The sequence below is a fragment of the Pediococcus acidilactici DSM 20284 genome (assembly GCF_000146325.1).
Classification (GTDB): Bacteria; Bacillota; Bacilli; order Lactobacillales; family Lactobacillaceae; genus Pediococcus; species Pediococcus acidilactici.
Map to the genome: position 1 here is coordinate 722,590 of NZ_GL397067.1, position 57,671 is coordinate 780,260.

Annotated in this window: 58 protein-coding genes, 1 other RNA gene and 2 other annotated features (2 of these 61 only partly in view); of the genes, 9 read left to right on the forward strand and 50 right to left on the reverse strand. The window is 43.2% G+C overall.

Annotated elements, in window-relative coordinates; translation table 11 throughout:
• The 17 genes from HMPREF0623_RS03605 to ezrA form a co-directional block, all read right to left on the reverse strand.
• Positions 1–439 carry the 5' portion of a helix-turn-helix domain-containing protein gene (locus HMPREF0623_RS03605; protein ID WP_002832087.1) on the reverse strand. 440 nt of this gene lie to the left of the window's left edge, so only the first 439 of its 879 coding nucleotides appear in the window; its start codon is at positions 437–439; its stop codon lies beyond the left edge, outside the window.
• A gap of 42 nt (positions 440–481) precedes the next feature.
• The gene (gene ymfI / locus HMPREF0623_RS03610) at positions 482–1,207 is read right to left on the reverse strand and encodes an elongation factor P 5-aminopentanone reductase (RefSeq protein ID WP_002832088.1); all 726 of its coding nucleotides are present in this window, start codon (positions 1,205–1,207) and stop codon (positions 482–484) included.
• 16 nt (positions 1,208–1,223) lie between these two features.
• The gene (gene yfmH / locus HMPREF0623_RS03615) at positions 1,224–2,516 is read right to left on the reverse strand and encodes an EF-P 5-aminopentanol modification-associated protein YfmH (protein ID WP_004166032.1); all 1,293 of its coding nucleotides are present in this window, start codon (positions 2,514–2,516) and stop codon (positions 1,224–1,226) included.
• Positions 2,516–3,775, reverse strand: coding sequence for an EF-P 5-aminopentanol modification-associated protein YfmF (gene yfmF / locus HMPREF0623_RS03620; protein WP_004166033.1), 1,260 nt, complete (start codon positions 3,773–3,775; stop codon positions 2,516–2,518). Before yfmF ends, yfmH begins: the two co-directional genes overlap by 1 nt.
• 160 nt (positions 3,776–3,935) lie before the next feature.
• Entirely contained in the window at positions 3,936–5,363 is a 1,428-nt protein-coding gene (gene cls / locus HMPREF0623_RS03625) for a cardiolipin synthase (RefSeq protein ID WP_036671258.1), read from the reverse strand.
• A gap of 82 nt (positions 5,364–5,445) precedes the next feature.
• Complete coding sequence (locus HMPREF0623_RS03630; RefSeq protein WP_002832093.1) at positions 5,446–6,264, reverse strand: amino acid ABC transporter substrate-binding protein; 819 nt, start codon at positions 6,262–6,264, stop codon at positions 5,446–5,448.
• On the reverse strand, positions 6,265–6,900 hold the full coding sequence (locus HMPREF0623_RS03635; RefSeq protein ID WP_002832094.1) for an amino acid ABC transporter ATP-binding protein: 636 nt from the start codon (positions 6,898–6,900) through the stop codon (positions 6,265–6,267).
• 17 nt (positions 6,901–6,917) lie between these two features.
• Positions 6,918–7,568 (reverse strand): amino acid ABC transporter permease, encoded by a 651-nt coding sequence (locus tag HMPREF0623_RS03640; protein WP_004165442.1) that lies wholly within the window; start codon positions 7,566–7,568, stop codon positions 6,918–6,920.
• A 226-nt stretch (positions 7,569–7,794) separates the two neighbouring features.
• Positions 7,795–8,023: a binding site (T-box leader), on the reverse strand.
• 43 nt (positions 8,024–8,066) lie between these two features.
• The gene (gene mreD / locus HMPREF0623_RS03645; protein WP_002832096.1) at positions 8,067–8,612 is read right to left on the reverse strand and encodes a rod shape-determining protein MreD; all 546 of its coding nucleotides are present in this window, start codon (positions 8,610–8,612) and stop codon (positions 8,067–8,069) included.
• A gap of 9 nt (positions 8,613–8,621) precedes the next feature.
• Complete coding sequence (mreC, locus tag HMPREF0623_RS03650) at positions 8,622–9,467, reverse strand: rod shape-determining protein MreC (protein WP_002832097.1); 846 nt, start codon at positions 9,465–9,467, stop codon at positions 8,622–8,624.
• 88 nt (positions 9,468–9,555) lie between these two features.
• Positions 9,556–10,224: a RadC family protein gene (radC, locus tag HMPREF0623_RS03655; protein WP_002832098.1), complete on the reverse strand. Its 669-nt coding sequence runs from the start codon at positions 10,222–10,224 to the stop codon at positions 9,556–9,558.
• Between the two features lie 42 nt (positions 10,225–10,266).
• A complete protein-coding gene (locus HMPREF0623_RS03660) occupies positions 10,267–11,541 on the reverse strand; it encodes a bifunctional folylpolyglutamate synthase/dihydrofolate synthase (protein ID WP_004166035.1) in 1,275 nt (424 codons plus the stop codon).
• A 158-nt stretch (positions 11,542–11,699) separates the two neighbouring features.
• A complete protein-coding gene (locus tag HMPREF0623_RS03665) occupies positions 11,700–14,363 on the reverse strand; it encodes a valine--tRNA ligase (protein ID WP_004166036.1) in 2,664 nt (887 codons plus the stop codon).
• Positions 14,364–14,409: 46 nt separating this feature from the next.
• Positions 14,410–14,619: a binding site (T-box leader), on the reverse strand.
• A 42-nt stretch (positions 14,620–14,661) separates the two neighbouring features.
• Positions 14,662–15,153 (reverse strand): thiol peroxidase, encoded by a 492-nt coding sequence (tpx, locus tag HMPREF0623_RS03670; RefSeq protein ID WP_002832101.1) that lies wholly within the window; start codon positions 15,151–15,153, stop codon positions 14,662–14,664.
• A 169-nt stretch (positions 15,154–15,322) separates the two neighbouring features.
• Positions 15,323–16,540: a tRNA uracil 4-sulfurtransferase ThiI gene (gene thiI, locus HMPREF0623_RS03675; RefSeq protein WP_004166037.1), complete on the reverse strand. Its 1,218-nt coding sequence runs from the start codon at positions 16,538–16,540 to the stop codon at positions 15,323–15,325.
• A gap of 12 nt (positions 16,541–16,552) precedes the next feature.
• Positions 16,553–17,707 carry a cysteine desulfurase family protein gene (locus HMPREF0623_RS03680; RefSeq protein ID WP_036671260.1) on the reverse strand — a complete coding sequence of 385 codons (1,155 nt, stop codon included), beginning with the start codon at positions 17,705–17,707 and terminating at the stop codon, positions 16,553–16,555.
• A 235-nt stretch (positions 17,708–17,942) separates the two neighbouring features.
• Complete coding sequence (gene ezrA, locus HMPREF0623_RS03685) at positions 17,943–19,652, reverse strand: septation ring formation regulator EzrA (protein ID WP_002832104.1); 1,710 nt, start codon at positions 19,650–19,652, stop codon at positions 17,943–17,945.
• A 163-nt stretch (positions 19,653–19,815) separates the two neighbouring features.
• Between ezrA and HMPREF0623_RS03690 the strand changes: the two genes are divergently transcribed.
• The 6 genes from HMPREF0623_RS03690 (at position 19,816) to HMPREF0623_RS03710 (ending at position 23,494) form a co-directional block, all read left to right on the forward strand.
• On the forward strand, positions 19,816–20,301 hold the full coding sequence (locus HMPREF0623_RS03690) for a GAF domain-containing protein (RefSeq protein WP_002832105.1): 486 nt from the start codon (positions 19,816–19,818) through the stop codon (positions 20,299–20,301).
• Positions 20,302–20,483: 182 nt separating this feature from the next.
• Complete coding sequence (gene rpsD / locus HMPREF0623_RS03695) at positions 20,484–21,092, forward strand: 30S ribosomal protein S4 (RefSeq protein WP_002832106.1); 609 nt, start codon at positions 20,484–20,486, stop codon at positions 21,090–21,092.
• 57 nt (positions 21,093–21,149) lie between these two features.
• Positions 21,150–22,427: a replication-associated recombination protein A gene (locus HMPREF0623_RS03700; RefSeq protein WP_004166039.1), complete on the forward strand. Its 1,278-nt coding sequence runs from the start codon at positions 21,150–21,152 to the stop codon at positions 22,425–22,427.
• A gap of 39 nt (positions 22,428–22,466) precedes the next feature.
• Positions 22,467–22,646, forward strand: a non-coding RNA gene (gene ssrS / locus HMPREF0623_RS09390) — 6S RNA.
• A gap of 134 nt (positions 22,647–22,780) precedes the next feature.
• On the forward strand, positions 22,781–22,972 hold the full coding sequence (locus HMPREF0623_RS03705; RefSeq protein ID WP_226884809.1) for a hypothetical protein: 192 nt from the start codon (positions 22,781–22,783) through the stop codon (positions 22,970–22,972).
• Between the two features lie 66 nt (positions 22,973–23,038).
• Positions 23,039–23,494 carry a universal stress protein gene (locus tag HMPREF0623_RS03710; protein WP_004165450.1) on the forward strand — a complete coding sequence of 152 codons (456 nt, stop codon included), beginning with the start codon at positions 23,039–23,041 and terminating at the stop codon, positions 23,492–23,494.
• A 299-nt stretch (positions 23,495–23,793) separates the two neighbouring features.
• Here the strand turns inward: HMPREF0623_RS03710 and HMPREF0623_RS03715 are convergent, their stop codons facing one another.
• From HMPREF0623_RS03715 to HMPREF0623_RS03725, 3 genes are all read right to left on the reverse strand, one after another.
• The gene (locus HMPREF0623_RS03715) at positions 23,794–24,357 is read right to left on the reverse strand and encodes a DNA-3-methyladenine glycosylase I (protein WP_004166041.1); all 564 of its coding nucleotides are present in this window, start codon (positions 24,355–24,357) and stop codon (positions 23,794–23,796) included.
• 47 nt (positions 24,358–24,404) lie between these two features.
• Positions 24,405–25,460: a D-alanine--D-alanine ligase family protein gene (locus HMPREF0623_RS03720; protein ID WP_002832116.1), complete on the reverse strand. Its 1,056-nt coding sequence runs from the start codon at positions 25,458–25,460 to the stop codon at positions 24,405–24,407.
• Between the two features lie 127 nt (positions 25,461–25,587).
• Positions 25,588–26,562 carry a DUF2785 domain-containing protein gene (locus tag HMPREF0623_RS03725; RefSeq protein WP_004166043.1) on the reverse strand — a complete coding sequence of 325 codons (975 nt, stop codon included), beginning with the start codon at positions 26,560–26,562 and terminating at the stop codon, positions 25,588–25,590.
• A 178-nt stretch (positions 26,563–26,740) separates the two neighbouring features.
• On the opposite strand from HMPREF0623_RS03725, the gene HMPREF0623_RS03730 reads away from it, so the two are divergent.
• The gene (locus HMPREF0623_RS03730) at positions 26,741–28,165 is read left to right on the forward strand and encodes an APC family permease (RefSeq protein ID WP_002832119.1); all 1,425 of its coding nucleotides are present in this window, start codon (positions 26,741–26,743) and stop codon (positions 28,163–28,165) included.
• Between the two features lie 314 nt (positions 28,166–28,479).
• Here HMPREF0623_RS03730 and HMPREF0623_RS03735 read toward each other — a convergent pair whose 3' ends face one another.
• From HMPREF0623_RS03735 to HMPREF0623_RS03865, 27 genes are all read right to left on the reverse strand, one after another.
• Positions 28,480–29,244 (reverse strand): DUF975 family protein, encoded by a 765-nt coding sequence (locus tag HMPREF0623_RS03735; protein ID WP_004166045.1) that lies wholly within the window; start codon positions 29,242–29,244, stop codon positions 28,480–28,482.
• A 7-nt stretch (positions 29,245–29,251) separates the two neighbouring features.
• Positions 29,252–30,040 carry an ABC transporter gene (locus tag HMPREF0623_RS03740; RefSeq protein WP_002832121.1) on the reverse strand — a complete coding sequence of 263 codons (789 nt, stop codon included), beginning with the start codon at positions 30,038–30,040 and terminating at the stop codon, positions 29,252–29,254.
• The gene (locus HMPREF0623_RS03745) at positions 30,033–30,899 is read right to left on the reverse strand and encodes an ATP-binding cassette domain-containing protein (protein ID WP_002832122.1); all 867 of its coding nucleotides are present in this window, start codon (positions 30,897–30,899) and stop codon (positions 30,033–30,035) included. Before HMPREF0623_RS03745 ends, HMPREF0623_RS03740 begins: the two co-directional genes overlap by 8 nt.
• Positions 30,896–31,267, reverse strand: coding sequence for a GntR family transcriptional regulator (locus tag HMPREF0623_RS03750; RefSeq protein ID WP_002832123.1), 372 nt, complete (start codon positions 31,265–31,267; stop codon positions 30,896–30,898). The genes HMPREF0623_RS03745 and HMPREF0623_RS03750 overlap by 4 nt, the downstream gene beginning before the upstream one ends.
• A 383-nt stretch (positions 31,268–31,650) precedes the next feature.
• A complete protein-coding gene (locus tag HMPREF0623_RS03755) occupies positions 31,651–32,466 on the reverse strand; it encodes a MetQ/NlpA family ABC transporter substrate-binding protein (protein WP_002832124.1) in 816 nt (271 codons plus the stop codon).
• A gap of 10 nt (positions 32,467–32,476) precedes the next feature.
• Positions 32,477–33,157: a methionine ABC transporter permease gene (locus tag HMPREF0623_RS03760; protein ID WP_002832125.1), complete on the reverse strand. Its 681-nt coding sequence runs from the start codon at positions 33,155–33,157 to the stop codon at positions 32,477–32,479.
• A complete protein-coding gene (locus HMPREF0623_RS03765; RefSeq protein ID WP_004165454.1) occupies positions 33,147–34,184 on the reverse strand; it encodes a methionine ABC transporter ATP-binding protein in 1,038 nt (345 codons plus the stop codon). The genes HMPREF0623_RS03760 and HMPREF0623_RS03765 overlap by 11 nt, the downstream gene beginning before the upstream one ends.
• A 427-nt stretch (positions 34,185–34,611) precedes the next feature.
• Positions 34,612–35,826 (reverse strand): FtsW/RodA/SpoVE family cell cycle protein, encoded by a 1,215-nt coding sequence (locus HMPREF0623_RS03770; protein WP_002832129.1) that lies wholly within the window; start codon positions 35,824–35,826, stop codon positions 34,612–34,614.
• A 15-nt stretch (positions 35,827–35,841) separates the two neighbouring features.
• The gene (locus tag HMPREF0623_RS03775) at positions 35,842–36,063 is read right to left on the reverse strand and encodes a DUF2969 domain-containing protein (RefSeq protein WP_002832131.1); all 222 of its coding nucleotides are present in this window, start codon (positions 36,061–36,063) and stop codon (positions 35,842–35,844) included.
• 8 nt (positions 36,064–36,071) lie between these two features.
• Positions 36,072–36,329, reverse strand: coding sequence for a membrane protein insertion efficiency factor YidD (yidD, locus tag HMPREF0623_RS03780; protein ID WP_002832133.1), 258 nt, complete (start codon positions 36,327–36,329; stop codon positions 36,072–36,074).
• A 13-nt stretch (positions 36,330–36,342) separates the two neighbouring features.
• Positions 36,343–36,564: a DUF1146 family protein gene (locus HMPREF0623_RS03785; RefSeq protein WP_002832135.1), complete on the reverse strand. Its 222-nt coding sequence runs from the start codon at positions 36,562–36,564 to the stop codon at positions 36,343–36,345.
• Positions 36,565–36,771: 207 nt separating this feature from the next.
• Positions 36,772–37,191, reverse strand: coding sequence for a F0F1 ATP synthase subunit epsilon (locus HMPREF0623_RS03790; RefSeq protein ID WP_002832137.1), 420 nt, complete (start codon positions 37,189–37,191; stop codon positions 36,772–36,774).
• An 11-nt stretch (positions 37,192–37,202) separates the two neighbouring features.
• Positions 37,203–38,612 carry a F0F1 ATP synthase subunit beta gene (gene atpD / locus HMPREF0623_RS03795; RefSeq protein ID WP_002832138.1) on the reverse strand — a complete coding sequence of 470 codons (1,410 nt, stop codon included), beginning with the start codon at positions 38,610–38,612 and terminating at the stop codon, positions 37,203–37,205.
• A 23-nt stretch (positions 38,613–38,635) separates the two neighbouring features.
• On the reverse strand, positions 38,636–39,559 hold the full coding sequence (locus tag HMPREF0623_RS03800; protein ID WP_002832139.1) for a F0F1 ATP synthase subunit gamma: 924 nt from the start codon (positions 39,557–39,559) through the stop codon (positions 38,636–38,638).
• Between the two features lie 37 nt (positions 39,560–39,596).
• A complete protein-coding gene (gene atpA / locus HMPREF0623_RS03805; RefSeq protein ID WP_002832140.1) occupies positions 39,597–41,114 on the reverse strand; it encodes a F0F1 ATP synthase subunit alpha in 1,518 nt (505 codons plus the stop codon).
• Positions 41,115–41,143: 29 nt separating this feature from the next.
• Entirely contained in the window at positions 41,144–41,686 is a 543-nt protein-coding gene (gene atpH / locus HMPREF0623_RS03810; RefSeq protein ID WP_002832141.1) for an ATP synthase F1 subunit delta, read from the reverse strand.
• On the reverse strand, positions 41,683–42,204 hold the full coding sequence (gene atpF, locus HMPREF0623_RS03815) for a F0F1 ATP synthase subunit B (RefSeq protein WP_002832142.1): 522 nt from the start codon (positions 42,202–42,204) through the stop codon (positions 41,683–41,685). Before atpF ends, atpH begins: the two co-directional genes overlap by 4 nt.
• Before the next feature lie 45 nt (positions 42,205–42,249).
• Positions 42,250–42,462 carry a F0F1 ATP synthase subunit C gene (gene atpE / locus HMPREF0623_RS03820; RefSeq protein ID WP_002832143.1) on the reverse strand — a complete coding sequence of 71 codons (213 nt, stop codon included), beginning with the start codon at positions 42,460–42,462 and terminating at the stop codon, positions 42,250–42,252.
• 32 nt (positions 42,463–42,494) lie between these two features.
• Positions 42,495–43,211, reverse strand: coding sequence for a F0F1 ATP synthase subunit A (atpB, locus tag HMPREF0623_RS03825; protein ID WP_002832144.1), 717 nt, complete (start codon positions 43,209–43,211; stop codon positions 42,495–42,497).
• Between the two features lie 240 nt (positions 43,212–43,451).
• Entirely contained in the window at positions 43,452–46,055 is a 2,604-nt protein-coding gene (locus tag HMPREF0623_RS03830; protein WP_036671262.1) for an ABC transporter permease, read from the reverse strand.
• Positions 46,056–46,064: 9 nt separating this feature from the next.
• Entirely contained in the window at positions 46,065–46,766 is a 702-nt protein-coding gene (locus HMPREF0623_RS03835; protein ID WP_004165456.1) for an ABC transporter ATP-binding protein, read from the reverse strand.
• 273 nt (positions 46,767–47,039) lie between these two features.
• The gene (gene upp / locus HMPREF0623_RS03840) at positions 47,040–47,669 is read right to left on the reverse strand and encodes a uracil phosphoribosyltransferase (RefSeq protein ID WP_002832148.1); all 630 of its coding nucleotides are present in this window, start codon (positions 47,667–47,669) and stop codon (positions 47,040–47,042) included.
• A gap of 69 nt (positions 47,670–47,738) precedes the next feature.
• Positions 47,739–48,971, reverse strand: coding sequence for a serine hydroxymethyltransferase (gene glyA, locus HMPREF0623_RS03845; RefSeq protein WP_004166049.1), 1,233 nt, complete (start codon positions 48,969–48,971; stop codon positions 47,739–47,741).
• A 12-nt stretch (positions 48,972–48,983) separates the two neighbouring features.
• The gene (locus HMPREF0623_RS03850; protein WP_004166050.1) at positions 48,984–50,006 is read right to left on the reverse strand and encodes an L-threonylcarbamoyladenylate synthase; all 1,023 of its coding nucleotides are present in this window, start codon (positions 50,004–50,006) and stop codon (positions 48,984–48,986) included.
• A gap of 1 nt (position 50,007) precedes the next feature.
• On the reverse strand, positions 50,008–50,865 hold the full coding sequence (gene prmC, locus HMPREF0623_RS03855) for a peptide chain release factor N(5)-glutamine methyltransferase (RefSeq protein WP_004166051.1): 858 nt from the start codon (positions 50,863–50,865) through the stop codon (positions 50,008–50,010).
• Positions 50,858–51,937: a peptide chain release factor 1 gene (prfA, locus tag HMPREF0623_RS03860; RefSeq protein ID WP_002832153.1), complete on the reverse strand. Its 1,080-nt coding sequence runs from the start codon at positions 51,935–51,937 to the stop codon at positions 50,858–50,860. The genes prmC and prfA overlap by 8 nt, the downstream gene beginning before the upstream one ends.
• A 3-nt stretch (positions 51,938–51,940) precedes the next feature.
• A complete protein-coding gene (locus tag HMPREF0623_RS03865) occupies positions 51,941–52,525 on the reverse strand; it encodes a thymidine kinase (RefSeq protein ID WP_002832154.1) in 585 nt (194 codons plus the stop codon).
• Positions 52,526–52,851: 326 nt separating this feature from the next.
• Between HMPREF0623_RS03865 and HMPREF0623_RS03870 the strand changes: the two genes are divergently transcribed.
• Entirely contained in the window at positions 52,852–54,198 is a 1,347-nt protein-coding gene (locus HMPREF0623_RS03870) for a Mur ligase family protein (RefSeq protein WP_004165460.1), read from the forward strand.
• A gap of 2 nt (positions 54,199–54,200) precedes the next feature.
• Positions 54,201–54,905, forward strand: a complete 705-nt coding sequence (locus HMPREF0623_RS03875; RefSeq protein ID WP_002832156.1) for a type 1 glutamine amidotransferase — start codon at positions 54,201–54,203, stop codon at positions 54,903–54,905.
• Positions 54,906–54,988: 83 nt separating this feature from the next.
• Here HMPREF0623_RS03875 and manA read toward each other — a convergent pair whose 3' ends face one another.
• The 3 genes from manA to HMPREF0623_RS03890 form a co-directional block, all read right to left on the reverse strand.
• Positions 54,989–55,957: a mannose-6-phosphate isomerase, class I gene (gene manA / locus HMPREF0623_RS03880; RefSeq protein ID WP_002832157.1), complete on the reverse strand. Its 969-nt coding sequence runs from the start codon at positions 55,955–55,957 to the stop codon at positions 54,989–54,991.
• A 67-nt stretch (positions 55,958–56,024) separates the two neighbouring features.
• Complete coding sequence (locus tag HMPREF0623_RS03885; protein WP_036671264.1) at positions 56,025–57,029, reverse strand: serine hydrolase domain-containing protein; 1,005 nt, start codon at positions 57,027–57,029, stop codon at positions 56,025–56,027.
• Positions 57,030–57,373: 344 nt separating this feature from the next.
• On the reverse strand, positions 57,374–57,671 hold the 3' end of the coding sequence (locus tag HMPREF0623_RS03890) for an ABC transporter ATP-binding protein (RefSeq protein ID WP_002832160.1). 1,574 nt of this gene lie beyond the right edge of the window; only the last 298 of its 1,872 coding nucleotides appear in the window; its start codon lies beyond the right edge, outside the window; it ends in the stop codon at positions 57,374–57,376.

A 57,671-nucleotide genomic window follows, 5' to 3' on the forward strand; every position in this document is an offset into this window, starting at 1 on the left:
CGACTAATTGTGACGGATAACGGTTAGCCATCTCACTAAAGGCTGCCCAAACTAATAACCATATCACCCCAACTAAAATAATTCCCATCAACCACGGGTGCTGATGAATTAAGCCGCTCAGTACCGACGGCTTTTGTTGAAGTTCTTTTTGCGCACGGCTAGTAACTTCTCCATGAGTTCGTCGCCATTCCTTGATACTTTCGGGCTCATTTTCTAAATGACGGTTGCCCACTTCCACCCCTAGTAAATTCGCGTATTGCTTAATTAGCGACTGGGTGTAATAGTCTCCTGGCAAATCATCATCTTCACCAGCTTCTAAAGCCATTAAATATCGTTTAGAAATTTGTAACTTTAGTTGAACTTCGTCAAGAGTCCAACCCTTTTTGAGACGGGCATCTTGCAACCGCATCCCAATTACTTTGTATTTTTTCGTCCCCATAAAAATACCCCAATTTATTTTAAATCAACAACCAGTATACCATTATTTTTGCCAGCCGCCGTCCACATAAATGGTCTGACCAGTTAAGTATGACGCCGTTTCGGCTAAAACAGTTTCCACTAGGTAGGCAATTTCGTCTGGTTTAGCAAACCGACCTACCGGGATTTCTTCACTGATTGCTTCAATTTCATCTTCCGCAAAGTTAGCGTTCATCTGTGTTTGAACTGCTCCTGGTGCAACCACGTTAACAGTAATCCCTAAGGAAGCCACCTCTTTAGCATAAGCATTTACAAAACTGCTCATTGCCCCTTTTAACATGCTGTAAGGAACTTCCATGGCGCTGCCCACCGCCCCATAAACCGAGCCAATAAAGACAATTCGTCCGTGACCGCCTTCTGCCAGTTTAGAAACTAATTTTTTAATTACCAATAACGGAACTTTAAGGTGTTCTAACCATAAATTTTCTAACTGGGTACCGTCAAATTCATCGAACAACTGGTAGATCGTGGTTCCCTGTGCAAAAACAATCGCGTCCAAGCTAAAAATTTGCGCATCGATTTCCTCTGCCGCCGCCTCGTTTCGAAAATCTGCTTGAACCATTAGGAAGTCTTGTTTTGGGTATTGCCGTTGTAATTCTTGCACTAATTCTTCTACCGTCGCAGCGTGCTGGTGGTAATGTAAATATAAGGACCAGCCTTGTTTAGCTAATCGTCGACTAATTGCCATCCCAATGTTTCCACTCGCTCCACATACCAACGCAAACTTCATTTTCTCGCCTACTTAATTATTTTGGTTTAATTTCAAAACTACTAATTACTTGTTCACTAACGAATTGGCCTAGCGCTTCAATCACTTCTGTAAGGGAGATCTCCTTAAACATCTGCGCTTCGTCAAAGATAGTGGCATTGCCGTAAAGAGCCCCTTCAAAAGAATTAGCAATTGCTTCTAATGAATTCATCCGGGCAATGCACCGACCGTACATTTCTTTTTTAGCCAAAGCAAAATCTGCTGCCAGCTCTGGGGTATCGGTAAGTCCCCGACGCAAAATTTCCTTCAAGGCAGCTGCTAATTGTTGGGGATGGTCGCTGTCGCCACCCATCGTCAAAAATAATTCGTCCCGCTCGTTATTTAAATCATAACCGAAAGTATCGTCTAAAAGTCCTTCATCGTATAATTTTAAGTAATTTTTAGAAGAAGAGCTTAATAGTAAATATAAACCTAAATCTAAGGTCAATAAGTACTTTAAGCGTTCCAGTCCCGGAGCTGGTAGGTAACGATTATTTCGAATTCCCAACATTACCTTAGGGCGGTTGGCCAGGCAAACTGCCGAGCTTTGCTCAACTACCGGAAGGATCTTCTGTTCAGCTTTTTGCAAATTAACCGGCTGAACAAATTCTGTAAACTGCTTTTGGCGCTGATTTTCTTCAACCCAGTCGACGACCATTTGCGGATCTAAATTGCCAGTAACGAACAAGTGCATGTTTTGGGGATGGTAAAACACCTGGTGGACCTTATACAGTAATTCAGGCGTAATCTGCGCAATTGAAGCGCTGGTTCCGGCAATGTCTTCACTTAACGCTTGTTTGGGAAATAGGTTACGCATCATTCCCATGTATAATTGCCAATCTACATCATCATTATACATCTGAATTTCTTGTCCAATGATCCCCTGCTCCTTAGCTACGGAAGCACTAGAAAAGTACGGATCCTGCACAAAATCTAGTAAAGTCGTCAAGTTCTCTTTCAGCCGGCTGGTTGCTGAAAATAAGTAGCTAGTCTTGTTATAGCTTGTAAACGCGTTCGAATCCGCTCCGTTTCGCGTAAAAATTTGAAAAGCGTCGTAGTCGGCTTTTTCAAATAGTTTATGCTCCAAAAAGTGCGCCGTTCCGGCTGGGATTTGTAGCTTTTGTTCCCCAACCCGAAAATTACGATCCATTGACCCCAAGTTAGTGGTAAAAACGGCGTACGTTTTTTGAAAATCCGCTTTAGGCAAAATATTAATTTGTAAGCCGTTAGCTAACGTTGCCGAAAATAATCGTTCGTCAAAAACCGAATATGCCTTTTCCTTTATTTGCATTAGTCATTATCCCCATTTAAGAAAAATTCCGCTCGTGGCTTGAGTTGCCGAGCAATCTCAACAATTTCGGTCGCCCCGACCCGGTCTAAATCATTTAACCATTGCTCAGCTGGGCGATGGAAACCAAGTAGATATTCGTTAAGCCCCCGACGGTGAATCGTACGTTGTAAGTCTAAACCAGCGAGGTAATCTGAACGCAGCCCAGCTTTAATGCTGGTTAAATCACTCTCGGTAAACTGTCCCGCTTGTAAATCTACAATTTGTTGTTGAATGATTTGCTTGGCCTGAGCGTAATTGCTTGCTTCAATTCCCGTTTGCACGGTTAAAAGTCCGTTATACAAATCTAAACTGGAACTAGCATAGTATGCCAAGCTAGCTTTTTCCCGCACGTTAAGGAACAGTTTCGATTGTGGCGAGCCGCCAAAGAGCGCGTTAAAAACAACGGCAGCGTGAAAATTATCGCTCACCACCGTAGCTGGAATATCATAGGCCAAGTTCAACCGAGCTTGTTGAACTGCTTGATTTGCCACTCTATGACGCGGTTTTGGCAACGAATTAAACTTCGTAATTACCGATCCTAACTGAACTTTCCGCTCGGGTAATTCTAAAATTGCCAAATCTTCTAACACTTTTTGTTCATCGACGTCACCTGAAACACTAATATGTACTAAGTCATGACGCAACATGGATAAATACGTGGCGTAGACTTGTTCGTTTTGTAAATTCTGCAAATCCGCCCGACGTCCGTAACTAGGGACCCCTTGAATCCGGTTTGCTCCAAAAGCCAACTTGCGAAGCTGCTGACTCGCCCAAAACTGCTTGTCTTCATTAGCAGAATCCACGTAATTAATTAAATTAGTCTTTTGACGGGCAAACGTCTGCTCGTCAAAGCGCCCGTTACTAGCCAACGGGTGACTAATCACCTCGTTTAAGAATTCGATAGCCATCCGCACTAAGGACTGACCGCCCGTGTAGTGATCATTAGCCACCGTAATTGAAAATCCAATGTCATGGAGGTTGCCTTTTTTACCTGCCCCCACGCCAAAACTCGCCCCGTACATTGCTGACAGGGCGTGCGTAAATTGGATTTGGTTAACATAGCGCTGGGTGCTCGTCTCTAAAAGATTCGCCACCAGGGTTCGAGGAGCTAACTCCGCTACCGTTGCGTTTTTTAAGAAATGTACGTCAATCCGTACCGTTTTAAACTTCTTGCTTGGAACAATTAAAGCCTGAACTCCAGGCCGCATTTGTACGTCCAAAGATGACGCCTCCTACCTTTTCACATGCGATTAATAATAGCGAAAAAGCATTGAAATATCAATGCTTCTTCGCTTTTTTACTACCTCATTCAATTAAAAAAATTTGCCACCTAATTTACCTGCTTTATAAGTAATCCGATTTCTTTGCCTTAAGTTCCACTTACAAAATTGGTGCAATCATTCGGCTGGCTAACTGGCGAAACTTCTTCCACCGTGATTGACTCGCAAAATACTGTTCATCGAGTTCATGAGCATCCTTAACGTCTTGTTTCATAATGGCGATCATTTTTTGTGCAACTTTTGCGTCGTAAATAAATGCATTTGCTTCAAAGTTTAGCTTGAAGGACCGAATGTCCCAATTTGCCGAACCCACACTAGTAATTGATTGGTCCACCACGATCGTCTTAGCGTGCATGAACCCCTTTTGATATGCGAATACTCGTGCTCCCGCTGCTAATAATTGCTTTGCGTAATATTCCGTCGCCCGATATACGAAGGGATGATCTGGCATTTTAGGAATTACCATCCAAACCTGAATCCCCGAACGTAGCGCAATCAGGAGTGCTTCCATAAGTGCATCGTCGGGAATGAAGTACGGAGTCTCAATCCAAATCGAGTGTTTGGCTCCCATAATCATTTTAATGTAGCCCTGCTTAATCTTTTGGATGTCATTTTCTGGACCGCTGCTTACAATTTGCATAGGCAACTTCTTTTCCAACGCGGTTTGCGGGAAATAATTCAAACTAAACGTTAACTTAGGATCGGTAACCGACGCGTTCCAATCCATAAAGAACCGACTTTGTAATTGTAACACGACCGAGCCGACCAACCGCAAGTGGGTATCACGCCAATTGCCAAAACGACGATTTTTGCCTAAGTACTGGTCTCCCACGTTAAACCCGCCAATGTACCCGATTGAACCGTCAATTACGACGATTTTGCGGTGATTACGAAAATTAATTCGAAAACTATAATAGCCAAATTTAGAGCGCATAAACGGGGTAACTTCTCCACCGGCAGCAATCAACGGCCGAAAGAACTTTTGCTTAGCTCCTTTTGAACCAAATAAATCGTACAGCACCCGGACCCGCACCCCTTCGCGCGCTTTTTTCACGAGAATCTCCCGTAACTGGTGCCCTAAATCATCATCGTAAATGGTGAAGTATTCGATATTAATGTGATGTTGGGCACCCCTTAAATCTTGAAAAAGTTTTTTAAACTTAGCCTGGCCGTCGGTTAAAATTTGTAAATCATTTTGACTGGTCAAAATCGCGTCGTCCGTGTTTAAAAACATGGTTACTAAGTCATTTTCGAGGGTCGTAGACAACGAAACCCGATTTTGGGCGCTTTGCTTTTGGTGATCCGCCATGTCACTAATTCCCAAATGCTTTTGCGCTTTTAAATTAAAAATTTGTCGCTGACTTAATTTCCAGCCAAAGAACAAATAAATAATCAAGCCAATTCCCGGTAACAACACAATTACCAGTAACCAGGCCCACGCGGCTGAAATGTCCCGTTTTTCCATTAACGCAATCCCAAAGGCAAACAATAAGTTCAATAAATATCCCACTACACTAGCTAAAAGCATGGCGCTTCCTCCCTTAACCCCTCTTTGTTCTTTCAGTGTATCAAAAAGGCTGGAAATCGCTAAATTTCCAGCCTGAATGCCATTACTTACCGAACCATTTCTGGTTAATTCGTTGTAACTCACCCGTTTTACGTAAGTGTTCAATTCCTTGGTCAATTTTTTGTTTGACCTCTTGATTGCCTTTTTTAATGCCCACCGCAAAATATTCGTTAGGCATGCCACTCTTAATCACCCGGTAGTCACCTGGATTTGGTAAATGCTGCAGGTAGTAATTTGCATAGACACTATCAATCAGCAAGCCCTGAATCCGGTCGGCCTTCAAATCAATAAAAGCGTTGTTAAACGTATCATAAAGTACGGGAGTATGCTTTTTAATTCGCTGTTTCAAAAGTTTTGGGTAACGGTCAATGTCCTGGGCCCCAGACGAGCCGCTTTGAACCCCTAGTGTTTTACCAGTCATATCCTGTGGTGAGTGAATATGCTGACTCTTTTTCACCACCAATACCTGTTGGTTGACCAAGTAGGGCTCGCTAAAGGTCATTGCCCGTTGCCGTTCATCGGTAATCGTCAGTCCGTTCCAAATCAAATCAACGGTTTGGTTACGCAATTCAGTAACGTTCATCGACCAGTCGATGGTTTGAAAATCGACCTTAATTCCATATTGCTTAAAAACGGCGCGGGCTAAATCGATATCGTATCCCGCCAGCTTCCCATTTTTTTGGCGAAAGCCCATCGGCACGAAGCTATCATCCAAGCCAATTACCACATGGTGTTTAGCTTGAATACTTTTCCAGCTGCTTGGCTGGGGATTATTTTGGGCAGTTTTTCCGCACCCTGCTAGTCCTGGAATTAATAGCGCACAGGCCATCACGAGTAAGCTAAATTTTACTAACTTTTTCATTTAATTCACCGGCTTTACAGTCAAAGTTTCGTCAGCAATTTTTTCAGCAAATTCAATGTCATGCGTGATGATGACTTGCGTAATTTGATTTTGTTTCAGGTCTAGAATCATCCGGCTAACTTCATCCCGAAGTTCTGGATCAAGCGCTGAAGTTGGTTCATCGTAGCAAAGGATCCGGGGATTCATCGCCAATGCGCGGGCAATTGCCACCCGTTGCTTTTGGCCCCCCGAAAGCTGGTAGGGGTATTGATTAATAATTTTAGCTAAGCTTAGTCGATCGATAATTTCTTCCACCCGTTGTAAAGCTTCTCGTTCACTAAGGTGCAACACGTTCATGGGTGCCAACGTAATGTTTTCAATTACCGATAAATTAGGAAATAGTTGAAAATCTTGGAAAACCACCCCGATGACGCTCTCACTGTCCCGCGTTTCAAACGGGTTAAACGGCTTACCGTCTAATAGAAATGACCCTGAATCAATCTTTTCAAGCCCACTGATACACCTCAATAAAGTGGTCTTTCCCGCTCCTGACGGTCCCACAATCGTTAAAATATGGCCATCTTGGATCTGCAGGTTTAAATTATCAATAATTGTCCGTCCGTTATAACTTTTAGAAATATTTTTTAATTCAAGCATATTGATTTCCCCCAATCCTAGCGAAAGTACGAATAGTGTTTTTCAACTTTACGTAAAAAGAAAGTGCAAATTCCGGTTAAAATCAAGTACATAATCCCGACCAGGATAAACGGAACCAAGGTAACGTCACGGGCCGCCGCTACGTTTCCTGCCCGGAGCAGGTCTCCAATCCCGATTACGTAAACTAGTGAAGAATCCTTAACCAGGTTAATTACTTCGTTACCAATCGATGGGAGGACAATTTTGGCTACCTGAGGCAAAACCACCTTTTTAGTTGTTTGCCAGTAGGTCATTTGCAAGACCCGGCCTGCTTCATACTGTCCCTTATCTACCGACTGCAACCCGCCCCGGAAAATTTCCGCAAAGTACGCTGCGTAATTTAGGATAAAGGCAAACAACGCCGCTTCGTAACGCGGAAAGACAATTCCTACGGTTGGTAGACCGTAAAAGACAAAAATTAATTGCAACAATAACGGAGTCCCCCGCATTAGCCAAACGTACGCGCTAATTATGTATTGCAACGGTTTGAATTTCGAAACCAGTCCTAGCGCTAAAAATACTCCCAAAATTAAAGAACCGATAATTGTCCAAATAAAAACTTGTAACGTCATCGCCGCTCCGGAAAGCAGCGAAGGCAATATTTCGCTAATGTATTGAATATTAAACATCTTTTCAACTCCCTTAGTATTAAAAAATCCCCTTAGACTAAATTGTCTAAGAGGACGAGTTAATCGCGGTTCCACCCCATTTTCGTTACTCGCTCGCGCAAAGTAACCTCACTAAGTTAAACACCCTTTATTGGTAAATGAGCTGTAACTACCCACGTTACTGTCTCCAGTACAGTGGGAAGCAAAATCTACCGCGAAAATAAAAAAATCCCCTTAGGCCGTAGCCTAAGAGGACGAATTATCGCGGTTCCACCTCATATTTATCAACTGCTCGCGCAGTCAACCTCAGAAAGTTGCATTAACTTAAATGATAACGGAATTACCGGATAACCCTAGTTATTTTTCAGGCTATCAACTCACAGATGTGGTTCATCTACGGCTTCGCCTAGGCTTGCACCATTCCCTAGGTCGCTTTTCGAAGTAACGTAGACTACTCTTCTGATCATTGTCAAACATAAGTAAAATAATAGCAATTATTCTTTAAATGTCAAGCACTCCTTAACCAAAACTCCGATAATTAGTTCCCCGGGTCCGCCGAAAGAAGGTCTTGATTGGGTAATATAAAACCACGAAGAGTGCCAAATTTAAAATAATGGTTGGGAAAAACGAATACCCAATAAAAAAGCTTGCCGACACGTTTGCCAAATGAATCGCTTGGAAAACTGCGTAGAATAGCACGTTGTACAATGCCATTGCAAGCGTATCAAGCACCATCACGATCAAAAACGATGTATTGACGTATAAGCGAACTTCCCGCACAAACATGACCACTAACGGGATAATGAAGGTATTTACCCCAAAGACCCCCGTATAGTACCAGTCAAAGACGATTCCAATCACGAACGCCCATAACGTAAAATTAATCTGGGACTCTCCTTCAAAAAAGATTCCCATCACAAACCACATCAGCGTTAGGTTGCAAATCATCGAGTACGGATATTGAAATAGAACCGCCGAAAATATTTGGTTTAAGGCGCCGTCCAAAAAGAAGGTCCCAAATAAAATAATTGGAAAAAGATATTTAAGTTTTGCCGATTGTAACATACTTTCACCCTAATCTAGCTTAGCAATATAAACATCGTTAACGTTGCTCAACTTTGCAGCTGGCTTAATACGAATTTCATTTGCTAACCCATAATCTTCTTTTGAAACTTTTGCTACCTTCCCAACGTAGAGTCCCTTCGGGGTTACGCCTCCCAGACCGGAAGTAATTACCTGACTACCAACCGCCACATCTTTATCTTCAGTAACTTGTCCCATAATGATTTCGTTGGTCTTTTTGTCATAGCCAGTAATAATTCCATTAACGTAATTTCCGTCTTTAGCCTGGACTTGGATCGCAAACCGGTTAGCCGATTCATTATTGTCGCTGATCAATTCTACTTTACTGGTTGAATAGTTAGCTTCCACTACCCGGCCAACTAAGCCATTTCCGGCAAGCACTGGTTGATTTTTCTTAACTCCATTAGCCGTTCCCTTATTGACGGTTACTAGGTCCTGCCACGAACTTGGTGAACGGGTCAGCACGATTGCTGGGGTTAAAGAATAATCCGTCATGGAGTTCTTCAACCCCACTAGTTGCTTTAATTCCCGATTTTCTTCCTTGAGGCTCTTGTTTTCAGCATGAGTCGCGCTTAATTTATCAATGTCTTGGCGCAATCGTTCATTTTCTTCGTAAGTTGCAACAAAGTTATTTAAGTTAGTCGATAACGTCTGCATACCGTGGGCAGGGATGGCGATCACCCGGCTAACGGCGCCAAAAAGGTCGTTTCCCAATTTTTGGACGGCCGGTGTCTTATCTTTCTTTCCCAATGCCAACGATCCCGTAATTAACCCTGCAGCAATAATTGCACAAATTACCGTTAACACTAGCTTTCGATTAGAAAAAAATTTATGCATGAGCTTTGAACCCCTTAATTAATCTCATTAAAATGACTTCATAAATTATAACACACAAAACGGCCAAACTAGCGCTAATTGAGATTGTTTAACAATCATTAAGAACTCGATTTTCCGCCGCACTCCAATAGGTTTGGTCACCCACAATCAGATGATCAATTAGCCGAATCCCCATTAAATCGCCAATTTTTTTCATCTTTTTAGTAAACGCCACGTCGTTCATGGAAGGCTCTACGTTTCCACTCGGATGATTGTGTACCAAAATAAAACCGTTCGAGCTATACCGTAAAACTTCCGCCATAATTTCTCGCGGATGCACTTCGGCAGAGTTTAACCCGCCTTTAAAAATTACCCGTTCCTGTTTAATTTGGTTTTTTGTGTCCAAACAAAGCAACACCAAGTGTTCTTGCGGATTTTTTTGAAAACGAGCTACCATCAAGTTCCCAATCTGCGCACTGCCCAACACCTTGCCTAATAGATGGATTGGTTGGCGTTGGACGCGGCGTCCTAACTCGATTGCGGCTTCTAGAGCTAACGACTCCGCTGGTAATTGCGAAAAAATCGTTTGCCGTTCTCGTTGGGTCAATAAACTATACCCCACTATATCGCCCACCTGATCCCAAAATTCTTGGGATAGCCGGTTAACCGCCTGCTCTTGACCGCAACAACTTAAAAACGCCCGCAATAATTCCGCGTTGGTCAAATTTTCTGCGCCAATTTTTGTAAGTTTTTCACGTGCGCCATCTTTTAATAACATTTTTACCACCTCTTAGATACAAAGTACCTAAAAAGCAGCTAATTATTTCTTAAACAACGGGCGAACTTCGGAAACGAAGTACAAGGATCCGGTGATGATCACGACGTCCCTTGGGTTGGCCTGCTTAATCAATTGCCGTAACGCCGTTCGCCAGTTCGCTTCATAATTAATTTGCCGCGCTTCATTGGCTACGAGTTCCGCGGGTTGCACCACTTGCCGATGGAGCAGATTTTGAAAATTAGTTAACGTTAGTTGGGCGTTCGGAATCGTTAACAATTCATCAATCATCGGCTGAAATAGCTTATCATCAAGAATTGCCGCTAAGATATGGATGGGACGATCCTGCCAATAGGTTTGTAGCGACTGCTTTAACGCTTGTACCCCTGGTAGATTATGTGCTCCGTCAAGGACCACTAGCGGCGCTTGTTGCATGATTTCCATCCGACCCGGCCAGCGAGCCTGCAAGCTGGCTCTGCGAATCTGATCAGCGCTAAGTTTCCACCCCCGCTGTCGACTCAAGACTACCGCAGCTTGGATTGCTACGGCTAAATTTTTAAGTTGATAAACACCTAATAATCCGCTTTTTATATTTGAAACGTGGCAATCGTTGCTTTCGAAATCTGCAGGATCACCAGTCAACTTAAAATCATCATCCAGTACCATTAACGGTGCATGCTGCTCGTTAGCAACCCGTTTAATTACTGTTAACGCTTCTGGCACTTGTACGCCAGTAACCACCGGAACGTGCGGTTTGATGATTCCCGCCTTTTGTTGGGCAATTTCCGGTAAAGTATTCCCTAAAAGTGCCATGTGGTCCCAGCCCACGTTTGTAATCACCGATACCAACGGGGTAAAGACGTTTGTGGAATCATACAATCCCCCAATTCCTACTTCTACCAAAACCACGTCAACCGGATGTTGCGCAAAGTATAAAAACATCATCGCGGTGACAATTTCAAACTCTAACGGGCCGCCCAATTCAGTTTGGTCCATTTTTTCCACCACCGGCCGTACTTGGGTAACTAAATTTGCCACCGCTTCATCGCTAATTGGCTGGCCATTAACCGCGATCCGCTCGTTAAAACGGGTAATAAATGGCGACGTAAAAGTCCCTACTTGACGACCTTCTTGGCCCAATAAACTAGTTAGAAAGGCGATCGTGGAACCTTTACCATTGGTTCCAGCAACGTGGACCGCCTGGATTTTAGTTTGGGGATTTCCTAATTCGGTTAAAAATTGTCGCATCCTTTTTAAAGTGGGCGCCTTTCTTAACCGGGGCCGCCCGTGAACAAATGCCAGCGCCTCTTCATAGTTCATCCGCTCTCCTCCTTATCACGGTGCCATTAAAAAAGGCCGAGAAAAATCGCGTAATTTTCCTCAGCCCCTATTTTTCAAGTACTAACGGTTCTAATCGCTAATCCTAACGAGGTTGGGAAAGTTGGTTCCCCATAACCTTAAAGTACTAATTTTTATTATTATTTTCCGGAACGGATATCTGCCAAACGACGACGAGTAGCCGCAAGCTTACCTTCGTAATCGGTCTTCTTGGTTCGCTGTTCTTCAACGACGGCTGCCGGAGCGTTATTAACAAATTTTTCGTTTTGAAGCTTCTTAACCACCCGGTTAACTTCTTGTTCGTACTTTTGCTCTTCTTTTTCCAGACGAGCAATTTCTTCGTCTAGGTCAACTAGTTCAGCTAGTGGAATGTAAATTTCACCATCGGTAATTACTGCCGACATGGAAAGCTTTGGCGCTTCGACAGTTGCCCCTAGTTCAAATTCTGCTGGATGGCAGAAGCGGTCAATGTAATCGCGGTTTTCGTTAAACAACTTAACCAACGCTTCGTTATCCGTCTTGATTAAGAGGTCTACAGGACTAGACATTGGAGCTCCCGCTTCAGAACGAATGTTTCGAACCGCCTTAATCAATTCGATTAAGTGGCTTATTCCTTCTTCAGCAGCTTCGTCAGTTAATTCTGGATGACTAACTGGGTAAGCCGCTGTTACCAACGATTCACCTTCGTGTGGCATCGATAACCAAATCTTTTCAGTTACAAACGGCATTACTGGATGTAAAAGCCGCAAAGTTTGGTCTAGGACGTATGCCAATACGTTTTGGGTATTTACTTGAGCAGTTTGATCGTCACCGTTGAGAATTTCCTTACTCATTTCGATGTACCAATCACAGAAATCATCCCAAATGAAGGTGTACAATGCCCGACCGGCTTCCCCGAAGTCGTAAACGTCAAAGAAGTGGGTAACTTGTTCCACCGTGTGGTTTAGACGACTTAAAATCCAGCGGTCAGCAAGGTTAAGTTCGTTCAATGCTGGTAACTGTGGCTTATCAACTTGGTCTAAGTTCATAATTACGTAGCGGCTTGCGTTCCAAATCTTATTAATAAAGTTCCAAGCTGCATCCATCTTAGTGTAGCTAAACCGTAAATCTTGTCCTGCAGTAGAACCGTTAGAAAGGAACCAACGCAGTGCATCCGCACCATATTTATCAATTACGTCCATTGGGTCGATTCCGTTTCCTAGCGATTTACTCATCTTACGACCCTGTTCGTCACGAATTAATCCGTGCAACAATACGTCTTTAAACGGCCGCTTGCCGGTAAACTTCAAGCTTTGGAAGATCATCCGAGCAACCCAGAAGAAGATGATGTCATAGCCGGTTACCAACGTGCTAGTTGGGAAGTAGCGCTTAAAGTCCGCCGCGTTTTCGTCCGGCCAGCCCATCGTGGTAAATGGCCACAATGCACTAGAGAACCAAGTGTCTAGTACGTCGGGATCTTGTTCCCAGTTTTCAACGTCTTTAGGAGCTTCTTCGCCTACGTAAACTTCGCCAGTTTCCTTGTGATACCAAGCTGGGATTTGGTGTCCCCACCACAATTGCCGGGAAATTACCCAATCGTGAGCATTTTCCATCCACTGCTTGAAGGTGTGTTCAAAACGTTCGGGGATGAAATTAACCTTGTCATCCGTATCTTGATTTGCTAAAGACATCTTGGCAAGTTTATCCATTTTAACAAACCATTGCGTCGACAAACGGGATTCCACTTGTACACCCGTCCGTTCCGAATGACCCACACTGTGAACAATTGGGTCAATCTTAATCATGTAGCCCTGGTCTTCGAGGTCCTTAACCATCGCCTTGCGTGCTTCAAACCGGTCTAAGCCTTCGTACTTGCCCGCGTTCTCGTTCATTGAAGCATCGTCATTCATCGTGTTGATCCGTTCAAGGTTATGCCGGTTACCCACTTGGAAATCGTTAGGGTCGTGCGCAGGCGTAATCTTCACCATTCCAGTCCCAAACTCAGGATCCACGTACTGGTCAGCAATGATTGGGAGATGACGGCCTTGAAGCGGCAAAATAACTTCCTTGCCTACCAAGTCTTGGTAACGTTCGTCGCTTGGGTGAACGGCAATGGCAACGTCCCCGAACATCGTTTCTGGCCGGGTTGTCGCAATTTCAATATAATTTTTCCCGTTAAAAGTAAAATCAGGATCTGCGAAGAAGTACTTCACGTGGTAGAAAGCGCCTTGGTCGTCTTGGTGCTCTACTTCGATATCTGAAAGTGCCGTCCGCGCCTGCGGATCCCAGTTAATAATGTATTCACCACGATAAATCAACCCTTCGTTATATAAAGTAACGAATACTTTCCGAACGGCCTTGGAAAGTCCTTCGTCAAGGGTAAAACGTTCCCGACCGTAGTCGAGCGAAAGTCCCATTTTAGCCCATTGTTGATGGATGGTGTCGGCATATTCATCTTTCCATTCCCATACCTTATCAATGAACTTGTCCCGTCCAAGATCATAACGGGAAACTCCTTGTTCACGCAGTTTAGCTTCCACCTTTGCTTGGGTAGCGATTCCGGCATGGTCCATTCCTGGTACCCAAACCGTATCATATCCTTGCATCCGTTTTTGCCGGATCAACATATCTTGTAACGTAGTATCCCAAGCATGACCTAAATGCAATTTCCCGGTAACGTTAGGAGGCGGAATTACAATTGAATATGGTTTTGCTTTTTTATCTCCATTAGGCTTAAATAAACCCTTTTCGACCCACTCTTGGTAGCGGCCCTGTTCGACCTTTTGAGGTTCGTACTTTGTCGACATCTCAACTTCTTTGGTCATCAAACTTCACTTCCCTTTCCAAAATAAAAAGCACTTTCTTCCTAAGAAATAGGACGAAAGTGCTTCGCGGTACCACCTAAATTGGGCATAACTGCCCCGCTTTGTCTTTGATAACGAACGTACTGTTCGATCTTTAAGTTCTGTGCCTTAAAGATTGGTTCATAAGCAACCCGATCTTCCGTGTTTAGAGACTTGCAGCCCCGTCCCCTCTCTGAAAAACACTGATGGAAAATCTCCTCTTAATCATCACCGTCAAAAATAATAATAAAGAATAAATCTTGGTACGTCAATTAAGTTTTTACATTTGTTTAATTACTTCTAGCGCAGCTTCGTAGTTTGGCTCAGAATGTAATTCAGGAACGATTTCCCGGTAAACGATTTTACCAGATGCATCAGCAATGAAAATACTCCGTGCTAAGTAACCAGCATTCGGAATGTATAATTTCATTTCATAACCAAACGACAATTCGTGATCTGAAAGAACTTCTAGGTTATTAACCCCTTCGGCAGCACACCAATTTGCTTGATCTTGCGGTAAATTATTAGAAATCGTGACAAACCGAACTTCCGGATAGTTATCCGCCTGCTGGTTAAAGGCCTTTGTTTGAATGCTGCAAACTCGCGTATTCAAATCAGGCACCACGCTTAATAACAACGGTTTGCCAAGTAAATCACGTGTTTTTACTTTCGCGCCCTTTGCCGTAAAGACTTTAAACTTTGGTAGTTGGTCGCCCACTTCTGGCGGGTTACCAACTAGTTCAACCTTTTGTCCACCACGTAATATTTCCATGACCTTACGCTCCTTTATTCTAACGACTAGTCAAAATGGATTGTTCTCCACTAACTTTGTCAGATAACTTAATTAGCCAACTAATCGAGGACTAAATTTCTCAATATCCACCGATATTTACGTTAACCTTATCCCAAAACACCCCAAATAGCAACTAATCAATTTAAGCTTAAAGAAGTTCTGCAAAAACTTCTTCATTCTGGTTCAAAAATTCTTCGCCAGCGTGGATGTTAGTAACTTGCACTCCGTCAAGAGCACGCTTCATCAAGCCTTCCACGTCAATCTTACTTTCGTAATAGCGGGCTTTTTCTAAATCCGGACGCGTCTTTGGAGCTGGCGGAGCGAAAATGGTACAACAGTCCTCAAATGGCATAATTGATAAATCGTAGGTATCAATTTCCTTGGCAATTTCAATGATTTCGTTTTTATCCATCGAAACTACCGGTCGGATAATTGGCATGGTAGTTACGTCGTTTATCGCCATCATGCTTTCCATTGTTTGAGAAGCCACTTGGCCGAGCGACTCGCCGTTAAAAATAGCTAAGCCACCCCGCTTTTGTGCTAACGCCACGGTCAAACGAAGCATCATCCGCCGTTGGATCGTCATTAAGTAACCTTCCGGACACTTCTCCTTAATGGTTTCTTGAATTTCAGCAAACGGAACTTGCAAAAACTGAACGTTCCCGGAGTAAGCAGCTAATTTACCGCTTAGCTCCTTAGCTTTTGCAAGGGCTTGTTCACTCGTGTATGGCGGGCTAAAGAAATGAACCATTTCCATCTCAACGCCCCGTTTCATACCTAGATATGCGGCAACTGGCGAATCAATCCCCCCAGAAAGCATCATCATTCCCTTACCAGCCGTTCCCACTGGCAAGCCGCCAGCTCCATTAATCACTTCGCTAGTTAGGAAGATTCCGTTTGAACGAATCTCCACTCGTAAAGTGATGTCAGGATTCTTCATTTTAACCTGACTTTCGGGAAAGTTTTCTAAAATGAATCCGCCTAGTTCCCGGTTCATCGTATCGGTATTGATGGGGAAGTCCTTATCTGAACGACGGGTGTTAATCTTAAAAGTCATCTGGGGCTTTAACTGTTCTTTCATCATTGCTAGCGCGCCTTCTTGAACAGCTTCCATTGATTTTTCAACTTTTAACATTGGTGATAAATTTTGAATTCCAAAAACCCGTTTCAAGCGGGCAATTACTGCCGCACTGCTCGCCCCGTTTAAAGTAACGTGGGTGCGGTCCCGATTAGGGTGGACCACCACTTGTTCAAAGTCTTTTAAACTTTTACGAATGTTACCGCCTAAGCGGGCAATAAAATCTTTTCGGTTTTTTCCCTTTGTAGATAGCTCGCCGTAGCGAACCATAATTTCCGTATATTCCATAAAAACTCCTATCTAAGCATTTTGATTAATTTTAGAAAAGTCTTGGTACAACTGGTCGAAAACTTTATTAAAGTGTTCAGCTTCTTCCATAGTGTTAGCACTGTCTAAACTGACCCGCACCGCACTAGTGGAAATCTGTTGATCAACGTTCATGGCCGTCAAGGTACTAGAAGCTTGTTGTTTTTTAGAAGAGCAAGCACTTGTCGTCGAGATGTAAATGTCGTGGCTTTCAAACGCGTGAACAATTGTTTCCCCTCGGACTCCCTTAATCGCAAAGCACAGGATGTGGGGCGCAAAACCAGCATCACATTTCGAAAAGGCGACTACTTTGTCAAAGCTAGTGACGTGATCATAAATAGCCTGTTTTACTTGAGCTTGGTGCGCAACTTTTTGCTTTTCGTCAGTTAGTAACAACCGCAAAGCCTTGGCCATCGCTGCAATTGCTGGTAAATTTTCGGTACCGCTGCGTAAATTCTTTTCTTGTCCGCCACCAGTCATTAACGGCGCAATTCGCCGACCTTGCCGCGCGTAGATAAAGCCAACGCCTCGCGGAGCGTGGAATTTATGTCCCGAGAAAGTGACAAAGTCTACCCGGTCGTTCATGATGGCCGATTGAATTCCCTTACCGATTCCTTGGACTGCATCCACATGAAAATGAATTTTAGGGTAATCCTTCAACACTTCGGCAACTTCGGTGAGCGGTTGTACCGTACCAATTTCATTGTTAACCGCCATGATTGAAACCAAAATTGTATCTGGCCGAATCGCATCCTTCAAATCTTGGATACTAATCCGCCCTTCGTCATCTACGGGTAAATAAGTAACGTCAAAGCCGAGTTGCTCTAATTGAGCCATCGTATTTTGGACCGCCGGATGTTCCACCGTAGTGGTAATCAGGTGTTTTCCGTAAGCACGTTTTTCGATTGCCGTTCCCTTAATCACCCAGTTGTCGCCTTCCGTACCTCCGCTGGTAAAGAAGATCTCGTGTGGCTGCACGTTTAACAAGTCCGCAATTTGTTTACGTGATTGTTCAAGCAAATTAAACGCAGTTTCACCCATGTTGTGTAAACTAGAGGGGTTTCCCCAAATCTGATTGCTAACCTTTTGGTAAGTTTCTAAGACTGTTTTATCAACTTGCGTAGTTGCACTATTGTCAAAGTAAATCATTTTCCTCATCCCTAACTTAAAATCCCGCTTAATCACATTCCATTATTCTACTTACAAATGGGAAGCGTGTCAAAATTTTACCATTTTCAAAACCAGTTAAAATTCTACCTAATTTTGAAAAAAATTCCATCCCCATTACATAAAACAGAGGCCGAGAAAAAATTTCCCAGCCTCCGTTGCCGCTTTTTAATTGTGGAACCTTGATCCCTATATCAGTTAACCTAATATTTCTAGATTAATATTCCGTTTTCTTTTGTTGGTAGTAGTTTTCCGTAATGTTCTCGATTGCTCCCGGTTCAACCTTGTCCAACGCCTTCGAAATTACTGAAAGGCTTTCGTTGTAACGGTGGTCTTTATCAAAAAGCTTTTGCGCTTGTTGACTGGCTGCCGCAACCTCTTCATCAGTATGCCGGTAACGGTTAGCGTATTGGATGGCCGCCTCACTAATTGCAGCATCATCGGTTAAATCAGAAGTCTTCTTAATCAAGGTTTGGATGTCGGTGCTAACCATGTCTAATTCGCGGTTAATCATCCCCATATTGATCCGGACTTGATTCATATCACTGCCAACTTTTTCGATTTCGTCGCTAACCACAAAGAAGTAATCCATGTAGCCTTCTGGAATACCAGGTAAGTTGAGCGTTTCGACGTGCCGTTTAATGTTATGAATTTCATTGTCGTATTGTTGCAAACGCGTCCGTGCGTCCTTTTCACTATCGACCATTTCCTGTAATTCACTATTCAAGGCTGCCTGCCGGTCTTCAATTTCAGTTAGCTGTTCATTTTCTTCCTTTAGCCGTTCTACGATTTCGGAATAAACCACCGGTTGGTTAGTAATGCGTTCCGTGTCCCGGTCGTGTTCATTGCGAATGTCGTTTAATTGGCCCTCTAGAACTTGACCAAGGTTTAGCTGATCATCGTTTAAAACGTAGCTTTGGTCTAGCCGAGCAATTTCAGAAAGGAGCACTTTATTTTGTTTTTCAGCATGATCAAGGAATCGAGTAATTACGTTGAAGTTGTGCTCTACAGATTTACGAGCGTCAATTTCGGTTTGTAAAATGTCATATAATTCATCAATTCGAATTTCAATCGCCTTGTTATTAGCTCGCACAGCATCCAGCCGTAAATTGCTAAGGGTTTCTAAATTATCATTAATCTTGGCTTTAATTGCCTTGATTTCGTCCTTAACCGTGTCATTTTCAAAAGCGTAGTTATGATTAATTAACTGGTCATAGCCATCGCGAACTTCTTCGATTTGTGAAGGAAATAAGTTGGTTAATTCATCGTATAACGAAGGAATTGCCTTAATTTCTGCTTCAATTTCAGAAGTGCTTGCCTTTAATTTCTTAAGCTGACCTTCGGCTTTTTCGTGATCCCCAGCATCCACGGTCTGGTTAAACGTATCGAAATCGTCGTTTAACCGGGATAACTTTTCTTCAAGCAAATCAATGCTTGGTCCCAGAGATAGGTTTTGGTCAAGCAGTTGCTTGCCAATCTCTTGGTACTTCATCCGGAGGACCTTAACCGCATCACGTTGTTCTTGATCAATTCGTTGGATATTATCCAATTGGTCATTCAAACGCTTGGTTTCTTCTTCAATCGCATCGAGAGTCTCACTAACCGTCGTAATATCTTTCCGCGCCTCAAATATCTTCATATCATTAATATTTTGACGTGAATGGTTAGCGATATCTTCAACTTCGGGCAAGCGGTGATCAATGATTTCTTGGTAGTCATTGCGGATGTTATCTAAGCCGACCGCAGACGATCCGGTTAAGTTCATTGAAGATACTTCCATTAACTTCTGGCGGATCGGTGATTCGCTAATATCCGCCTTGCGGTTTAACAGTTCATCGACCTGTTTTAGTAAATAACGTTGATATGCAACAATCCCGAGGTAAACTAAAATCGCTACCACGATGACTGAAATCAATACTATGATCATATCTAAAATCCCATCCTTCTTGCTTCACTCAATTCCTTTATGAAAAACTTGCTTTTTAAGATTCTTCAATTTAGAATTTAATCCATTATAAATTATAGCATACCCTATCTACTGTTAAAGCAGTGATTTTAATTAAACTACTTAAAATTAGGAAGTGACCACCATGTCCAAGACAATTGCTCCAATTATCATTGACCAAATTGACGCCCTTTTAACTGACGAACCACACCCGATTGCTAACCTAGCTAACGCAGCGGCGTTGTTGTATAGCGAAATTAGCGACCTCAACTGGGCAGGTTTCTACCTATACGATGCTAATGCTGACGAACTCATCTTAGGTCCCTTCCAAGGCAAAGTTGCCTGCATGCATATTCAAAACGGCCGCGGCGTTTGTGGCACCGCTCTAAAACAGCAAAGTACTTTGCGCGTTGCTAACGTTCACGAATTTCCAGACCACATTGCTTGCGATAGTGCATCTAACTCTGAAATTGTAATTCCTTTAATGGTAGAAAAGCAACCAATAGGCGTTTTAGATATTGATTCGCCTAGTTTAAACCGGTTCAGCGCAACGGATGAACAGGTTCTTAATGATTTTGTTGCTACTTTAATGAAACACATTGACAAGTCCGTTTTGCGTGCGTTAAACTAGCTAGAGTGTAAAATAATGCAGCGGTGGGCGGTAAGCTCGTCAACAGATTGTTGCCTTTTTAAATGGTTAATTAGTACCCTTAGCGGCTGCAAAGGTGAAAATTACAGAGCAATCTGCACGAATACTAAACCCACATTTGTTTATTTTACTCCAACAAAAATAATTTATTGGAGGATTTTTTAATGTCTAGATATACAGGTCCAAGTTGGAAAGTTTCTCGTCGTCTTGGTATTTCATTGTCAGGTACTGGTAAGGAATTGGCTCGCCGTCCTTACGCACCTGGTGACCACGGTCAAAACAACCGTCGTAAGATTTCTGAATACGGTATGCAACTTCGCGAAAAGCAAAAGTTACGGATGATGTACGGTTTAACTGAACGTCAATTCGCAAACCTTTTTGATCGTGCTAGCAAGATGCGCGAAGGTGTTCCAGGTACTAACTTCATGATCTTACTTGAACGTCGTTTGGACAACATGGTTTACCGTTTAGGTTTGGCAACTACTCGTCGTCAAGCTCGTCAATTAGTAAACCACGGCCACATCACTGTGGATGGCAAGCGCGTTGATATTCCATCATATGAAGTTGAAATTGGTCAAGTAATCGGCGTTCGTGAAAAATCAAAAGATCTTAAGATCATTAACGAAGCTGTTGAAGCAGTCGTTGGACGTCCTCAATTCGTTCAATTCGATGCTGACAAGCTTGAAGGTTCACTTGTTCGCCTTCCAGAACGTGACGAGCTTGAAGCAGAAATCGACGACTCACTTATCGTTGAATACTACAACAAGCTATAATAGGAAAACGGCTACGGCCGTTTTTTTATTTACTTTCATTTATTTTGAGGAGGAAAAATGCAACCATTAGCATATCGGATGCGTCCCCGAACCCTTGAAGAAGTGGTTGGGCAAAAGCACTTAGTTGGCCCGGGAAAAATCATTAGCCGAATGGTCAAGGCCAAACGGTTATCTTCCATGATTTTATACGGTCCCCCTGGAACCGGAAAGACTAGTATCGCTAGTGCGATTGCTGGTTCAACCAAATACGCGTTTCGCATGTTAAATGCAGCTACGGATTCTAAAAAACAACTCCAGATTGTTGCCGAAGAAGCTAAAATGAGCGGGACGGTCGTCCTCTTGCTCGATGAAATTCATCGACTAGACAAGACTAAGCAGGACTTTTTGCTTCCCCACTTGGAAAGCGGGCAGATTATTTTAATTGGGGCCACTACGGAAAATCCATACATTAATATCAACCCGGCGATTCGTAGTCGTACTCAAATTTTTGAGGTTAAGCCCCTTACTCCCGCTGACATTAAGGAAGCCGTTGAAATGGCACTCCAGGATTCTCAACGTGGGTTGGGTGACCTTCCCCTCCAAATGGATGAAAACGCGTTGCAATTTGTTAGCAAAGCAACCGGGGGCGATCTCCGCAGCGCCTTAAACGCGGTAGAATTGGCCGCTCGTTCCACCTCACCAAGTGACGACGATAAAATCCACCTCACTTTGGAAATTCTTCAGGAATGTCTCCAAAAACGGGCACTCACCCAGGATAAGGACGGAGACGCCCATTACGACGTGATTTCAGCGTTTCAAAAATCAATTCGGGGCAGCGATACGGATGCCGCGCTGCATTACATGGCCCGTTTATTAGAAAGCGGTGACTTAAAGAGCGTAATTCGCCGTCTGCTTGTAATCGCTTATGAAGACATAGGTCTTGCAAATCCTCCCGTATGTCAACGAACGGTCGCTGCGGTTACCGCGGCCGAACACATTGGCTTACCCGAAGCCCGGATTCCCCTTGCTAACGCCGTAATTGAATTATGTGTTTCTCCCAAATCAAATGCTGCAATTACGGCAATTGATAACGCACTCGGTGACATTCGCGATGGCAAAATCGGTGAAGTCCCTGATCACCTGCGTGATGCCCACTATCAAGGAGCAAAAGCATTGGGTCGGGGAACCGACTATCTTTACCCGCATAATTATCAAAACGACTGGGTTCCCCAGCAATATTTGCCTGATCAATTAAAGAATGCTACCTACCTTGAGGCTAAGGGAAATAGTCCTTTTGAATCTAAAATTTACGAACAGTACCAAAACCTGAAAAAATCACAAAAATCAGGACTTTAATATTGTCTTTTAGGTAAAAATTATAGTACTATGAATGTGAAGAAACCGAGGCATGCGAGAGGATTGGTTTCATATTCTTCCAACAAACATCTAACCGGGAACCCGGATCGTACGTGAATTGTAGGCTCGTAAGCGAGAAACGTGCAGCGTAGGTATGGGTACCCACCTTGCCTTTTGGGTTAGATCCTGGCCAATCTGAACGGTGTCGTTAGTTCTTCCCCCACGTTAGGTGGGGCTTTTTTTATATCATGAAAGTAGGTTATTTTATGTTAATACCAGGCTTAATGGTTATTTTTTCACTTATTATTTTTTACATCGGCAATTATTTATATCGCCATCAGCACCGAGATTTTATGTTATTTAAACCAACTTCTAATTCACTTTTAAGCAGTAGTCTACGAATTATCGGTATTTTACTTATGATCGTTAGCATGCTGACTTTAATTGCGGGAATTAGTAGCAGTACTCCCCTAATTGTGGCTGGGTTGGTACTTGGAATTGTGTCAACCACGGGCACGCTGCTATTTTTATTAAAATTTTTATAGCAAATTCCTTTTTATTTTCTAATTTTTAACGTACAATTAGTGTAAATAGATAGGGGTGGTTATGTTATGGCTCAACAATACAAGCATATTCTCGTGCCAGTAGATGGTTCTAAGGAAGCAGAATTAGCCTTTCGCAAGGCGGTCGCGGTAGCTAAACGTAATGATGGAGCTGAATTGCATCTCCTTCACGTAATTGATACCCGTGCCTTTCAAAATATTTCTAACTTTGACAACGCAATGGTGGAACAAGTTACGGAAACTGCCAAAAAGACGTTAGACCGTTACGTTGAGGAAGCTAAAAACGATGGTTTAGAAAACATCGCCTATTCAATCGAATACGGTACGCCAAAAGCAGTGATTTCTCAGGACGTCCCCAAAGAATTGCACACGGACTTAATCATGATCGGTGCGACCGGTTTGAATGCTGTTGAACGCTTATTAATCGGTTCAGTAACCGAATACGTCACCCGGACAGCAACTTGCGACGTGTTAGTTGTTCGTACTAGTCTAGAAAACAACTAAATTGTTAGTATAGAGTAACTAAAAGTCGAGCTTTTTACGCAACTAACGCTGGAAACTCATCAAATTGATAAATTAAAGCGGCTGGAAAAAATTAAACAACTTTTCAAGGATGCAAAGGTCCTCGAAAAGTTGTTTTGGTGATTTGACTTCAATAGAGCCAAAAGTCAGTTTGTTCCGCTTAACCAAAAATTGACCATGATGCCAAATTTAGGCATCATGGTCAATTTTCAGTTAATGCTCGCAAACTACCAACTTTTGTCCCACTCTCTTTTTAATTTTCCAACTTAAGGATTAATTACCTAATTCCACTTTTGATAATACTCGCAGTTGACCCAGTGCCCGTTAAGTAATCCTGCATCTTGTAGAAAAAAGCTGACGTTTCGGGGACCAACAAATTCAAACCCCTGCGCCTTCATTTCCTGGCAAACTCGTTTAGCAACCGGATGCTGAACCAGCACCTTTGTGTTAGTCCGTTGCTGTAAGTCTAGGGGAACGAAACCTACTTGTGCCCATAACCAGTCGCTGAAGGATTGCTTATGCTGGGCCATTTGCTGGATTATCCGCGCATTATGGATTACTGAGCGAACCTTACGTTCATTTTTAATCATCAGTGGGTCTTGTAAAAGCTGTTGGATCTTAGCTTCTGAATACCGGCTGACCGCCTCAATTTGCCAGTCGTCCATTACAGGCGCCATCTCAGGAAGTTTAGCTAACACCATTTGCATTTTGAGCCCGGATTGAAAAACCTGACGAGTTAAACTTTCAAATAGCGCTTGGTCAGTAAACACGGGCCTTCCCCAAACTTGATCATGATACTTTTTTAATACTGGGCTAACCGTGGCCCATTGACAACTTTCTCGCATAAAAAAACCTCCTTTAGATGTAGTTACTCTAAGGGAGGTTTCTTTATTTATTTTTCTGCTTCTTGATAAAGTTTTTGCTTGCCTAGAATGATGCTTTCACAGAGGTCCTCATAACTGATTCCCGCTGCTTCTGCCTCTTGTGGCAATAGTGATAGCGGCGTCATGCCCGGTAAGTTATTTGCTTCGATTACGTAAACTCCCTGGTCATTAACCAAGAAATCCACCCGGCCATAGTTAGTCATTCCCAATACCTTCATGGTTTTTACCGCAACCCGCTTCATTTCGTCATGGACTTCTTCATCGATGTCCGGTGGCGTGATAAATTGGGTTGTTGTACCAGTCTTAAACTTATGCTCGTAGTCATACCAACCATCGTTAACCACAATTTCAATTGCGGGCATGGCTTGTTCATTAACTACCCCAAGCGAAAATTCCCGGCCAGTAATGAACTCTTCCACAATGATTTCATCGTCAAATCGGTAAGCATCACGTAACGAATCAGCCAATTCTTCTTCGTCGTGAACAATCATCGTTCCTACACTAGATCCCCCGCTATTAGGTTTAACCACTACTGGAAAACCAAAATCTAACTGAGGATGAATTCCGTCTTCTTCATGGAGAACCACAAAGCGCGCCGTCTTAATATCGTTATAAAGCATAATTTCCTTTGAAATCGCCTTATCCATTGCAATTCCCGATGCTAAAGTTCCGCTTCCCGTATACTTAATATCGTTCAGGTCTAAAACAGCTTGTACCTTACCATTTTCGCCATCACCACCGTGTAATGCGAGAAAAACAAAGTCGGCAGCCCGGAGGATTTCCAAAACATTTTTCCCAAATAATCCAACCGTGCCATCCGTCCGAAGTTTTTCGATATCAGCATCCGTTAAAACGTCCGTCTGAATTTCGTAGTCCGAATCCGTATTACTAGTCTCAAAAACATCTTCAACAGTCTGCCCTTCTTGTAGATCATATCCCAAGAATAGGTCGATCATCGTTGCCTCATGGCCTTTAGCACGCAAAGCATCGGTGATTTTTGAACCAGAGGAAAGTGAAACGTTTCGTTCCGTACTCTTTCCACCAGCAAGCACTGCAATTTTCATTTTTTTCACCTCATGTGTAAGATAATTACAAACTTCAGTTTGCTCCGCCAATTATCAAACGTTTTTTGAAACTCAAGTATACCACAAAACAACTTCAAGAATGAGATGAAAATTAAAAATATCACGCTTAAATTGTAAAATCATTCGAATCTTCTAAATATTCCACCACTGCCTTAGCCATGTTGGAGTTTAGCATCATGGCTTGTAGTAATCGCTGCCGGTTAAAAATCGCATTCCACATTGCTTGGGTTTCCCGGACTTGGGTTGATGCCAGGGCGCGACGCCATTCGCGAAGTTCGATTAATAAAAACTGCTGGTAGACGTCATCTTCCAATAATTGATCAGCAAAATAAACCGCTAAACGCGTTGGTTCACCGTATATTAAAGGGGTGGTGAGTCGGCGGAATTTTTCAATGACCGTTGCCATTAATAAAATTTTATCAGCGCGTAACAGTTCTTCATCACTAGCTAGCTCATCCAAAACGTTGCCAATGTGGGTATATGCGTGGACCCATCCTTGGTTAGCCACAAATCCCCTAGTATCATTTTCCAACATTATATATATGGCTAGTTGCTCGACTAGCTTATTTTTTCGCGCATGGTCGATAAACGCTGCCCCGGCTCGGTCAATATAAATTAACGATGCCAGCATCATCACTGCAAAGGAACGCAAAAAGGCTGCGTCATTTTCTTTTTCATTGATGTGTGCAAATAACACTTGGTCGCTAGTTAGTCGATCAAACGTCCGCACCATCTGCGCCTTAGTTAAAACTTGGTTTTGAATAAGATCGTTAAAAAGGTAAAAAACCCCCTTATCCCGAATAATTGGGTTGGGCGATCCCAAATGTTGCAACATTAAGTCTAAATCAGCGTCACTAAGCTCTTCTAGTTTTCCCTTCCCCAAGGCTGCCCGAATTCGCTGGAGCAACTCTTCAATGCCGTCCTGATCATCAGGCAATGCCACTGGTTTAACCGCTTGATTCTCGTTAGCAGCGTCAATAATTGCCCCTACCGAACGACCTAAAGAGGCAAAAATTTTGCCCTGTTGCAGCCTAACGCGTAATTGTCTTAGCTTCTGGCGGGTCGTTTCGATTGCATCCATTTTTTCGTACTCCTCTTCTTTTTACTACTTTGATTCTAACACTTTCCATAACCTACACGAAGAAACTTGCCGTTACGATTTCCTACAAAAACTTTCCTTAAATTAACATCAGATTAAAAAATGATGATAATTTATGGTATGATATTTAAATCAGATACTTTTACGAGGGGGAAAGCTGATGAGTTCATTCATTAAAAAGTTTATTCATAAAGAGGATCCTTCCCAATACGAAGATAAGGACGCCAACCTGGTGCGCACGTTGACTGTCAAAGATTTTCTATCTTTAGGGGTGGGAACCATTGTTTCGACCACTATTTTTACACTACCTGGAGTGGTGGCTGCGGAACACGCTGGTCCGGCGGTAGTTCTATCATTTCTAGCTGCAGCGGTAGTTGCTGGTTTAGTAGCCTTTGCTTACGCTGAAATGGCTTCGGCAATGCCGTTCGCCGGTTCGGCATATTCCTGGATCAACGTAATTTTTGGGGAAGGCTTTGGTTGGATTGCTGGCTGGGCTCTTCTAGCCGAGTATTTCATCGCAGTAGCCTTTGTAGCTTCCGGGCTTTCGGCTAATTTCCGGGGGTTAATTTCTACGGTAGGCTTAAAACTGCCGGCTGCCCTAGCCAATCCCCTAGGAACCAACGGCGGCATCATTGACATTGTCGCCTTGATTGTCATCCTACTGGTTGCCATTCTACTAGCCTGTGGAACTTCTGAGGCCGCACGGATCGAAAACGCCCTCGTGGTATTAAAGGTTTTGGCCATTATTTTATTTATCATCGTAGGCGTTACTTCGGTTCATTTATCTAATTACGTTCCCTTTATTCCACATCCGCGCGTGTTACCCGACGGTAGTCATTTTGGCGGCTGGAGCGGAATTTACGCTGGAGTTTCGATGATTTTCTTATCCTACATTGGTTTTGATTCGATCGCTGCCAACGCTGGTGAAGCTAAGGATCCCCAAAAAACGATGCCGCGTGGGATTTTGGGATCCCTAGCAATTGCGGTAACCCTTTTTGTGGCGGTTGCCCTTGTGCTAGTCGGGATGTTTCATTACTCTAATTACGCAAATAATGCGGAACCGGTCGGCTGGGCATTACGCACTGCCGGACATCCTGCAGTAGCTAGCTTAGTACAAGCAATCGCGGTAATCGGAATGTTTACCGCCCTGATTGGAATGATGATGGCTGGTTCCCGGTTGCTGTATTCATTTGGCCGGGACGGCATGCTGCCTAAGTGGCTTGGTAAATTAAATCGTCATCAATTGCCTAACCAAGCGTTGCTATTTTTAACCGTCACCGGAATTATTATTGGGTCGCTGTTCCCGTTTGCCTTTTTGGCACAATTAATTTCAGCAGGGACGTTAATTGCCTTCATGTTTGTTACGTTAGGAATTTACGCCCTTCGTCCGCGTGAAGGAAAGGATATCGCGGTGCCAAGCTTCAAGATGCCATTTTACCCAGTTTTACCTGCGTTAGCCTTTTTAGGAACGTTGGCAGTGTTCTGGGGACTAGATTACCAAGCTAAGTTGTACTCGTTGATCTGGTTTGCAATTGGCTTGGTAGTATACTTGGCATACGGGGCGAGAAATTCGAGGATTAAATAAAGAGAACGGAAGCCACCGGGTAATCTTCGAGGATTAAATTAATCGAATGATTGGGGCTAAACGGAAAAGATTGGTGGCTGGAGTTCATTTCAACCATATTGCAGAGAATACTAAAAGGACTAACCACGAAATTCGTGGTTAGTCCTTTAATTTAGTTAACCGGAAGAAGCTAGGTTGCACAGTTCATTTCAACTCCGCAACAAGCAACCACACTTAACAAACCAAAAAATTCCTTCTACGATTGGAACCCTTGAGGCGCTCCCGTTCTTAGAAGGAATTTTTAATATTTTTAGATAGCAAGTTTTATCTTAGCTTTATGCAAAAATTTCTGGCACCACTTGCTTACCCCGTTTTTCAACTAAATCTTCGTAAAAGGCGGTGTACACTCCGTTACGGTACGGAATGTACCATAGGAAGCCAATTCCAAAGGTTAATACGCTTAGGATAAACCAGCCCAACAACGATAATTGAAGCAGTAAGAAGCGAGCTTTGTAGCCGTTCATCAAGCGACGACTAAACGTAATAAAGGTGACAAATTCAAATTGGTCCGTCAATTGCCGTTCTTGTGCGTCCTTGTACAGCAAATACGACTGCGAATAAGAGTAAAACTTAATAATCGCGGGAATTAAGAACAAAAAGGACCACAGCGTTAAGAAAATAAACTCAAATAAAAAGATGGCCAACGTGGACGTAAAGTATTTCCGAGTAAACGTTTGAAATGGCGCTCCCCACGAAGGAATCCGGGTCCGATTGCGCAACCAATCTAACGTACCGTATTGAATTCCTACCATAAAGAAGGTCGCGATTGCCATTGATAGAAAATCACGCGCCATCCCCGTTCCGGAATATGCAGAATTAACACTCGCTGCTTGATCATAATTTGTAGCCTGACGCAACGCCGCTGGGTCAGTTTGGGTAAATACTACTACGGCAATCCCAATAAAAGTCATAATCATAAAACTAGTAAACGCGGCACTTATAATTGGTAAGATATTGGCTTTAATGGCCGCCATCCAATTTCCTTGATACGTATCCAAAGTACGTTTCTTTAGTGCTTTAATACTTGTAAAATCATTCATTAAACGGCTATTCTCCTCGTTTCAGTCTTAAGCGCACGTTTAACCATCGCGAAATTGCTAAACATGCTAACATTAATACTAACATAATTATGGAAGGAACTACCGGGTTAAGATGCCCCATTGGCCCTGTATCACCCATAACAAATCTAATGAAATTATCAATTCTTTCCCACGTAATTACTTTTTCACTAACCATTCGTCCAATAATCGTGAAAATAACAATCAGCACTAGCGGAATCCCCACTAGGATTGCCCGCTGCTGCCGCCGGTTAAGCAGTGCAAAGAGTGCTCCTAACATCATTCCACCCGCTGCCACTAGGAGCAGAAAAATTAAGTTAGTTAGAATCATTGAAAGGATGTTGAGGACGCCATTCTTATAAAAATGTCCGTAAAGTGACCAGTAAAAGGAAACATTCTTGCTCTGGTCACCCATTAAGGAAAGCATGTTAGCTAATAAGCCATAAATAATGGCTACCCCAGCTAAAACTAAGAGCGAAATTAATTTAGCAATCCACCCCGTTCGCCGAGAAACCCCATTTTGGATTAAAAATGCAAATCGTTCGTAAGTTAGGAAACCACAATAAAATATCAGCACGAGGTTAACGAAAATTGCGCCAAACGATAGCGTCGTTAATTGGGCCCCAATTGTCTCGGCAGTTCCCGTAAAGCCTTTGCCAATTACGTGAATAATCGTTGGCACCCCCAGCATTAACCCGATAATCCACGCGTACGCGATTAGCACGAGGCGTAAATAATTGCTTAAATCATATTTAACCACCGCCGCAATTTTATTCATGAGTTTCTCCCCCATTTGTTAAATTAATAAAAAGCGTCTGTAAATCCATTGGATCGATATTGATCTCATCTGGAATCGGTCGATCATTTAGTGGCCCATACACGTAATTAGCCTTAATCCGTGCTAGTCGATCACTGCCAATGACGTTTAACCCCGCGGTGTACTGATCAACTGCTTGAACAGGCCCGCTGATGGTGTATGCGTTCGCCAAGACCGTTTCCGTTTCGTCGTCAACCACGATCCGCCCCTGGTCCATAACCATTACGTGCTCAATTAATTTGGCAAATTCTTCAATTAAATGAGTAGCAATCACAAAAGTTCGGGGCTTTTCCGCGTAACTTTCTACTAATGCATTGTAAAAAAGTTCCCGGTGGTTAGCATCCAAACCTAAAACTGGTTCATCTAAAAAAACATACTCAGCCGGGACAGATAGCGCCACGATTAACTTGGTAATCGTTCGGTATCCCGTAGAGAGATGGTGAAAAAGCATGGACTCTTTTAGACCGAATTGTTTACTCAACGAATGTGCCAACTCACTATCAAAGCTACCATAAAAATTGGCAGACCATTTAAAAATGTCCTTAACCCGAATATTTTTGGGATAAAGATCCACTTCGCTCATTAAGAATAGCTTTCCCAGTTGCCGATCATTATCACCAATCAATTCGTTATCCAGCTTAATTTCGCCTTCATCGGGCCTAATTCGGTTAACCAGCAAATTCAAAAGCGTACTTTTTCCAGCCCCGTTTCGCCCTAGTAAACCGTATATCTTGTTCGGTTCTAGAGTTAATCCAATTCCATTTAAAACTAAGTGGTGGTCAAAAGTTTTCGTTACTTGCCTTACTTCGATACCTTTCATAACGATTGATACCCCTGTTCAATTAATTTTTTTAACTCTGTTTCGGTGATGTTTAAGCGAATCGCTTCCTTAACGACGCCCACCACGTACTTTTGGTAAAAATTCTGTTGCCGGTCTAAAGTAATTTGTTTACTCGCCCCGGGCACCACAAACATGCCGACTCCCCGATGTTTTTCTAAGAGGTTCCGCGCTACCAACTGGTTCATTCCTTTTAAAACCGTTGCCGGATTGATGTGAAACTCCTTAGAAATTTCCGTTGTTGAGGGGATTTGTTCTCCTTCTTTAAAACCGCCCGTGAAAATTGCATCTTCGATTTGTTGGGCGACTTGGAGATAGATTGGTTCGCTGCTATTAAAGTTAAAATGCATAAAATCCACCTTCAAATTATATTATTTACTAACCTAATTACTCACGTAACTAACTATATGGGTTCTCAGCCTAAAAGTCAATTGCCGCCCATCGTCTAAACAATTAATTCCCTTACGAGTTGGTCCTTTTTCCATAAAAAAGAGTGGGACCAAAGTCGGGTAGTTTGTGAGCATTAACCGAAAATTGACCATTATGCAAAATTCAAGCATAATGGTCAATTTTTGGTTAAGCGGAACCAACTGACTTTTGACACACGTTTTGGCTCTATTAAAGTCAAAAAACTAAAACCACTTTTTAAAGACCCTTTCATCTTTGAAAAGCATTTTTTAGTTTTGTCCCACTATCCTTACTAGCATTTAGTCATAGCAATGGAAAAGTTCTCCTATTCAACAGGAGCAACCGCACCCTTGAAATGTTTTTTAATCCATTTCTGAGTTGACTTGGACTTTAATTCCTTCATGAGTTTTTTAATGGCTGGCCGATTTTTTTCATCCGGCCGAATAGCAACAATATTACTATAAGGAGAGGCGGAGTTTTCCGTTGCAATCGCGTCCTTTTGTGGATTTAAATGCGCTTGCACCGCATAATTAGAATTAATTACTTCCGCACTGCCCTGTTTATTTTTAAGCAGCTGGGGCATAATTTTTGGTTCGTAACCCGTCTTAAATTGCAATTGCTTAGGATTCTTTGCGATGTCACTAAATTTTGCCTTGGTTAGGTCGGTACCCTTCTTTAAGGTAATTAATCCGGCATCCCGAAAAATTTGTAGCACCCGGCCATAATCCGAAACGTTATTGCTAACCAAAATTTTAGCATGCTTAGGCAATTCCTTTAAAGAATTATATTTTTTAGAATAAACCGCAATCGGCTCCAAGTGGACCGCCCCAGCGCTCACCAAGTGCCCGTGATTCTTTTCATTCCATTCTTTTAAAAAGGGGCCATGTTGAAAATAGTTGGCATCAATGTTGCCGCTCGCGAGGGCTTTATTAGGTAAAACGTAATCCTGAAAAGTTTTGATATCTAATTCGACACCCTCTTTTTTTAATGCGGGTTGGATATGTTTTAGAATTTCCGTGTGGGGAACCGCCGAAGCACCAATCGTGATTTTTTGAGTATTCGCGGATTTTTTTCCGCACCCTGCTAAAAGCAAGATGATTGCTAAGCCACTAACTAAAAAAATTAATTTATTTCTTTTCATTTAACCACTCCTAAACTAACCGCTTATCGATTTTCTTAACTAACCAATCGCCAGTCCACTGTAATGCAAAAACAAAAAGTACGATCAAAACGGTGGCAACTAAGATAATGGCTCCGTTATATTGCAAAAAACCATTATTGTAAGCCAACGCACCCAGACCGCCGGCCCCGATTGCCCCCGCCATAGCGGTGTATCCCACTAACGAAATGGCGGTAACCGTTAAGCCGGAAACTAGCGCAGGCATGCTTTCCGGAAGCAATACTTTGAAAATGATGGTCGATTTTTTGGCACCCATGGCGGCAGCGGCTTCCAAAACTCCGGAATCAATTTCTCGAAATGCAATTTCCACCAATCGCCCAAAAAATGGTGCCGCGGCTAAAATCAGCGATGGCAACGCCGCGGTTGGCCCCACAATGGTATGCACCAACACGTTAGTTACCGGGATTAAAATTACAATCAAAATAATATATGGAATCGAGCGAAATACGTTTACCAAGAAGGATACCAGCCAATTGATTAGGCGAATCCCCCAATTTTTACTATTTCGGGTTTCAAAAAGCAGTAGGCCGATTAGTAGTCCCAAGACAGCAGTAAAAATGACCGCCACCAGCGTTACCCAAATCGTTTCCCAAGTTGCTTGACCCATTTCATTCCAATCTACGGTACTAAAGTCTAAGATACTACTGTTCATCACTAACTACCTCCGTTTCCACCCTTAACTTACGTAGAAAACTTACCGCGCCATCCAACTGACTTTGGGGCCCGGTTAATTGCACATACAAGCTTCCAATTGAACCTTCCTGAGTCTGCTTGATATTTCCCGCGATGATGTTTAGCGCCACCTCTGGAAATTCATGAACCATTTCAGAAACGATTGGCAATTTAGCTTGATCACCGTGGAAAGTTAACCGCACCACCCGTCCGTTTGGATTCTGGTCAACTAATTCATCCAAAATTATTTCGGTATCTTGCGGAGTTGGATCGGTTTCTGCGGTAATAAATCGTTTGGTTAATGCTTGCTGTGGGTGTTTAAAAACGTCTAATACCGCTCCATCTTCAATGATTTTTCCGCCGTCGAGAACCGCCACTTGGTCACAAATTTTACGGATTACGTGCATTTCATGAGTAATCAAGACAATTGTAATTTTTCGCTTACGCTTAATTTCTAATAACAAATCTAAAACTTCATCCGTAGTTTCGGGGTCTAGTGCACTAGTTGCCTCGTCTGATAAAAGAATTTCCGGGTCGTTCGCCAACGCACGGGCGATGCCCACCCGTTGTTTTTGTCCGCCAGACAGCTCACTAGGGTAACGATCTTCCTTTCCAGTAAGCCCCACTAGTTCGATTAGTTCACGTACTTTTTGCTCCCGTTGCGGGCGACTAACTCCCGCAATTTCTAGCGGAAACATGATGTTAGCCTTTACCGTTCGGGACCATAATAGGTTAAAATGCTGGAAAATCATCCCAATTTTATGCCGCTGTTGCGCTAGTGCCGCGCCCGTTAGTTGATTAATGACCACATCATTGATTTTAACTTCACCCGTGGTCGGCTTTTCTAGTCCGTTTAACATCCGGATCAAAGTTGTTTTTCCCGCACCGGAATAACCAATGATGCCAAAAATTTGACCATTTGGAATCGCTAAATTAACATCCTCAATTGCGGTTACTGGCCCCGTCTTGGTCGAGAAAGTTTTGGACACGTTCTTAAATTCAATCATTTCAGTTCCTCCTTCAAACAAAAAAACTTCCGTCCGAGAATAATGACTAAGCACCATTCCCAAGGACGAAAGTTTATCGCGTTACCACCTTGTTTTTCCACCCTCCTCACGAAGGGCAGACTCTGCGGGTCCATCAACCCGTGCGCTATATTGGGCGCTCCCATGATTTGCTAGCACCGGGCTCACAAATCGCTGAAAATAACCAAAGACCATCTTCGATAACGTTCTCGTTCCTTTTTCACCACCCAAGGACTCTCTAAGCGTAGAACCGTAATCTACTCATCTTTTTTTAGTAATTTGTTAATACGCTAAAGTATACCTTCCAATATCAAGCCTTGTCAACAACTAAATCACTAAAAAAGAACCCTTCCGGTGAAGTACCTCAGTGCGAGCACTTCCCCCGGTGCGGATTCTTTCAATGGCTTAATTAAAAATCGGCGTTTTCTTCGATGCTTGCCTTACTATACGAATAGTAATGGTAGCGCATCGACATTATCAATCCAATTCCAATCATGTTTCCAATTAACGCGGAACCACCGGCACTAACAAATGGTAGTGGGATCCCGGTCAACGGCAAAAGTCCGATATTCATTCCGATGTTTTCAAAAACGTGGAATAAAATCATCATGATGACTCCGGTAGCTACGTAAGCGTAAAACTCGTTTTTGGTGTCAAAAATTACTTGTAAAATTTTGTAAATCAATAAAAAGTACAAACCAATCAGAACAATACTTCCAATGAATCCAAAGTTTTCGCCAATTACGGAAAAAATCATATCGGATTCCCGGACCGGCACGTTAACGTTAGAGACGTTGAAGCCCTTGCCAAATAATTGACCCGAACCAATCGCCTTCATGCTTTGCCAAAGTTGATATCCGGAATTGGTAGTATCCGAAGACGGATGCAACCAGTTATCTACCCGAGCAAATTGGTAACTTTCAAAGCCGATCTTTTGCAATAGGGCTTGCCCCCAAGGAAGCGCCACTAACATAAGCGTCGTACTACCTAAAACTACCATTCCTACGAAGGATGGGATTAAGATCCGCCAGGTTACCCCAGAAACAACTACCAGCCCAATAAAGATTGCAATAAACACCAACATGGTTCCAAAGTCATGCTGAAGCAGCAACAGGATTGGAATCGGCAAAGTCCAAAGGGCCATGGTTCCAATTAACCGCCAATCTGATTGAATTGTACGATTTTTTACCCGGTGGTTATAAACCGTAATCACCCGCGCCATCATCAAAATGTACGCAGGCTTCATTACCTCGGACGGCTGAAAGGTAAAGCCCCCAAAGGCAAACCAACTCTTAGCTCCGGTATTTGCGGCGTACGAGCGACTGTACAAGAAGAGCACCAGGATGAGCAAAACGATCCCTGCTCCGTACGCAATTGGTGCTAACCACCAAAGCTGGTCTGCATCAAATTGCATAAGTACCACCACGATGCCGACTCCCAAAAGGTACCAAATTAGTTGGGAGAACACTTGGCGAAATACGCTGGTAGCACTAGTATCGTGCGTAGCAGCTACATAGATCGATGCTAGCCCAATAATGGCCAACATAAGTACCGGAAAGATAATTCCATAGTCAATGCGAGAGCTGTCGTCTTTACGCGCTACTCGAGAATCATTTCTTTCCATCGAAGTAGCTCCTTTCTATAGCGAATGTAAATTAAATTCAGCGATAATCCACTGAATCCCCTCATCAATTGATTTTACTCGCATTTCTCCGCTTTGGTTGGAAGCTACCCAATTCTTATCATTTACTTGAGATATTTGTCCAATCATCCGTTGGTTAACGTAAACTTCGTTAACCGTAGTACCGTTATTGTTAGTTTCTTTGACTTCAATAGCAAACTTTTTTTCTTTTCGTGACATTTTAACTCCTATTTTCTTTCTGCACTATTTTTTGAATTTCTTTTTAAAGAAAATTGATCAGGCACGGGGTCGTAACCACCCCGTACGAACGGATTACACCGCAGAATCCGGGCAATTCCCATTAAAGTGCCCTGCAACGCACCAAAGCGCTTGAGCGCCCCCACCATGTAATTAGAACACGTTGGATAGTAACGGCACGAAGGGGGAAATAAAGGTGAGATCACCCTTTGATATCCGCGAACCAGCATTAATAAGAAGCTCTTCATTATCGCTAACCTTCTAACGCACTAAAAAAGTTAAGTTCTGAATTGCCGTAATCAAACCTAAGAAAAAACTAGCAACGGTGTAGCCTAACGCAATTGAAAGCAAAACAATTAACATTTTTGCCTGACTTTCAAACCGGCCCATAAACTTATGAAACGGAATTGCTTGAATACACCAAAAAGCCAGTAAAATAAAGAATAAATAACTAATTAACGTAATTATGGCTTGAATTCCCAATCGCTTTCCCTCCAAAATTCATACATATAGTATTGTACCAGAAAATTAAGCTAAGAATAACTTTTTACTCACAAAAACAGTGGTTAATTCGCTCCGCAATTCTGCTCAATTTGTGAAAATTTACCGGCCCATTCCCAAAAAAAACGTTCAGTTGTGAGGAAAAATTCCTCATAAACTGAACGTTATCAATAATAATATTAACTAGCTTTAATGTTTTGAAACGTTGATTCGGTTAATCGCCCGCCGCAAATGAATTTGCGCACGCCGAAGCTCGCTATTATCGTGAGCTTGTTGTGCTTTACGGATCGTTGCCTCAGCACGTTTCTTAGCACTTTCAGCTCGCGCTACGTCAATGTCAGCTTGATTTTCAGCAGTATCCGCAACAATCGTTGCCGTGTTATCTGAAAACTCAACAAAACCACCGTTCACCGCCACTACATCTTCAGCTTTGTCATGCTTAATGCGCACTTCGTCAATCGCTAAAGTTGCAATTACTGGAACGTGATTAGGTAAGATTCCCAATTCACCTTCTCTGGTATTGACTACCAGCATAGTAACTTGGTCATCATTATAAATCTGACCATCAGGAGTAACAATACTAACTGTTAATACTGAATTTTCAGCCAATTAGATCCCTCCTAATCTTCTGTAGCAGTTAATTTCTTAGCCTTTTCAACCACATCGTCAATTGAACCAACCAAACGGAATGCTTCTTCTGGAAGGTCATCGTACTTACCTTCAAGGATGCCCTTGAAGCCAGCGATGGTGTCTTCCAATTTGACGTAATGTCCTGGTAAACCAGTAAATTGTGCCGCAACACTAAAGTCTTGTGACAAGAAGAGTTGAATCCGCCGTGCCCGTGCAACTACGGTCTTTTCTTCATCAGACAGTTCATCCATCCCAAGGATTGAGATAATATCTTGCAATTCCTTGTAACGTTGGAGAACATGTTGTACTTCACTAGCAACTTCGTAATGTTCTTCGCCAACAATTTCTGGGTCCAAAGCTGTCGATGTGGAAGCTAATGGATCCACCGCAGGATAAATCCCTTGTTGGGTTAAGCTACGTTCCAAGTTGGTTGTAGCATCCAAGTGGGCGAAGGTAGTTGCTGGCGCAGGGTCAGTATAGTCATCGGCAGGAACGTAAACCGCTTGAATCGAAGTAACTGAACCTTTCTTCGTAGAAGTGATCCGTTCTTGCAATTGACCCATTTCAGTAGCCAAGGTTGGTTGGTAACCAACGGCTGAAGGAATCCGACCAAGTAAGGCAGAAACTTCTGAACCAGCTTGGGTAAAGCGGAAGATGTTGTCAATGAATAACAACACGTCTTGACCTTCAACATCACGGAAGTGTTCCGCAATCGTCAAACCAGTCAAAGCAACCCGCATCCGAGCCCCAGGCGGCTCGTTCATTTGTCCATACACCATGGCCGTACGTTCAAGAACGCCCGATTCTTTCATTTCGAAGTACAAGTCGTTACCTTCACGTGTCCGTTCTCCAACCCCAGTAAATACTGAGATACCATTATGTTCTTGTGCAATGTTATGAATTAATTCCTGAATCAAAACGGTTTTACCAACTCCGGCACCACCGAAGAGACCAATCTTACCACCCCGAATATATGGAGCAAGTAAGTCAATAACTTTGATCCCTGTTTCAAGAATTTCTGTACTTGGATTCAATTCGTCGTATTCTGGTGGGTCACGATGAATTGGATCGCGTTTTATATCTGGACCTAGCTCTTTACCACCATCAATTGTTTCACCCAAGACGTTGAAAACACGACCAAGTGTTTCATCACCAACTGGTACTTTAATTGAGTCTCCAGTATCTTCAACTTCCAGGCCACGTTGTAGCCCTTCCGTTCCGTCCATAGCGATGGTTCTTACGACACCATCACCTAACTCAAGCGTTACTTCAGAAACTAAAATTGTACCGTCTGCTTTTTTAATTTTCAAAGCATTATTGATTGTTGGGATTTCTTCGTCAAGGGGGAATTCAACGTCGATAACTGGTCCGATAACTTGAACAACTTTACCAGTACTCATATTGTTTAATTCCTCTCGTTAATTTATTCAAGTGCGGCTTGACCACCGGTAATTTCGGTGATTTCAGTCGTAATAGCACTTTGTCTAGCGCGATTATACTGTAGCTCTAAATCTGCAATTAAATCACTTGCATTATCAGAAGCGGTGCGCATAGCTGAAGAACTAGCGGCGTGTTCCGCCGTCTTAGCATCTAAAATGGCACCGTAAACCAAACTCTCAGCATACTGTGGCAAGATTTCTTGCAACAATACTTCGGGAGATGGTTCGGTTTCATATTCAGCAGTGATCGTTTCGTGCTTACCATCGTTTACCAATTCTTCGCCGCCAATTGGCAACAATTTAGTAACGTGGAAGCTGTTCGAAAGTCGATTTACAAAGTGATTGTAGCAAACGTATAATTCATCGAATTCACCGTCTTTGTACATCTTGGTGACGGTAGTGACGATTTCCCGAACTTCGTTAAAAGTAGGCACGTCGCTAACCCCGCGGTATTCGTAGCCGACCTTTTGTGGGCGATTCTTGTAAAAATCAGCCCCGGTACTACCTACCGCAAGAATTATGGCATCATCACCGCCATCATGACCGTGTTCTTTCATGAAATCGTTAGTTTGCTTAATCACACTACTGTTATATGAGCCCACTAACCCGCGATCAGACGTAATAACTAAGTATCCGGTCTTCTTCACTGGCCGTTGAACTAATAAATCAGCTGCTGATATAGCCTGATCAGAGCTAGCTTTGCCAGCCACTCCCGCATTCATTAAATGCGATTTAGCCAGGTGAGCAACAATACTCTCAACTTTCTGCGCGTACACTTGATATCCAACTGTATGTTTCTGAATCTGGCTTAACTTAGCCGTTGAAACCATTTGCATAGCAGTCGTAATCTGACTAGTTTTCTTAGTCGAATCAATTCGCCGCTTAACATCTTGTTCAGATATTGCCATTAATTCTCACCACTTTTCCTCTCGTTAGCTGATATCCTTATTTAGCTTCCTTGGTTGGTTGAAAATGTTCTGCAAAAGCCTTGATGGCTGCATCCATTTTTTCCGTGTCCGGAAGTTGTTTTGTTTCACGGATTTCGTCGGTGAGCTCTTTGTTGTTGCTTGCAACATAATCAAAGAGTTCATCTTGGAACCGTTGAATATCATCTACTGGAACCTTATCCAAGAAACCATGTGTCAAAGCGTAAAGAATCAACACTTGGTCTTCAACAGGAAGTGGTTTGTGTAGCGGTTGCTTCAAAACTTCTACCGTCCGACGTCCCCGAGCTAATTTAGCTTGGGTTGCCTTATCCAAATCAGAACCAAATTGAGCAAATGATTCCAATTCACGGTAAGAAGCTAGGTCTAGACGCAACGTTCCAGAAACTTTCTTCATCGCCTTGATTTGCGCATCCCCACCAACCCGGGAAACTGACGTACCAGCGTCGATCGCTGGACGAACTCCGGAATGGAAGTAGTCGCTATCCAAGAAGACTTGTCCATCAGTGATGGAAATTACGTTAGTTGGAATGTAAGCTGAAACGTCTCCAGCCTTGGTTTCAACAAATGGCAAGGCGGTCATTGAACCACCGCCCAAGTCATCGCTTAACTTAGCTGCCCGTTCTAGCAAACGTGAGTGGGTATAGAAAATATCCCCAGGGTAAGCTTCACGCCCAGGCGGCCGACGAAGAATCAAGGAGAGCTCACGATAAGCGTCAGCTTGTTTTGATAGATCATCATAAACGATCAAAACGTGCTTGCCGTTGTACATAAACTCTTCACCCATCGCTGCCCCCGCATATGGTGCAAGGTATAGTAATGGAGCTGGTTCTGAAGGACCCGCACTAACCACGATGGTGTAATCCATCGCGCCATAACGCCGAAGCGTTTCTACTTGGGTCCGAACAGTTGATTCCTTTTGTCCGATCGCAACATAGATACAAATCATATCTTCGTTCTTTTGGTTCAAAATTGTATCAATTGCTAAAGCAGTTTTACCAGTTTTCCGGTCCCCGATAATCAACTCACGTTGACCACGGCCAATTGGTACTAACGAGTCAATCGCCTTAATACCAGTTTGGAGAGGTTGATCAACGGATTTCCGTTGCATAACCCCTGGAGCCTTATGTTCAACTGGACGAGTTTTGTCAGTTTTAATGGCGCCTTTACCATCAAGCGGTTCACCTAATGGGTTAACAACTCGACCGATTAAGGCATCTCCTACTGGAACTTCCATGATCCGACCAGTTCTCTTAACGGTGTCACCTTCGTGAATTTCATCATAGTTACCCATGATAACAATCCCGACGTCGTTTGATTCAAGGTTTTGAACCATTCCGTAAACACCGTTAGAGAATTCGAGAAGTTCACCAGAAAGAGCATTATCTAAGCCATGAGCGCGAGCAATCCCGTCACCAACGTAGGTAACTGTACCCGTTTCTTCAACGTTAAGCTCGGCTTGGTAGTTTTCTAATTGCTGTTTGATTAGAGCACTGATTTCCTCAGCCTTAATGCTCATAAAAGTTTCACCTCTTTACAAATTTCGAGCTAACCAACGAGGCGCTGTCTAATTTGATTAATTTGGGTTTGAATACTACCGTCGTAGATCAAACCATCTGTTTTAATGATTGCACCGCCGATAATCGAATTATCGACTTCACTATCCAAAATAACCTTGCTAACTTTCAAACGTTTAGCAAAGTTTTCAGCCATTTTTTGAAGTTGTTCATCACTTAATGGAATGGCGGAAATAACTTTAGCACGAACGACTGAAGCATCAGCATCGCATAAGCGGTTAAACTCAGCGATGATTGCGGTCAAATCATCCATTCGACCGTAATCAAAAGCCATTTTAATTAAGTTGCCAACGTACTTTGAAGCATCCTTGGTCAAAAGCGCCATAATTGAACGTTTTTGATCATCCTTCAAACCCTTATCGGTCAACATTTTGCCTAATCCTTCATTATCATCAAAGATCTGTTGAATTTGCTTTAATTCATCTCGAACTTGATCAATTTGGTTTTGTTCAGCGACCACGTCAAACAAAGCTTTGGAGTAGCGCTTAGCAATTGTAGTTTTATCTAAACTCATTTACTCTCACCTAAACCTTCAATGTACGAATCAATCAATTCTTTTTGACTATTTTCATCAAGTTCTTTTTTGATAACTTTGGAAGCAATCTCAATAGATAATGACGCAATATCGTCTTGTGCACTCTTGAGTGCGTCAGCACGTTCTTGTTCAATATCTTGTTTAGCTTTGTCCTTCAATGACTTCGCTTCGGCTTGAGCATTGCCGACAATTAGTTCACGTTCCTTAGCACCACTATTCTTAGCATTGTTAATAATGGTGGTTGCTTCGGCGTGAGAGTTGTCTAAGGCTTCCTTGCGTTGTTCAGCAAGTTTTTGGGCTTCCTTTTTAGCTTGTTCAGCTGATTCGATATCATTAGAAATCCGATCCGCACGTTCTTTTAACATTGCATTGACCGGACCCCAAGCAAACTTAGCAATTAATGCCATTAAGACCACAAAAAGGATCGCATAAAACAACATATCGCCAACGTACAAAGTACTACCTTGTGCCGCTCCTAATATCATGTGCGAAAACATCTATTGACACCTCCTTCTTTCGATAAATTGCTTAATTTATCACGCTTACTTGTTCATTACAAGAAGTGAAATAACGAAGGCTAAGATTGGCATAGCTTCAACCAAACCAACACCAATGAACATGGTTGTTCTTAATTGACCTGATAATTCAGGTTGACGAGCCATACCTTCAAGCATTTTTGCGATAACGATTCCGTCACCGATACCACCACCAATAGCGGCTCCAAACATAGCGATTCCAGCTGCAATAGCACCCATAATAGTTGTTCCTCCTACCTAAAAATATAATATTATTCGTCTTCGACCTTATGAGAAATATAAACGGTTGTCAACGTAACGAATACGAACGCTTGAATACTACCTAAGAATACGGAAAATCCTTGCCAAATCAAGGCAAGTGGAATGGCGATTACCATATTTAAGATGCCACCAGAGAACGCAATTCCCCCGATCATCTTAAGTAACATTTCACCAGCGAAAATAACACCGAAGATACGTAACCCAAGGGTCAAGAAATCAATGAATTCTGTAAAAACACCAATCGGTAACCAAACTTTAAATGGCGACAAGTACGTTCTTTCGAAGTACGATTTGAAGCCAAATTTTGCCACACCAGAATAGTGCGCTATCATCATTGTGATCAACGATAATGTTAAAGTGACAATCGGATCAGCTGTCGGGCTTCTTAGATACGTAACATCGTTCCACGCAATTTGTAGAAACAGCCCAAGCTGATTGGCAACAAAAATGAATAAGAACAATGTAAATGCATACAAGCCGAAGTTACGGGTTTCCGTTTCGTCAACTGAGCTCCGCAAAATTCCATTTGTAAAATCAATTACCCACTCTAAGGCATTTTGTTTACCAGTCGGCTTTAGTTTTAAATTTCGAGAAAATGCAAACACAACTGCAAATACAATTATGGCCGCAACCAATCCCGAAATGACGTTTGCCGTACTAAATGTTAGACCAAGAAACTGAAAAGTTGAAATTGATTCACCACCCACAGAATATCACCTCTTTTCTACCTAAGTGTACCTAAATTTACCATCCAAAAATGATAAAAATTAAGTCAAAAACTTGAACAAAAGACAGTATTTTCCGTCCGAAAATACAATTGAAATGATACCACCAATTTTGACAAAAGACAAAGCAATGATTACCGATATCTACGACTTTTTTTATATGGTACCGCTTCAATTTTTAAACACACTTTTTTATCGTTGAATTCTTGTCAAATTCTCACCCTAATCGTTGGACTTCAATGCCGCTACCATGTCGATTTTTTGGAGTTTTCGGTGGGTAATATAAACTACGACTAGGTTAAAGATGACCATTAACAAAACCGCCACCAAATAAGCGAATGGTTTGATAGTTAGCGGAAAAATTACGTTATTAGTTTCGGCTTGTCTGATCACGTAACCAGTTAAAAAGTTGCCCAAGCCAAAACCAGCTAAAATACCAATTATCGCTAGAATAATACTTTCCCGAGCTACGTAAAGCGTCACCTCTCGATTATAAAACCCTAAAACTTTAATAGTAGAAAGTTCGTATAATCGCTCCGCAATATTGATATTGTTTAAATTGTAAAGTACTACAAACGACAGGATGGCTGAAAGTCCAATAAAAATCATTACAATCGGTCCTAACTGCTTGGTCATTTTTTGGATCATTTCTGCTTGGTCAGCCATTAAACTAATGCCTAAAATTTTGTCGTTATCCGACATCCACCGTTTTGTAAGCCGCGCTGAAGGCTGGTGATCAGTCTTAACTAAGACGCTCGCAAAATTTGGTGCGTGGCTAAACGCACGTTGATAGGCGCTTGGTGATGCATAGATAACGTTACCGGCGTAATTTGTCACTACCTTAGCGATTCGAACCCGGACCGTTTTTTGATTAGGCACCCGCATTTTAATTTGGTCGCCAACCTGTACGTGCAAAATTCGGGCTACCTTAGGTGAAACCACCACTCCCCTAGTTGGTAAACCAATGGAATGATTGCTCTGATAATCACGTAACCGGACAAACTGGTCAAATTGCCCTGGATTCTTTGGCACGGTCAACGTAACGTCCCGCACGGTCTTTTGTCGTTGATTAACTTGTACTACCGCGGTATAAACTGGCAGCGTTGCTCGAGTAGCCGCGCTCCGTTCTAAAGAATTTTGGACACTCGTTAAATCTTTCGGTTGCCGAGCTCGTACTACTGCGTCATATCGAAGAACGTTTTGAAACTGCTGATTTCCAGCCTCTTTGATTGAGCTCGCAATTCCAAATCCGGTCAAAATTAAGGCCGTGCCGCCAGCAATTCCTAAAATGGTCATTAATCCTCGTAGCTTAGCGCGTGATAAATTACGGTAGCTAATTTTTTGGAAGAACCGTAGCCGCCGCCATAACCCGGGCACCCGTTCTAAAAGGATTTTATGCGCCGCACGGGGAGCTCGGGGCCGGAGTAACGCTGCTGGGGAGGTACGCACCTCTCGAAGCGAAACTAAGGTTGCCGCCCCAATAGTTACTAATAGCGTCAGGAGTGCCGCTAAAGCAATTGCGCGCCAATCCACAGGAATTTTAACGATTTCTACCACATACTCCTGGTACATTGCTAACACGATCCGGGGAATCAACTGGTTCCCTAGCACTGCTCCCACAGCTGCACCGCTAATTCCGGCTAAACCTGCGTAGGCAACGTATTGGAAAACAATTGCACCTTTCCCATAGCCCAAAGCCTTAAGCGTCCCCATTTGTCCGCGCTGTTCCTCCACCATTCGCGTTACGGTTGTGAAGGTGATTAAGCCCGCTAATAGGAAGAAAAATAACGGGAAAACGTTGGCAATTGCTGCAATCCGTTGCGAACTTTCTCCATAGCCCGTAAAACCTGGCAGGTCTTGGCGAGTTTGGTAAAGTAATGACGGTTGCAGCGCTTTTTTAATCCGCTGCGCTTGCTGATCAAGCTGCCGACGTTGTTGCTGCAACTTTGCTTCTTGACGTTGTAAGGTGCGCATTGCAGACGCGTCGGTTAAACCTTGCTGTTTAAGCACTTGTTGGGCAGCTACCAGCTTTTGCCGGCTCTGTGCCAGCCTTTGTTTTCCTTGTTCAATTTGTGTTAGTGCATTTTTTGTCAAACTTTGCCGGCGTTTTTTAACTGCCGGCGTTAATTGGCGGCGTACTTGAGCAGTTTTTCGTTTTACCGCCCGCTCATACTTGTTAGAAAACATTTTTTGGTTTTGCAGCTCCGGAAAATATACTTGCATCCCGGAGTACACGGACGAGTGGAAAGCTAAGTGGGATACATAAGCAAAGTAGGTTACTTTCCCAGTACCTAAATTACTCGCTCCCCTAGTCGAATGGTCAACATATTGGGGAGAATCCGCAAAGCCCACGATTCGGTATTTTTGATATTTCAGCTGGGGATTTTTCTCTAAATTAAAGTAGTCCCCAATTTTGTAACCCCCACGTAGCCGGGCCTGCTGGTCTAAAACAATTTCGTGCTGATTGCGGGGAAGCCGACCTTGTTTCAGAATCAACTGATTTTGGAGATTATTTTTTTGATAACCATACAAGGCGATTGCGTCCCGATTCTTGCCGCCAAGCACGTTTTGCAATAAAACCCCTTCAACCTGCGCTCCCGGAACCTGCCGAACTGCTTTAAGTTCGGTTTCGGTGAAGCCTTGGCTAGACAAAATCTCTAAATCACTTAGATGATGCTTTACCACGGTTGCTTGCAGCGAATCGTTGAGTGCCGGGCCGGTCGCCTTTACCCCCACAAAAATCAGCGTCCCCAGCATAATGATCAAACTAATTGCAATGAAGCGCCCCAAAGAATTCTTAATCGTGCGTAACAATAGTTTTATCATCTCAGCCACCTACCACTCAATTTCTTCGACCGGAGCAGGCTGAGGATTATCTACGATGCTCCGGACCTGGGCATCATTAATTTGAATTACTCGATCCGCCATTTTCGCAATTGCTGAATTATGGGTGATAATGATGACCGTCTTTTTAAATTTTCGGCTAGCATCGTGGAGCAGTTGTAAAATTTGTTTACCCGTTTGATAATCCAATGCACCAGTCGGTTCGTCACATAGTAATAGCTTCGGATTCTTCGCTAAAGCTCGGGCGATTGCCAGCCGTTGCTGCTCACCGCCAGATAACTGGGCAGGAAAATTATCCAAACGTTCTACCAGCCCAACGTCTCTTAGGACGGTTACCGGATCTAACCCATCATTGACCAGTGCGGTAGCTAATTCTACGTTTTCGGTAGTCGTTAGATTCGGAATTAGATTGTAAAATTGAAAAATAAACCCAACGTCGTTACGCCGATACTTCGTTAACTGGCGGTCGTTAAATTGCGCAATGTCCGTCCCGGCAACGTTGATGCTCCCCTTCGTCGGGCTGTCCATGCCCCCGAGCATATTTAAAACCGTGGATTTTCCCGCCCCGCTTGGTCCTAAAATCACGGCAATCTGCCCTTGCTCAATCGTAAAATTCACGTCCCGGTTCGCGACAATTTGATTGTCTCCCATTTGATAAATTTTAAATTCGTGTTGTACTTCGATGTAAGCCATACGTTCCTCCTGATTTGTAAGCGTATTCTATTAACCCCATAATAAAACTATTTTTTCTCAATTGACAAATCTTTTCACTTACCAAACCGCGCAGAAAACAAAAAAGAGAGTGGGACAAAAGTCGGGTAGTTTGTTCCACGTTTTGGCTCTATTGAAGTCAAAACGCCAAAATAAAAACGATTCATGAGGAAGTTTCACCTCATGAATCGTTTTTTGTTTAATGACTTTTGTCACAGCAGCTTAACCGTTGGTTATAAAATCCAACACATCTATTTATTTAGTACCAAACAAGCGGTCACCGGCGTCACCTAGTCCAGGAACGATGTAACCATCTTCATTTAGTTTTTCATCTAATGCAGCTGTATAAATATCAATATCTGGATGAGCTTCTTCTAAAGCTTTTACCCCTTCAGGAGCGGCTACTAGACTGCAAAAACGAATGTCCCTTGCGCCACGTTTTTTCAACGCATCCACCGCCATGATTGCTGAACCACCGGTGGCAAGCATTGGGTCAACTACGAATACTTGGCGTTCGCTAATGTCGCTTGGCAACTTAACAAAGTATTCGGTTGGCTTTAAGGTCTCTTCATCGCGATACATCCCGATATGACCAATCCGAGCAACGGGTAGCAATTCAGCCATCCCGTCTACCATTCCTAATCCCGCACGTAAAATTGGCACGATGGCCACTTTTTTACCCGAGATTTGTTTTTGAATAGATTTTCCGATTGGTGTTTCGATTTCAACATCTTCTAACGGCATATCCCGTGAAACTTCATAAGCCATCAATGTTGAAATTTCGTTAACTATTTCACGAAACTCCTTTGTACTGCAATTCTTGTCTCTAATTAACGTCAACTTATGTTGAATCAACGGGTGGTCGAGAACTTCAAACTTCCCCATGTCTAAACTCGCTCCTTTCAAATTCCTTATCAATTGTAGCTAAAAAACCGTAAAAAAACTAGGTTTAATTTAAGATAGTGGATATTGATTCGTTAAATCAAACACTTCTTGTTTAATTTGGGCGAGTACTTCTGGTTCGTCAACGTGGTGAATTGCGCGAATGATCAGCTCCGCGACCTTACGACTGTCTGCTTCGTTAAAACCCCGGGTAGTAACGGCGGGGGTCCCAATCCGAATTCCCGAAGTTTTAAATGGGCTTAACTTTTCGTCAGGGATTGCCTCTTTATTTAGCGTGATATAAACGGTATCTAATAAGTCTTGAATTTCCTTTCCGTTATGTCCGGTTTGGGTCAGATCAACCGTCATTAAGTGATTATCAGTCCCACCGGTAACTACGTGCAGATCTGGTTCGTTTTCAAAAACTTCCGCCATTGCTTGCGCATTTTTGATCACCTGAGCTTGATAATCCTTAAACTCGGGGCGTAAAGCTTCCCCTAACGCAACTGCTTTAGCAGCAATCACGTGTTCTAACGGACCACCCTGGTTTTGAGGAAAGACTGCGAAGTTAATTTGTTTTGCGTATTTTGCTTGCGACAAAATCATCCCGCCTCGAGGTCCCCGAAGCGTTTTGTGGGTAGTAGTAGTGACTACGTCAGCAATCCCCACTGGTGACGGATGCAATCCGACAGCCACTAGTCCCGCAATATGCGCCATGTCCACCATTAAGAAGGCGCCCACTTCGTCAGCAATTTCTCGGAACTTTTGCCAATCGATAATCCGACTATATGCCGAAGCCCCCGCCACGATCATTTGTGGCCGTTCCTTCAAGGCAATCTGCCGGATTTGTTCATAATCTAACCGTTCGGTCTGCGGATCAATTCCGTAAGTCACCGATTCATAGAATGTACCGCTGAAACTAACCTTGGCACCGTGGGTTAAGTGACCGCCCGCGTTCAGATCCATTCCAAGGATTTTATCCCCGGGTTTGATAAATGCAGCGTACGCGGCTGCGTTAGCTTGGGAACCGGAGTGGGGCTGCACGTTGGCATATTCCGCGCCAAACAGTTCTTTAGCCCGATCAATGGCTAATTGTTCTACTTGGTCAATGTACTCGCAACCACCATAATAACGGCGTCCTGGGTAACCTTCCGCATACTTATTAGTTAAAACGCTGCCTTGCGCAGCCCGGACCGCTGCCGAAACAATGTTTTCTGAAGCAATCAATTCAATATTATGTTGTTGGCGATCGGCTTCCCGATCAATCGCTGTCCACAATTGCGGATCCTGTTCTTGGTAGTTCATTGGCAATCCCTCCTAGTTAATTTCGTCGAAGTAAGTATTCCCCGCAGATTTCTGCAACCGGTTCATATAAGCTGCCCCAATCCCAGTAGGGTCAAACGCTTGCGCAAAAATCACCTTAATCTGCGGTTTTCCATCAAAGGTACGCAATCCGTCAAAGAGGTGGTGACTTGCGGTTCGCGCATCTTCTCCTAACGAAATAAAATCAACGTTATCAAAATCAATCAACTTGGTACTATCAAAAATGGCCGACGTTGCTAATACCCCAACGGGTTGTTGTGCATGTTGGGCTACCCAATCCGCCACTTTTGACCACTGAGCGTCCTTGACGATGTACACCTGGGCGTTCGGAGCGTAGTGCTTATACTTCATTCCTGGAGCTTTCGGCACTTCGTCCTTGCCAACTTTATGGTGATCAGTTTGCACTTCTCCTAAGATTGGGGTTAAATCCTCAGGAGTAACGGCACCTGGCCGTAAAACGCTTGGTACCGCACCGGACATATCCAATACCGTCGACTCAACCCCAATTTTAGTTTCGCCACCATCTAAAACGCCCGCAATTTTGCCATTTAAATCGTGCATAACGTGGGCTGGCTTAGTTGGACTCGGCTTTCCCGAAGTATTTGCAGAAGGCCCCACTAACGGCACACCCGCCTGCTCGATTAACTTAAGGGTTAACGGGGTATCTGGGTTACGAAACGCAGCGGTCGTCAAGCCTCCAGTTACTACTGGATCCAATGCGTGCGGTTTGATCGGCAAAATAATGGTGAGCGGTCCTGGCCAAAAAGTATCCATCAACTGCTTACTTTGGGCGTCGATTTCGGCAAATTCGGCTACCTGTGCTGGACCCGTAACGTGAACAATCAACGGGTTATCTGATGGCCGGCCCTTTGCTTGATAAACTTTCTTTACCGCATCTGGGTTAGTAGCATCCGCTCCTAAGCCGTATACGGTTTCGGTTGGAAATGCCACCAATTCCCCGCGCTGAATTGCCGCGGCTGCGTCAGCTAAATTTTCACTTTGAAATATTTCACTCATTCTAAATCACCGATCCTCCCCTTACCCAAAGTATCCGGTCATGGCCACTTAAGTCTTGGAGCACGTCCACGTCCTTAACTCCAGGTAATTCACTAAAATATTGTTTTAACTTTGCTCCTTGATGATAACCAAATTCACACCATAACTGGCCAGCATTCGTTAAATGATTAGCCAGCTGTCTACCAATTTGTTTATACCAAAACAAACCATCATCCGGTGCAAAAAGTGCCTTATCTGGTTCGTATTCTATCACGGATTGGTCCATTACGTCCCGCTCATTTTCGGCAATGTACGGCGGATTGCTAACAATGATGTCAAAACGTTCCCCTTTAACCGCGTCAAATAAGGAACCTTGCCGAAAATCAACCACCGCTTCTTGCTGGTGAGCATTTTGCTGGGCGACCGCTAATGCCTCACTAGCAATGTCTACGGCGGTAACTTGCCAATCTGGACGTTCAAGTTTTAAAGTGATGGCAATGTTGCCGCTTCCTGTTCCAATGTCTAAAACCCGGAGCGGTTGGTTTAATTGAGGGTGCGCATTTAAAATGTGTTCAACTAATTCTTCAGTCTCCACCCGCGGGATTAGCACCCGAGAATCTACGTAAAATTCACGCCCATAAAAATTGGCCTTGTTAGTAATGTACTGGACGGGTTCCCCGTTAACCGCTCGTTGAACGTCTTTTTGAAACTGTTGCCACTGGTCAAGACGTAATTGCTGGCGATAGTGTACAAGTAATTCCGTCCGATTCCATTCCATCCGGTCCATCATAATCAGTTCAGGAGCATTTTCATCGCCATGATGTTCCTGGATAAGCAAAGAAGCCCATTTCAGGGCTTCAAAATATGTTGGATTATTCATTTCGTAAAGCTTCCATTTTCTTAGCTTGATCGTCTAGGATTAACGCTTCAATAATTTCATTAAGCTCCCCATTCATCACCCGGTCCAACTTGTTCAACGTCAAACCAATGCGGTGGTCGGTAACCCGGTTTTGCGGGAAGTTATAAGTCCGGATCCGTTCCGAACGGTCCCCCGTTCCGACGGCGTTCTTCCGTTCTTCATTATAAGCATCTTCTTCTTGGGATTGGTAATAGTCGTAAACCCGGGCCTTCAAAATTCGCATAGCCTTTTCCCGGTTTTGTTGCTGAGAACGTTCATCTTGCATCGCAACCACAATTCCGGTTGGCAAGTGGGTCATCCGCACCGCAGAAGAAGTCTTATTAATATGCTGTCCACCAGCACCTGAAGAACGGTATACGTCGGTACGAATGTCCTTAGGATCAATCTCGATATCCACGTCTTCAGCTTCGGGCATTACCCCCACCGTGGCGGTAGAAGTGTGCACCCGTCCAGCGGATTCCGTTACCGGCACCCGTTGAACTCGGTGAGCGCCGTTTTCGTACTTCAATTTAGAGTAAACTTTGTCACCTGAGATCATCAAAACGATTTCCTTGAAACCACCTACATCCGTGGCGTTTTCGTCGACAATTTGTACTTTCCAGCCTTGTGATTCGGCATAGCGAGTGTACATATTGTATAAATCAGCCGCAAACAAACTGGCTTCATCTCCGCCAGCCGCCCCGTGAATTTCCATAATGATGTTTTTATCGTCGTTAGGGTCCTTAGGCAACATTAATACTTTAATTTCTTCTTCAAGCTTTTCCTTTTGGTCGCGTAAGTCCGCTAGCTCCGCTTTTACCAAACTATCCATTTCTGGATCAAGCTTTTCGCGTTGTAGTTCTTCGTTTTCTGCGATTGAATCAACCACTTTGCGGTATTCCCGGTATTTTTCTACCGTTTCACGGATTTCGCCTTCTTCTTTTGATAATTCTTGATAACGTTGTGAATCAGCCAACACTTCCGGATCCGCCAACAATTCGCTTAATTCATCGTAGCGATCCGCAACTGCTTGCACTTTATCCATAATATCCATTAATTAATTCCTCATTTCTTCAATTAGTGGGTTAAAGTAGTGACGCCGGCAAACCGGATAGTAAGATTCATTTCCGCCGATTTGGACCTGTTCGCCTTCGTAAACTGGTTTACCATTATGCACCCGTAAGTTCATTAGCGCTTTATGTTTGCAGAACCAGCAAATGGTCTTCATTTCGACAATCTTATCCGCGTATAACAAAAGGTACTTCGAACCTTCAAAAAGTTCGTTGCGGAAGTCGTTTTTTAAGCCAAAAGTCATCACGGGAATCCCTAGTTCATCAACCACCTTGGCCAATTCTAGTACGTGATGCTTCTTTAAAAACTGGGCTTCATCAATCAGCACGCACGCCGGATTCGTTTCCGCCTGTTTGATTCCCGCGTAAATATCGGTATCGTCAAAAATTGGAAATGCATCCCGGCGTAACCCAATTCGGCTGGAAATTTCGCCAACTCCAGTACGGGTGTCAATGCCACTAGTCATTAAAACAACCTGTTTGTCCTGCTCTTCGTAATTATGAGCAACCTTTAAAATCTCAATCGATTTGCCACTATTCATGGCTCCATAATGGAAAAATAACTGTGCCATTTTGCCCCACTCCTAATTTTATTCTCCAAGAAATAAGTATAGCTGATATAAACTAAAAATTCATCCGCTCAAAAATAAAATGTAGTTTTTTCCTCAAACAGGGGTAACGCAATGTTTAAACGCCTTTTTCCGGTCCGAAATATTCAAAATCTTCCTATTATTACCTTAACAATCCGGCTTTCAAGATTTAATAACCGCTCCGCTTGGCTGAATGCCGACCTAAAATAGTTAAGATTTTGCACAGCCCGCTACTCTTTGCTTTTCTTTTTGCCAAAATCAGCTTAAAATATTGTTTTAGATGTTTGAGAAGAATCGGGAGGAGTAGCATGTCATTTAGAAGTTCAATTGCCAAAATGGCGGGAAAATCATCGTATTGGTTTTTGCATACATTTCGTTCCGGAGGTAGTTCACTCCCTGGTAAAATCACTACCAAAATCGACCCTACAATTTTAAAAGATCTGGGCCAAAACTATGACGTAATCGTCATCACGGGAACTAACGGGAAGACCTTAACAACCGCACTTACGGTAAAGGTTTTACGTCAAAAATACGAGCACGTTTTAACCAACCCCACGGGTTCTAATATGGAGCAAGGGATCGTCACCACTTTTTTGACCGACCACCGTTCTAAAAACGGGAAAAACATTGCCGTTTTAGAAGTTGACGAGGCTAACGTAATTAAGGTCACCCAGTATATTAAACCGATTGCCTTTGTATTTACCAACATTTTCCGGGATCAAATGGACCGGTACGGCGAAATTTACACCACTTACCAAAAAATCTTAGACGGGGTCAAGTTAGCTCCGGAAGCCACCATCATTGCTAACGGCGACATGCCAATCTTTAATTCGGTGGATTTACCAAACCCTATTTTATATTACGGTTTTAATAACCAAGCGGATGGCGAAATGAAGGCCGACCCAAATACGGACGGCGTAGTTTGTCCGCGTTGCGAACACATTATTCACTATAAATTCATTAGTTATAGCAACCAGGGTAAGTACTACTGCCCTCACTGCGGTTGGCACCGGCCAGAACTTAATTTCCAACTAACGCAGATTACTAAGTTGACACCTAACTATTCTAAGTTTTTCATCGACGCGTCCAACTTTACTCTGCACATCGGTGGGTTGTACAACGTCTACAACGCCCTTGCGGCTTACTCCGTGGGTAAGTTCATGGGCGTACCCACTTCGCAAATTCAAAAGGCGCTTAACGATCCTGACGAACGGGTCTTTGGCCGCCAAGAGCAAATTAACGTGGATGGTAAGGAACTAACCATTGTGCTGGTGAAGAATCCGGTAGGTTTAAACCAAGTCATCGACATGGTGGGTACCGAAACCGAGCCGTTCTCCTTCGTGGGTCTTTTAAATGCCAACTACGCCGACGGAATTGATACAAGCTGGATTTGGGACGGTAATTTCGAAAAATTAGCACAAATGAACATTCAACAATACATCACCGGTGGCGAGCGGTACAAAGACATTACCTTCCGTTTGAAGGTGGCTGGCGTCACTGATGACCAACTTTGGACTTACGATAACTTGCCCGACGCGATTGCAAATATTAAACGGCTCCCTACTACCCGGGTTTACGTTTTTGCAACCTACACGGCTATGTTACAACTACGTAAACAACTAATTAGTGACGGCTATATTAAGGAGGGGGTTTAATTATGAAATACGAATTAAAGGTCGCCCATTTATATGGTGATTTGCTTAATACCTACGGGGATAACGGCAACTTATTAGCCCTTAACTACTACGCTAAAATGATGGACACTAAGTTAGACATCCAAATCGTTAGCCTTGACGACCAGTTTGTCGCTAAGGATTGGGACATCGTTTTCTTCGGCGGCGGTCAAGATTACGAACAAACCATCGTTTCCCGAGACTTACAAAATAAAAAGGCGGAGCTGACCAGCTATATTGAAGATGGCGGTCCCCTTCTAGCAATCTGTGGAGGCTACCAACTCCTTGGTCACTATTACGTAGGCGCAAACGGTGAAAAAATTAGCGGGATTGGTGCCTTAGATCACTACACATTGAGCCAAGATGATAACCGGTTCATTGGCGATATCGTAATTAAAAACCAGGAAACTGGCGAAACTTACCATGGTTTTGAAAACCACAACGGTAAAACTTATCTAGGTAAGGACGAACGTCCCCTAGGGAAAGTGGTCACCGGAAACGGAAATAACGGTGAAGACGAATCGGAAGGCGTTATCTACAAAAATGTTTACGGTTCATATTTCCACGGCCCGATTCTTACCAGAAACGGAAACCTCGCCAAGCGAATTCTCCTGACAGCGTTACACCGGCGTTACCCTGATGCTGATTTAAGCGCCCAGGAAGCATTAAAAATCGAACCAACCTTTTAACATCAAATATTAAAAGAGTAGGAAGAGTAACCGCGCGGTCACTTGTCCTACTCTTTTTATTTATAGTTCAATACCTATTTTTATTATTCTTCGCCAGGCTCACTAACGATTAATTCTAAGTTACCTTGATAGCGCCACTGCTTAACTGGGTTCGGTAAAATGAAGTGTTGCCCCTTCTTAATTGGATAGTCTTGACCATCCACCGTGAGCGTTCCTTCACCGTCTAACACCGAAACTAAGGTGTACAAACCTTCCCGGTTGAATTCTGCGCTACCATCATGTAGTTCCACCCGTTTAACCGAGAAATACTTCGATACTGGCGGTTGCACAAAGGTGGTTACTTGAGCATCCCCAACTTGTTCATTGGTAATGTTTAATTGGGGATCGTGATGAGGCACGTTAGTAACGTCGATGGACTGTTGTAAGTGTAGCTCGCGTTTCTTACCAGTCGTCTTATCCACCCGGTCAAAATCGTACAACCGGTAAGTGGTGTCACTGCTTTGTTGGGTTTCTAGTACCATAATGCCCTTGCCCAACGCATGAATGGTTCCGCTAGGTACATAGTAAAATTCGCCCGCCTTAACCGGAACTTTGCGGAATAATTCATCCCATTTACCATGGTTAATCCAGTCGGCAAGTTCTTCGCGAGTTTGCGCATTATGTCCGTAGTATAATTCAGCCCCTGGCTCAGCTGAAATAATGTACCAACATTCAGTCTTGCCCAATTCATGTTCGTGTTCGGCAGCGTAAGCATCGTCCGGATGGACCTGCACGGACAAGTCTTGGTTAGCATCTAAAATTTTAGTCAATAAAGGAAAAACCTCGCCCTTGGCATTGCCAAACTGCTCGCGATGCTGGTCCCATAATTGATCGAGGGTCATCCCCTTAAATTCACCGTTCGCAATTGCGGCAGGTCCGTGTGGATGGGCAGAAATTGCCCAACATTCTCCGGTATGGTCACTAGGAATATCATAACCAAACTTAGTCTTCAAATGGTCGCCGCCCCAAATTTTCTCATGGAAAACCGGGTTCAAAAATAATGGTTCGCTCATAGTTTATAAAACCCCTTTCATTCACTCAATAATAAGAATACCATAACCCCTTTTTATCTTTAAGCCCTTACTTTAATTTATCTTCTGCCGCAAAAGTTTGATAAATTTGTTGGCGATAATCCAAAAATTCTAAGTTAGGTTCTGGATAAAGCCGGTTGGACAACAGCACTAACGCATTTTGGGTCATTCGGTCCCATAAGATAAACGTCCCGGTAAATCCGCTATGCCGCAACACCACTTGGTCAGCATTGCGGCAAACAAACGCCCAGCCCCATGAGCGTTGCAACGCCGGACTAGCAGTTTGGTTATTTAAAAAATCCTGCTGCTGGTTAAACCCGAACAGTTCGTTTTGGGGCGCTAGCATTTTTTGGGTGAATTTAACTACGTCAGCCTTGGTCGCAAACAACCCTGCCGAGGCGGCATGTGCTCCCAGGGAGGCGGCTTTTGGGTCATGAACTTGTCCGCGTAATAAGATGCCATTCCGAATTCCCGTCGGCACTGTTTGGAACGGATCCGGGTTGAACGTGCTCTGGGTGAGCTGCCACGGCATTAAAACTAATTGCTGGATTGCCTTTTGAACTGGCAGATGGGTTATTTTTTCCGCAATGAAGCCCAGTAAAAGGTAGTTATAATCGTTATATTCAATTTCTTGGTTGAACTTCGTCCCAAAACTAACTTGGGCGTATATAGCTTCGCGCAGTTGACTGGCGGACAAGTCATCCCGGTGGTCAATCCACGCGGTGACTCCCGACGTGTGCGTTAATAAGTGCCGGATGGTAACCCGGGTGTCCTTAATTTCTGGTAAGTATGTACTTACCGATTCATCAAGTTCCAATTGTTTTTCCGCCGCTAACCGCAAAATCAGTGGCACTGTCCCCATCACCTTGGTCAGTGACGCTAAATCAAAATAACGACCTTCAGTTAACTTTCGCGCACCTGGAGCCCCCGTTTCAGTTCCTTGCGTTACCGTATACTTAACTTTTCCGTGCTGAATTAGCGTATAGTCCACTCCAGGAATGATTTGTCGCTCAAGCATTTCGGCAATTAACGCCCGCGTTTTTTCAAAGCTCATTTTATCCCCCGCTTTTTTCCAAACTAAATTTCCACTTGAATTATATCCTACTTTCCATAACAAAAACGTTCAGGAAAACAAAAAGGTGTTTTAGTGTTTTAGTATTTTGACTTTAATAGAGCCGAAACGTGTGTCAAAAGCCAGTTTGTGCCGCTTAACAAAAAATTGACCATTATGCCAAATTCAGGCATAATGGTCAATTTCCAGTTAATGCTCGCAAACTCCCCGGCTTTTGTCCCACTCTCTATAGTCAATTAACGTTAACGAAGTCAAGATATCATCCACACACATCGATGCTGATTATACTAAGCTTCGTTCCCGTTTTAATTTTTTAGCCCGGTAAATTAAATCACTTCACCACTGGCAAACTGTGAATTATATAAATCAGCGTAGAAGCCATTTTGGGCCATTAAGCCGTCATGGTTACCAGTTTCTACAATCTGTCCATGGTTCATGACCACGATGTTTTGGGCATTTCGGATGGTCGAAAGTCGGTGCGCAACCACGAAACTGGTCCGGTTCTTCAACAACCGGTTCATCGCCTTTTGAATTAAGACTTCGGTCCGGGTATCTACCGAACTAGTTGCTTCATCCAAAATCAAGATGTCAGGGTCTGCTAAGAACGCGCGGGCAATCGTTAGT

Coding starts and splice junctions, on each gene's coding strand:
- ymfI (WP_002832088.1), bottom strand. CDS start 1,207: ATGAAGTTTGCGTTGGTATGTGGAGCGAGTGGAAACATTGGGATGGCA.
- yfmH (WP_004166032.1), bottom strand. CDS start 2,516: ATGCAAATAAAGGAAAAGGCATATTCGGTTTTTGACGAACGATTATTT.
- cls (WP_036671258.1), bottom strand. CDS start 5,363: ATGCTTTTAGCTAGTGTAGTGGGATATTTATTGAACTTATTGTTTGCC.
- HMPREF0623_RS03630 (WP_002832093.1), bottom strand. CDS start 6,264: ATGAAAAAGTTAGTAAAATTTAGCTTACTCGTGATGGCCTGTGCGCTA.
- HMPREF0623_RS03635 (WP_002832094.1), bottom strand. CDS start 6,900: ATGCTTGAATTAAAAAATATTTCTAAAAGTTATAACGGACGGACAATT.
- HMPREF0623_RS03640 (WP_004165442.1), bottom strand. CDS start 7,568: ATGTTTAATATTCAATACATTAGCGAAATATTGCCTTCGCTGCTTTCC.
- mreD (WP_002832096.1), bottom strand. CDS start 8,612: ATGTTACAATCGGCAAAACTTAAATATCTTTTTCCAATTATTTTATTT.
- mreC (WP_002832097.1), bottom strand. CDS start 9,467: ATGCATAAATTTTTTTCTAATCGAAAGCTAGTGTTAACGGTAATTTGT.
- radC (WP_002832098.1), bottom strand. CDS start 10,224: ATGTTATTAAAAGATGGCGCACGTGAAAAACTTACAAAAATTGGCGCA.
- HMPREF0623_RS03660 (WP_004166035.1), bottom strand. CDS start 11,541: ATGAACTATGAAGAGGCGCTGGCATTTGTTCACGGGCGGCCCCGGTTA.
- HMPREF0623_RS03665 (WP_004166036.1), bottom strand. CDS start 14,363: ATGACCAAAGAAGTTGAGATGTCGACAAAGTACGAACCTCAAAAGGTC.
- tpx (WP_002832101.1), bottom strand. CDS start 15,153: ATGGAAATATTACGTGGTGGACAAAAGGTTGAACTAGTTGGTAACCCG.
- thiI (WP_004166037.1), bottom strand. CDS start 16,540: ATGGAATATACGGAAATTATGGTTCGCTACGGCGAGCTATCTACAAAG.
- HMPREF0623_RS03680 (WP_036671260.1), bottom strand. CDS start 17,707: ATGATTTACTTTGACAATAGTGCAACTACGCAAGTTGATAAAACAGTC.
- ezrA (WP_002832104.1), bottom strand. CDS start 19,652: ATGATCATAGTATTGATTTCAGTCATCGTGGTAGCGATTTTAGTTTAC.
- HMPREF0623_RS03690 (WP_002832105.1), top strand. CDS start 19,816: ATGTCCAAGACAATTGCTCCAATTATCATTGACCAAATTGACGCCCTT.
- rpsD (WP_002832106.1), top strand. CDS start 20,484: ATGTCTAGATATACAGGTCCAAGTTGGAAAGTTTCTCGTCGTCTTGGT.
- HMPREF0623_RS03700 (WP_004166039.1), top strand. CDS start 21,150: ATGCAACCATTAGCATATCGGATGCGTCCCCGAACCCTTGAAGAAGTG.
- HMPREF0623_RS03705 (WP_226884809.1), top strand. CDS start 22,781: ATGTTATTTAAACCAACTTCTAATTCACTTTTAAGCAGTAGTCTACGA.
- HMPREF0623_RS03710 (WP_004165450.1), top strand. CDS start 23,039: ATGGCTCAACAATACAAGCATATTCTCGTGCCAGTAGATGGTTCTAAG.
- HMPREF0623_RS03715 (WP_004166041.1), bottom strand. CDS start 24,357: ATGCGAGAAAGTTGTCAATGGGCCACGGTTAGCCCAGTATTAAAAAAG.
- HMPREF0623_RS03720 (WP_002832116.1), bottom strand. CDS start 25,460: ATGAAAATTGCAGTGCTTGCTGGTGGAAAGAGTACGGAACGAAACGTT.
- HMPREF0623_RS03725 (WP_004166043.1), bottom strand. CDS start 26,562: ATGGATGCAATCGAAACGACCCGCCAGAAGCTAAGACAATTACGCGTT.
- HMPREF0623_RS03730 (WP_002832119.1), top strand. CDS start 26,741: ATGAGTTCATTCATTAAAAAGTTTATTCATAAAGAGGATCCTTCCCAA.
- HMPREF0623_RS03735 (WP_004166045.1), bottom strand. CDS start 29,244: ATGAATGATTTTACAAGTATTAAAGCACTAAAGAAACGTACTTTGGAT.
- HMPREF0623_RS03740 (WP_002832121.1), bottom strand. CDS start 30,040: ATGAATAAAATTGCGGCGGTGGTTAAATATGATTTAAGCAATTATTTA.
- HMPREF0623_RS03745 (WP_002832122.1), bottom strand. CDS start 30,899: ATGAAAGGTATCGAAGTAAGGCAAGTAACGAAAACTTTTGACCACCAC.
- HMPREF0623_RS03750 (WP_002832123.1), bottom strand. CDS start 31,267: ATGCATTTTAACTTTAATAGCAGCGAACCAATCTATCTCCAAGTCGCC.
- HMPREF0623_RS03755 (WP_002832124.1), bottom strand. CDS start 32,466: ATGAAAAGAAATAAATTAATTTTTTTAGTTAGTGGCTTAGCAATCATC.
- HMPREF0623_RS03760 (WP_002832125.1), bottom strand. CDS start 33,157: ATGAACAGTAGTATCTTAGACTTTAGTACCGTAGATTGGAATGAAATG.
- HMPREF0623_RS03765 (WP_004165454.1), bottom strand. CDS start 34,184: ATGATTGAATTTAAGAACGTGTCCAAAACTTTCTCGACCAAGACGGGG.
- HMPREF0623_RS03770 (WP_002832129.1), bottom strand. CDS start 35,826: ATGGAAAGAAATGATTCTCGAGTAGCGCGTAAAGACGACAGCTCTCGC.
- HMPREF0623_RS03775 (WP_002832131.1), bottom strand. CDS start 36,063: ATGTCACGAAAAGAAAAAAAGTTTGCTATTGAAGTCAAAGAAACTAAC.
- yidD (WP_002832133.1), bottom strand. CDS start 36,329: ATGAAGAGCTTCTTATTAATGCTGGTTCGCGGATATCAAAGGGTGATC.
- atpD (WP_002832138.1), bottom strand. CDS start 38,612: ATGAGTACTGGTAAAGTTGTTCAAGTTATCGGACCAGTTATCGACGTT.
- HMPREF0623_RS03800 (WP_002832139.1), bottom strand. CDS start 39,559: ATGGCAATATCTGAACAAGATGTTAAGCGGCGAATTGATTCGACTAAG.
- atpA (WP_002832140.1), bottom strand. CDS start 41,114: ATGAGCATTAAGGCTGAGGAAATCAGTGCTCTAATCAAACAGCAATTA.
- atpH (WP_002832141.1), bottom strand. CDS start 41,686: ATGAGTTTAGATAAAACTACAATTGCTAAGCGCTACTCCAAAGCTTTG.
- atpF (WP_002832142.1), bottom strand. CDS start 42,204: ATGTTTTCGCACATGATATTAGGAGCGGCACAAGGTAGTACTTTGTAC.
- atpE (WP_002832143.1), bottom strand. CDS start 42,462: ATGGGTGCTATTGCAGCTGGAATCGCTATGTTTGGAGCCGCTATTGGT.
- HMPREF0623_RS03830 (WP_036671262.1), bottom strand. CDS start 46,055: ATGATAAAACTATTGTTACGCACGATTAAGAATTCTTTGGGGCGCTTC.
- HMPREF0623_RS03835 (WP_004165456.1), bottom strand. CDS start 46,766: ATGGCTTACATCGAAGTACAACACGAATTTAAAATTTATCAAATGGGA.
- upp (WP_002832148.1), bottom strand. CDS start 47,669: ATGGGGAAGTTTGAAGTTCTCGACCACCCGTTGATTCAACATAAGTTG.
- glyA (WP_004166049.1), bottom strand. CDS start 48,971: ATGAACTACCAAGAACAGGATCCGCAATTGTGGACAGCGATTGATCGG.
- HMPREF0623_RS03850 (WP_004166050.1), bottom strand. CDS start 50,006: ATGAGTGAAATATTTCAAAGTGAAAATTTAGCTGACGCAGCCGCGGCA.
- prmC (WP_004166051.1), bottom strand. CDS start 50,865: ATGAATAATCCAACATATTTTGAAGCCCTGAAATGGGCTTCTTTGCTT.
- prfA (WP_002832153.1), bottom strand. CDS start 51,937: ATGGATATTATGGATAAAGTGCAAGCAGTTGCGGATCGCTACGATGAA.
- HMPREF0623_RS03865 (WP_002832154.1), bottom strand. CDS start 52,525: ATGGCACAGTTATTTTTCCATTATGGAGCCATGAATAGTGGCAAATCG.
- HMPREF0623_RS03870 (WP_004165460.1), top strand. CDS start 52,852: ATGTCATTTAGAAGTTCAATTGCCAAAATGGCGGGAAAATCATCGTAT.
- HMPREF0623_RS03875 (WP_002832156.1), top strand. CDS start 54,201: ATGAAATACGAATTAAAGGTCGCCCATTTATATGGTGATTTGCTTAAT.
- manA (WP_002832157.1), bottom strand. CDS start 55,957: ATGAGCGAACCATTATTTTTGAACCCGGTTTTCCATGAGAAAATTTGG.
- HMPREF0623_RS03885 (WP_036671264.1), bottom strand. CDS start 57,029: ATGAGCTTTGAAAAAACGCGGGCGTTAATTGCCGAAATGCTTGAGCGA.